71 protein-coding genes (2 of these 71 running past the window's edge) are annotated in these 55,910 nt (G+C 43.5%); 8 read left to right on the top strand and 63 right to left on the bottom strand.

What is annotated here, in order from left to right:
• Window positions 1–293, bottom strand: the 5' end (the start) of a protein-coding gene (locus BLP92_RS09090; protein ID WP_090842729.1) for an ABC transporter permease. 538 nt of this gene lie to the left of the window's left edge; 293 of the gene's 831 nt are visible here — the first part of the coding sequence; it begins with the start codon at window positions 291–293; its stop codon lies beyond the left edge, outside the window.
• Between the two features lie 35 nt (window positions 294–328).
• Window positions 329–1,303, bottom strand: a complete 975-nt coding sequence (locus BLP92_RS09095) for an ATP-binding cassette domain-containing protein (protein ID WP_090842634.1) — start codon at window positions 1,301–1,303, stop codon at window positions 329–331.
• Between the two features lie 178 nt (window positions 1,304–1,481).
• On the opposite strand from BLP92_RS09095, the gene BLP92_RS09100 reads away from it, so the two are divergent.
• On the top strand, window positions 1,482–1,865 hold the full coding sequence (locus tag BLP92_RS09100) for a hypothetical protein (RefSeq protein WP_090842635.1): 384 nt from the start codon (window positions 1,482–1,484) through the stop codon (window positions 1,863–1,865).
• Window positions 1,866–1,942: 77 nt separating this feature from the next.
• On the opposite strand, the gene BLP92_RS09105 is transcribed toward BLP92_RS09100, so the two are convergent.
• The 6 genes from BLP92_RS09105 to BLP92_RS09130 form a co-directional block, all read right to left on the bottom strand.
• Window positions 1,943–2,158 carry a hypothetical protein gene (locus BLP92_RS09105; RefSeq protein WP_139148940.1) on the bottom strand — a complete coding sequence of 72 codons (216 nt, stop codon included), beginning with the start codon at window positions 2,156–2,158 and terminating at the stop codon, window positions 1,943–1,945.
• Window positions 2,159–2,424: 266 nt separating this feature from the next.
• On the bottom strand, window positions 2,425–3,186 hold the full coding sequence (locus BLP92_RS09110) for an isoprenyl transferase (protein ID WP_090842637.1): 762 nt from the start codon (window positions 3,184–3,186) through the stop codon (window positions 2,425–2,427).
• Window positions 3,187–3,297: 111 nt separating this feature from the next.
• Complete coding sequence (locus BLP92_RS09115; RefSeq protein ID WP_090842638.1) at window positions 3,298–4,116, bottom strand: DUF817 domain-containing protein; 819 nt, start codon at window positions 4,114–4,116, stop codon at window positions 3,298–3,300.
• 76 nt (window positions 4,117–4,192) lie between these two features.
• On the bottom strand, window positions 4,193–4,405 hold the full coding sequence (locus BLP92_RS09120) for a helix-turn-helix domain-containing protein (protein ID WP_090842639.1): 213 nt from the start codon (window positions 4,403–4,405) through the stop codon (window positions 4,193–4,195).
• 9 nt (window positions 4,406–4,414) lie between these two features.
• On the bottom strand, window positions 4,415–4,906 hold the full coding sequence (locus tag BLP92_RS09125; RefSeq protein ID WP_090842640.1) for a DUF2975 domain-containing protein: 492 nt from the start codon (window positions 4,904–4,906) through the stop codon (window positions 4,415–4,417).
• A 232-nt stretch (window positions 4,907–5,138) separates the two neighbouring features.
• Complete coding sequence (locus tag BLP92_RS09130; RefSeq protein WP_090842641.1) at window positions 5,139–5,654, bottom strand: hypothetical protein; 516 nt, start codon at window positions 5,652–5,654, stop codon at window positions 5,139–5,141.
• A gap of 151 nt (window positions 5,655–5,805) precedes the next feature.
• Here BLP92_RS09130 and BLP92_RS09135 point away from each other — a divergent pair, with 151 nt between their 5' ends.
• The 3 genes from BLP92_RS09135 to BLP92_RS09145 all read left to right on the top strand — a co-directional run bounded on the left by BLP92_RS09135 (window position 5,806) and on the right by BLP92_RS09145 (window position 6,790).
• Window positions 5,806–6,036, top strand: coding sequence for a hypothetical protein (locus tag BLP92_RS09135; RefSeq protein WP_090842642.1), 231 nt, complete (start codon window positions 5,806–5,808; stop codon window positions 6,034–6,036).
• A gap of 42 nt (window positions 6,037–6,078) precedes the next feature.
• On the top strand, window positions 6,079–6,450 hold the full coding sequence (locus BLP92_RS09140; RefSeq protein ID WP_090842643.1) for a hypothetical protein: 372 nt from the start codon (window positions 6,079–6,081) through the stop codon (window positions 6,448–6,450).
• Window positions 6,451–6,571: 121 nt separating this feature from the next.
• Window positions 6,572–6,790, top strand: coding sequence for a WYL domain-containing protein (locus BLP92_RS09145; RefSeq protein WP_090842644.1), 219 nt, complete (start codon window positions 6,572–6,574; stop codon window positions 6,788–6,790).
• A 264-nt stretch (window positions 6,791–7,054) separates the two neighbouring features.
• Here the strand turns inward: BLP92_RS09145 and BLP92_RS09150 are convergent, their stop codons facing one another.
• Window positions 7,055–7,960 (bottom strand): helix-turn-helix transcriptional regulator, encoded by a 906-nt coding sequence (locus BLP92_RS09150; protein ID WP_090842730.1) that lies wholly within the window; start codon window positions 7,958–7,960, stop codon window positions 7,055–7,057.
• A 75-nt stretch (window positions 7,961–8,035) separates the two neighbouring features.
• Here BLP92_RS09150 and BLP92_RS09155 point away from each other — a divergent pair, with 75 nt between their 5' ends.
• Window positions 8,036–8,515: a VOC family protein gene (locus BLP92_RS09155; protein WP_425284443.1), complete on the top strand. Its 480-nt coding sequence runs from the start codon at window positions 8,036–8,038 to the stop codon at window positions 8,513–8,515.
• A 356-nt stretch (window positions 8,516–8,871) separates the two neighbouring features.
• Here BLP92_RS09155 and BLP92_RS09160 read toward each other — a convergent pair whose 3' ends face one another.
• The 7 genes from BLP92_RS09160 to BLP92_RS09190 all read right to left on the bottom strand — a co-directional run bounded on the left by BLP92_RS09160 (window position 8,872) and on the right by BLP92_RS09190 (window position 15,663).
• Window positions 8,872–9,885, bottom strand: coding sequence for an aldo/keto reductase (locus BLP92_RS09160; RefSeq protein WP_090842645.1), 1,014 nt, complete (start codon window positions 9,883–9,885; stop codon window positions 8,872–8,874).
• A gap of 223 nt (window positions 9,886–10,108) precedes the next feature.
• Window positions 10,109–10,714 (bottom strand): response regulator transcription factor, encoded by a 606-nt coding sequence (locus BLP92_RS09165; protein ID WP_090842646.1) that lies wholly within the window; start codon window positions 10,712–10,714, stop codon window positions 10,109–10,111.
• Entirely contained in the window at window positions 10,692–11,858 is a 1,167-nt protein-coding gene (locus tag BLP92_RS09170) for a sensor histidine kinase (protein WP_244516749.1), read from the bottom strand. Before BLP92_RS09170 ends, BLP92_RS09165 begins: the two co-directional genes overlap by 23 nt.
• Window positions 11,859–11,882: 24 nt before the next feature.
• A complete protein-coding gene (locus BLP92_RS09175) occupies window positions 11,883–12,569 on the bottom strand; it encodes an ABC transporter permease (RefSeq protein ID WP_090842647.1) in 687 nt (228 codons plus the stop codon).
• A complete protein-coding gene (locus BLP92_RS09180; RefSeq protein WP_090842648.1) occupies window positions 12,566–13,300 on the bottom strand; it encodes an ABC transporter in 735 nt (244 codons plus the stop codon). Before BLP92_RS09180 ends, BLP92_RS09175 begins: the two co-directional genes overlap by 4 nt.
• A 2-nt stretch (window positions 13,301–13,302) precedes the next feature.
• Complete coding sequence (locus BLP92_RS09185; RefSeq protein WP_090842649.1) at window positions 13,303–14,247, bottom strand: ABC transporter ATP-binding protein; 945 nt, start codon at window positions 14,245–14,247, stop codon at window positions 13,303–13,305.
• Window positions 14,248–14,772: 525 nt separating this feature from the next.
• A complete protein-coding gene (locus BLP92_RS09190; protein WP_090842650.1) occupies window positions 14,773–15,663 on the bottom strand; it encodes an AraC family transcriptional regulator in 891 nt (296 codons plus the stop codon).
• A 132-nt stretch (window positions 15,664–15,795) separates the two neighbouring features.
• Here BLP92_RS09190 and melA point away from each other — a divergent pair, with 132 nt between their 5' ends.
• Both melA and BLP92_RS09200 read left to right on the top strand, forming a co-directional pair.
• Window positions 15,796–17,097, top strand: coding sequence for an alpha-glucosidase/alpha-galactosidase (gene melA, locus BLP92_RS09195; protein ID WP_090842651.1), 1,302 nt, complete (start codon window positions 15,796–15,798; stop codon window positions 17,095–17,097).
• A 472-nt stretch (window positions 17,098–17,569) separates the two neighbouring features.
• On the top strand, window positions 17,570–18,796 hold the full coding sequence (locus BLP92_RS09200) for a hypothetical protein (protein WP_090842652.1): 1,227 nt from the start codon (window positions 17,570–17,572) through the stop codon (window positions 18,794–18,796).
• 563 nt (window positions 18,797–19,359) lie between these two features.
• Here BLP92_RS09200 and BLP92_RS09205 read toward each other — a convergent pair.
• From BLP92_RS09205 to BLP92_RS09420, 44 genes are all read right to left on the bottom strand, one after another.
• Window positions 19,360–20,214, bottom strand: coding sequence for an ROK family protein (locus tag BLP92_RS09205; protein ID WP_090842653.1), 855 nt, complete (start codon window positions 20,212–20,214; stop codon window positions 19,360–19,362).
• 137 nt (window positions 20,215–20,351) lie between these two features.
• Complete coding sequence (locus BLP92_RS09210) at window positions 20,352–23,459, bottom strand: alpha-mannosidase (protein WP_090842654.1); 3,108 nt, start codon at window positions 23,457–23,459, stop codon at window positions 20,352–20,354.
• 44 nt (window positions 23,460–23,503) lie between these two features.
• A complete protein-coding gene (locus tag BLP92_RS09215) occupies window positions 23,504–25,267 on the bottom strand; it encodes a glycoside hydrolase family 2 protein (protein ID WP_090842655.1) in 1,764 nt (587 codons plus the stop codon).
• Window positions 25,268–25,602: 335 nt separating this feature from the next.
• Window positions 25,603–26,430 (bottom strand): carbohydrate ABC transporter permease, encoded by an 828-nt coding sequence (locus BLP92_RS09220; protein ID WP_090842656.1) that lies wholly within the window; start codon window positions 26,428–26,430, stop codon window positions 25,603–25,605.
• Window positions 26,430–27,347 (bottom strand): carbohydrate ABC transporter permease, encoded by a 918-nt coding sequence (locus tag BLP92_RS09225; RefSeq protein ID WP_090842657.1) that lies wholly within the window; start codon window positions 27,345–27,347, stop codon window positions 26,430–26,432. Before BLP92_RS09225 ends, BLP92_RS09220 begins: the two co-directional genes overlap by 1 nt.
• A 90-nt stretch (window positions 27,348–27,437) precedes the next feature.
• Entirely contained in the window at window positions 27,438–28,757 is a 1,320-nt protein-coding gene (locus BLP92_RS09230; protein WP_090842658.1) for an ABC transporter substrate-binding protein, read from the bottom strand.
• Window positions 28,758–29,391: 634 nt separating this feature from the next.
• On the bottom strand, window positions 29,392–30,543 hold the full coding sequence (locus BLP92_RS09235) for a GntR family transcriptional regulator (protein WP_090842659.1): 1,152 nt from the start codon (window positions 30,541–30,543) through the stop codon (window positions 29,392–29,394).
• A 193-nt stretch (window positions 30,544–30,736) separates the two neighbouring features.
• A complete protein-coding gene (rpsI, locus tag BLP92_RS09240) occupies window positions 30,737–31,129 on the bottom strand; it encodes a 30S ribosomal protein S9 (protein ID WP_090842660.1) in 393 nt (130 codons plus the stop codon).
• Window positions 31,130–31,151: 22 nt separating this feature from the next.
• A complete protein-coding gene (rplM, locus tag BLP92_RS09245; protein WP_090842661.1) occupies window positions 31,152–31,589 on the bottom strand; it encodes a 50S ribosomal protein L13 in 438 nt (145 codons plus the stop codon).
• 158 nt (window positions 31,590–31,747) lie between these two features.
• Complete coding sequence (truA, locus tag BLP92_RS09250) at window positions 31,748–32,542, bottom strand: tRNA pseudouridine(38-40) synthase TruA (protein ID WP_090842662.1); 795 nt, start codon at window positions 32,540–32,542, stop codon at window positions 31,748–31,750.
• An 11-nt stretch (window positions 32,543–32,553) separates the two neighbouring features.
• On the bottom strand, window positions 32,554–33,354 hold the full coding sequence (locus BLP92_RS09255; RefSeq protein WP_090842663.1) for an energy-coupling factor transporter transmembrane component T family protein: 801 nt from the start codon (window positions 33,352–33,354) through the stop codon (window positions 32,554–32,556).
• Window positions 33,347–34,222: an energy-coupling factor transporter ATPase gene (locus tag BLP92_RS09260; protein ID WP_090842664.1), complete on the bottom strand. Its 876-nt coding sequence runs from the start codon at window positions 34,220–34,222 to the stop codon at window positions 33,347–33,349. The genes BLP92_RS09255 and BLP92_RS09260 overlap by 8 nt, the downstream gene beginning before the upstream one ends.
• Window positions 34,207–35,031 (bottom strand): energy-coupling factor transporter ATPase, encoded by an 825-nt coding sequence (locus tag BLP92_RS09265; RefSeq protein WP_090842665.1) that lies wholly within the window; start codon window positions 35,029–35,031, stop codon window positions 34,207–34,209. Before BLP92_RS09265 ends, BLP92_RS09260 begins: the two co-directional genes overlap by 16 nt.
• 378 nt (window positions 35,032–35,409) lie before the next feature.
• Window positions 35,410–35,772, bottom strand: coding sequence for a 50S ribosomal protein L17 (gene rplQ / locus BLP92_RS09270; RefSeq protein ID WP_090842666.1), 363 nt, complete (start codon window positions 35,770–35,772; stop codon window positions 35,410–35,412).
• A gap of 57 nt (window positions 35,773–35,829) precedes the next feature.
• Window positions 35,830–36,774, bottom strand: coding sequence for a DNA-directed RNA polymerase subunit alpha (locus BLP92_RS09275; RefSeq protein ID WP_090842667.1), 945 nt, complete (start codon window positions 36,772–36,774; stop codon window positions 35,830–35,832).
• 157 nt (window positions 36,775–36,931) lie between these two features.
• Entirely contained in the window at window positions 36,932–37,324 is a 393-nt protein-coding gene (gene rpsK, locus BLP92_RS09280; RefSeq protein WP_090842668.1) for a 30S ribosomal protein S11, read from the bottom strand.
• Window positions 37,325–37,342: 18 nt separating this feature from the next.
• On the bottom strand, window positions 37,343–37,708 hold the full coding sequence (rpsM, locus tag BLP92_RS09285) for a 30S ribosomal protein S13 (protein WP_090842669.1): 366 nt from the start codon (window positions 37,706–37,708) through the stop codon (window positions 37,343–37,345).
• Window positions 37,709–37,727: 19 nt separating this feature from the next.
• Entirely contained in the window at window positions 37,728–37,841 is a 114-nt protein-coding gene (gene rpmJ, locus BLP92_RS09290) for a 50S ribosomal protein L36 (protein ID WP_090842670.1), read from the bottom strand.
• A 50-nt stretch (window positions 37,842–37,891) separates the two neighbouring features.
• Entirely contained in the window at window positions 37,892–38,110 is a 219-nt protein-coding gene (infA, locus tag BLP92_RS09295; RefSeq protein WP_090842671.1) for a translation initiation factor IF-1, read from the bottom strand.
• A 4-nt stretch (window positions 38,111–38,114) separates the two neighbouring features.
• The gene (locus BLP92_RS09300) at window positions 38,115–38,417 is read right to left on the bottom strand and encodes a KOW domain-containing RNA-binding protein (protein WP_090842672.1); all 303 of its coding nucleotides are present in this window, start codon (window positions 38,415–38,417) and stop codon (window positions 38,115–38,117) included.
• A gap of 20 nt (window positions 38,418–38,437) precedes the next feature.
• A complete protein-coding gene (map, locus tag BLP92_RS09305) occupies window positions 38,438–39,187 on the bottom strand; it encodes a type I methionyl aminopeptidase (protein WP_090842673.1) in 750 nt (249 codons plus the stop codon).
• Entirely contained in the window at window positions 39,184–39,837 is a 654-nt protein-coding gene (locus tag BLP92_RS09310; protein WP_090842674.1) for an adenylate kinase, read from the bottom strand. Before BLP92_RS09310 ends, map begins: the two co-directional genes overlap by 4 nt.
• 1,086 nt (window positions 39,838–40,923) lie before the next feature.
• Window positions 40,924–41,364, bottom strand: coding sequence for a 50S ribosomal protein L15 (rplO, locus tag BLP92_RS09315; RefSeq protein WP_090842675.1), 441 nt, complete (start codon window positions 41,362–41,364; stop codon window positions 40,924–40,926).
• Window positions 41,365–41,393: 29 nt separating this feature from the next.
• A complete protein-coding gene (rpmD, locus tag BLP92_RS09320) occupies window positions 41,394–41,582 on the bottom strand; it encodes a 50S ribosomal protein L30 (protein ID WP_090842676.1) in 189 nt (62 codons plus the stop codon).
• Window positions 41,583–41,595: 13 nt separating this feature from the next.
• Window positions 41,596–42,093: a 30S ribosomal protein S5 gene (gene rpsE, locus BLP92_RS09325; RefSeq protein ID WP_090842677.1), complete on the bottom strand. Its 498-nt coding sequence runs from the start codon at window positions 42,091–42,093 to the stop codon at window positions 41,596–41,598.
• A gap of 26 nt (window positions 42,094–42,119) precedes the next feature.
• Complete coding sequence (gene rplR, locus BLP92_RS09330; protein ID WP_090842678.1) at window positions 42,120–42,482, bottom strand: 50S ribosomal protein L18; 363 nt, start codon at window positions 42,480–42,482, stop codon at window positions 42,120–42,122.
• A 34-nt stretch (window positions 42,483–42,516) separates the two neighbouring features.
• A complete protein-coding gene (rplF, locus tag BLP92_RS09335) occupies window positions 42,517–43,053 on the bottom strand; it encodes a 50S ribosomal protein L6 (RefSeq protein WP_090842679.1) in 537 nt (178 codons plus the stop codon).
• A gap of 30 nt (window positions 43,054–43,083) precedes the next feature.
• Window positions 43,084–43,482 (bottom strand): 30S ribosomal protein S8, encoded by a 399-nt coding sequence (gene rpsH / locus BLP92_RS09340; protein ID WP_090842680.1) that lies wholly within the window; start codon window positions 43,480–43,482, stop codon window positions 43,084–43,086.
• A gap of 28 nt (window positions 43,483–43,510) precedes the next feature.
• Window positions 43,511–43,696 carry a type Z 30S ribosomal protein S14 gene (locus tag BLP92_RS09345; RefSeq protein WP_090842681.1) on the bottom strand — a complete coding sequence of 62 codons (186 nt, stop codon included), beginning with the start codon at window positions 43,694–43,696 and terminating at the stop codon, window positions 43,511–43,513.
• Window positions 43,697–43,725: 29 nt separating this feature from the next.
• Window positions 43,726–44,265 (bottom strand): 50S ribosomal protein L5, encoded by a 540-nt coding sequence (rplE, locus tag BLP92_RS09350; RefSeq protein ID WP_090842682.1) that lies wholly within the window; start codon window positions 44,263–44,265, stop codon window positions 43,726–43,728.
• 30 nt (window positions 44,266–44,295) lie between these two features.
• Complete coding sequence (gene rplX, locus BLP92_RS09355) at window positions 44,296–44,607, bottom strand: 50S ribosomal protein L24 (RefSeq protein WP_090842733.1); 312 nt, start codon at window positions 44,605–44,607, stop codon at window positions 44,296–44,298.
• A 63-nt stretch (window positions 44,608–44,670) separates the two neighbouring features.
• A complete protein-coding gene (gene rplN / locus BLP92_RS09360) occupies window positions 44,671–45,039 on the bottom strand; it encodes a 50S ribosomal protein L14 (protein WP_090842683.1) in 369 nt (122 codons plus the stop codon).
• A 42-nt stretch (window positions 45,040–45,081) separates the two neighbouring features.
• Window positions 45,082–45,345, bottom strand: a complete 264-nt coding sequence (gene rpsQ, locus BLP92_RS09365; RefSeq protein WP_090842684.1) for a 30S ribosomal protein S17 — start codon at window positions 45,343–45,345, stop codon at window positions 45,082–45,084.
• A 20-nt stretch (window positions 45,346–45,365) separates the two neighbouring features.
• The gene (gene rpmC / locus BLP92_RS09370; RefSeq protein WP_090842685.1) at window positions 45,366–45,569 is read right to left on the bottom strand and encodes a 50S ribosomal protein L29; all 204 of its coding nucleotides are present in this window, start codon (window positions 45,567–45,569) and stop codon (window positions 45,366–45,368) included.
• Window positions 45,559–45,993, bottom strand: a complete 435-nt coding sequence (gene rplP / locus BLP92_RS09375) for a 50S ribosomal protein L16 (protein ID WP_090842686.1) — start codon at window positions 45,991–45,993, stop codon at window positions 45,559–45,561. Before rplP ends, rpmC begins: the two co-directional genes overlap by 11 nt.
• 2 nt (window positions 45,994–45,995) lie before the next feature.
• On the bottom strand, window positions 45,996–46,655 hold the full coding sequence (gene rpsC / locus BLP92_RS09380; protein ID WP_090842687.1) for a 30S ribosomal protein S3: 660 nt from the start codon (window positions 46,653–46,655) through the stop codon (window positions 45,996–45,998).
• A 2-nt stretch (window positions 46,656–46,657) separates the two neighbouring features.
• A complete protein-coding gene (gene rplV, locus BLP92_RS09385) occupies window positions 46,658–46,999 on the bottom strand; it encodes a 50S ribosomal protein L22 (protein WP_090842688.1) in 342 nt (113 codons plus the stop codon).
• 22 nt (window positions 47,000–47,021) lie between these two features.
• Window positions 47,022–47,300, bottom strand: a complete 279-nt coding sequence (rpsS, locus tag BLP92_RS09390; RefSeq protein ID WP_090842689.1) for a 30S ribosomal protein S19 — start codon at window positions 47,298–47,300, stop codon at window positions 47,022–47,024.
• Between the two features lie 60 nt (window positions 47,301–47,360).
• Window positions 47,361–48,194 (bottom strand): 50S ribosomal protein L2, encoded by an 834-nt coding sequence (rplB, locus tag BLP92_RS09395; RefSeq protein ID WP_090842690.1) that lies wholly within the window; start codon window positions 48,192–48,194, stop codon window positions 47,361–47,363.
• A gap of 32 nt (window positions 48,195–48,226) precedes the next feature.
• Complete coding sequence (gene rplW / locus BLP92_RS09400; protein ID WP_090842691.1) at window positions 48,227–48,517, bottom strand: 50S ribosomal protein L23; 291 nt, start codon at window positions 48,515–48,517, stop codon at window positions 48,227–48,229.
• On the bottom strand, window positions 48,517–49,140 hold the full coding sequence (gene rplD, locus BLP92_RS09405) for a 50S ribosomal protein L4 (RefSeq protein WP_090842692.1): 624 nt from the start codon (window positions 49,138–49,140) through the stop codon (window positions 48,517–48,519). The genes rplW and rplD overlap by 1 nt, the downstream gene beginning before the upstream one ends.
• Before the next feature lie 26 nt (window positions 49,141–49,166).
• Window positions 49,167–49,796 (bottom strand): 50S ribosomal protein L3, encoded by a 630-nt coding sequence (gene rplC, locus BLP92_RS09410; protein WP_090842693.1) that lies wholly within the window; start codon window positions 49,794–49,796, stop codon window positions 49,167–49,169.
• Window positions 49,797–49,841: 45 nt separating this feature from the next.
• Window positions 49,842–50,150, bottom strand: coding sequence for a 30S ribosomal protein S10 (rpsJ, locus tag BLP92_RS09415; protein WP_090842694.1), 309 nt, complete (start codon window positions 50,148–50,150; stop codon window positions 49,842–49,844).
• A 255-nt stretch (window positions 50,151–50,405) separates the two neighbouring features.
• Entirely contained in the window at window positions 50,406–51,221 is an 816-nt protein-coding gene (locus BLP92_RS09420; protein ID WP_090842695.1) for a hypothetical protein, read from the bottom strand.
• Between the two features lie 112 nt (window positions 51,222–51,333).
• On the opposite strand from BLP92_RS09420, the gene BLP92_RS18020 reads away from it, so the two are divergent.
• A complete protein-coding gene (locus BLP92_RS18020) occupies window positions 51,334–51,474 on the top strand; it encodes a hypothetical protein (RefSeq protein ID WP_175444239.1) in 141 nt (46 codons plus the stop codon).
• An 80-nt stretch (window positions 51,475–51,554) separates the two neighbouring features.
• Here BLP92_RS18020 and BLP92_RS09425 read toward each other — a convergent pair whose 3' ends face one another.
• The 3 genes from BLP92_RS09425 to fusA form a co-directional block, all read right to left on the bottom strand.
• On the bottom strand, window positions 51,555–52,526 hold the full coding sequence (locus BLP92_RS09425) for a nuclease-related domain-containing protein (protein WP_090842696.1): 972 nt from the start codon (window positions 52,524–52,526) through the stop codon (window positions 51,555–51,557).
• Window positions 52,527–52,964: 438 nt separating this feature from the next.
• Entirely contained in the window at window positions 52,965–54,155 is a 1,191-nt protein-coding gene (tuf, locus tag BLP92_RS09430) for an elongation factor Tu (protein WP_090842697.1), read from the bottom strand.
• Window positions 54,156–54,271: 116 nt separating this feature from the next.
• Window positions 54,272–55,910, bottom strand: the 3' portion of a protein-coding gene (gene fusA / locus BLP92_RS09435; protein ID WP_090842698.1) for an elongation factor G. 440 nt of this gene lie beyond the right edge of the window; 1,639 of the gene's 2,079 nt are visible here — the last part of the coding sequence; its start codon lies beyond the right edge, outside the window — the gene reads right to left on this strand; the stop codon is at window positions 54,272–54,274.

Genomic DNA, 55,910 nt, shown 5'->3' on the forward strand with positions numbered 1-55,910 from the left:
TACATTGTTAACGTGACGATCGTCTGCACAAGAATCCCGGGAAGCAGGAACTGCAGATAGTCTCCGGTGGAGCCCGCAAGCGCCCCGCCGAAAAGATACGTAAACATCAATAAAAACATGATCGGAAAGATTGTCGCGTCAATCAGCTGTTCCGGAATATACTTAATTTTCAGGAGTGCGCGCCAGCCGAACGTAAAGGAAGTCGCAATACCGTTCGGCTTTGCAGGCCTGGCGCCGCCGCTGATTGCTCTGCGGAGCGCTTCTTCACGTGCCCCTTCCGTGTCGGTTTCCATTTCCGGGCGCAGTTTTTGATTTTCAGGAGAAACGGTCATTTTACTGCCTCCTCTTCTTCTGCCGGCTTTCCTGTCAGCTGCAGAAATACCTCATCGAGGCTCGGCTGTCCAAGGGAAAAGTCGGTTACTTCAATGTTCGCTTTCGTTAACGCGCTGAGTGCCGTCGAAGCCTGGGTCGTATCAGATACCTGCGCGGAAAGCGCAGAAGGATCTGTTTCCAAAATGATAGACGTGTTTAGTTTTTCTGCCAGCAGCTGCTCGGCACGGGGTCTGTCCTCCGGATGAAGCAGGCGGACCTGCAGAGAGCCGGTGCCAAGAGATGCTTTTAACTCCCCGCTCGTACCTTCTGCAATAATTCTGCCCCGGTCAATCACGGCGATCCGGTCGGCCAGCTGATCTGCTTCCTCCAGGTACTGTGTGGTAAGCAGCACCGTGGTACCAGTACTTACAAGTGTACGGACAATGCTCCATACCTGGTTGCGGCTTCTCGGATCAAGCCCCGTCGTCGGCTCATCAAGAAATAATAAATCCGGTGTCACCACGATACTCGCTGCAATATCAATACGCCGCCGCATCCCGCCGGAATATTTCTTCACCTGTCTCCTGGCCGCATCCTCCAGTCCAAATGCGTGAAGCAGCTCCGTCCCGCGGTCTCTCGCTTCTTTTCTCGTGTAGCCCATCAGGCGCCCAATCAAAATTAAATTTTCAAGTCCGGTTAAATCTTCATCGACGGAAGCAAACTGTCCCGTTAAGCTTACGTGGCTTCGCACCTTATCTGCCTCCGTGGCTAAATCGTATCCAAGTACAGTTGCACTGCCGCCGTCCGGCGATAAAAGCGTCGCAAGCATACGGATTGTCGTCGTTTTCCCCGCACCGTTTGGACCGAGAAAGCCATAAACCGTCCCCCGCTGCACTGCTAAATCAACTCCATCTACTGCTCTCTCTTCTCCAAATTTCTTTACAAGTCCGGCTGCTTTAATTGCAAGCTCTTTCTGCGGCTGATCATTCAATTGCGTTCACCCTTTCTTCTGTACGTTTTACTGACTACCTCTTATTATATCCCTATTTCTTCTTATCGTTTCTCTTTTATTGCTGAATTTCAGGATCTCTTCTTTCGCCTTCCTCTGCAATAAAGGTTTTCTCTTCTATGATCTGCGGGAAAAGCTCTGTAAAGGAGGGTTTCTTCTCATGTGGTTACTATTTTTGATCGGACTGATTGTCGGGGCATGGCTGCTGCTGAGAAATATCGTGAAACAGCTTATGGGAATCCAGGAGGCGGACACCGGCTTTTTCGAAGAAGCAGTCACCCCGCTTCATCATAAAATCCGTATTGTGCTGAGCGTCTGTTACCTGCTGATTGCAGGCTTCACACTGTATACGATTCTTGACCTCTCCCTGCTGCCGGCCGCATTAAGAGGGGTTGCAGGATTGATTCTCGCGGACGGTGCGATCCGTATGTACTTTGAACTGAACCATGGAAAAGAACCGCGCCGCGCAGCTTTAACACTGTGTGATACAGCCCTCATTGTCGGTGCAATCTTATTTGGAGTCTCGCAGATCGGAAACGGATAAAAAAAGAATTAAAATATTTTTGTTCAATTGAAAAAAAGCGCAGGTCTACCGCCCCTCTTTTCTCTCTGCGGGTCATTTTATATATACTGCCGGCAATGTTCGCAGTATGCACTTTCCTCTGCAGTTTCAATTTCATTTCTGCATGTCTGGCACGTGATAGTTGATTTCGTCCGCTTTTTCCAGCCGTTATTTCTTGCAACGCCCCGGCTCAGCATTGTCTGTTCTTTCAGCTCCGAGCGGAATGTTATCCAGAGAAATAAAGCTAACAAAGTAATCGCAATAATTGCCATCAAAAAACCGCCTCCTGCATTGGAATGTTTTTACTTATGTTGTGTACGTTTCCCATATCCAGGAAGTTTCAGTTTGGCTGGCCATGTTCCGAAAACTTATTTTTGTACCGCTCGCCTCTCCTTTTTCTAAAGAATAATGCCGCACTTTCTTAAGCTGAAGATCCACTTATCTGGAACATACGCACTCCCTTTGAGATAATGTGCTGCATCTGTTTCCAGCGGCCTGCACTCAAAGGAGCTGCAGGAACAGCAATGTGTGTCTTCTCCGCTTAGATGCCGCCATATCTTCTCTTACGCTGCTGGTATTCTCCCACTGCCTCCATAAATTCTTTCTCAGAAAAATCCGGCCAGAGCACATCGGTAAACCAGAATTCCGTATAGGCCAGCTGCCAGAGCAGAAAATTGCTCAGCCGCTTTTCCCCGCCGGTGCGGATAAGAAGATCAGGGGCGGTGGTCCCCGCTGTGTACAGATACTTTGAAAACGACTGTTCATTCAGCTCCTCGAGCGACATATTCGCTGCGTCCAGATCGGCAAGTATTTCTTTTACCGCATGCAGGATCTCCCCTCTGCTCCCATAATTGAGTGCGATCGTCAGCTGCAGCCCGTCATTGTGCTTCGTACGGTCTATCGCTTGCTGCAGCGCCTTCTGTGTATAAGCAGGCAGACTTTCTACATCGCCGATTGCCGTAACACGTACATTATTCCTGATAAGGTCCGGCAGATAAATATTTAAAAATGTTTGGGGCAGTTTTAATATAAATTCAATTTCAGCAGTTGGACGTTTCCAGTTTTCTGTGGAAAATGCATAAAGCGTCAGCACTTTCACCTTGCATTCGGCTGCTGCTTTCACAATTTTCACAAGCGCAGACAATCCTTCTTTATGACCGGCTGCTCTCGGCATTCCCCGTTCCCCGGCCCAGCGCCCGTTTCCATCCATAATGATCGCTATATGGGCAGGAATGTTCTCTTCTGGATCGGCGAAAGATTCTTTCAGCTGTTTATGTTGGAAAAACGGAATTTTCATAGCCATTGTCGGACCTCCCGAACGATTGATATTTTTTGATTGCCTTTCCTCTTAGAATGGCGGTACACAGCAATTGCTGCATCGAGGTGCGTTCTGCTGTTACAGAATTTTCTATTTTTACTTCTGGTAAATCTTCGGCTCCTGACGATAAGAGCGGGTCATATTTATCGCTATAGGACGTTTTCCTTTCACCTGCTTTAACGTCGCTACGATAAGAAAGCTGACAATTACCAGCAGCAGCCACGAACTCACCTTTCCTAAATGGACGAGACTCCATGCTTCCGTTTGGTTGGGATATTGCCAGGCGCCAAAGTATGTCGCAATATTTTCTGCAATCCAGATGAAAAATCCGATGAGCACAAAAGAAAGTGCGAGGGGCATATGATAACGAATCCCACCCACTTCGTAAGCAACCTTTGCCTGCCAGAATACAATAATCACAAGTCCGGACAGCCACCAGCGAATGTCCACCCAGTAATGGTGTGTGAAGAAATTGAGATAGATGGCAGCTGCGAGCGGTACCACTTTTCCAAACGGCGGCCATTTCACCAGCTCCACGCGTATCCTTCTCCACGCCTGGCACAGATAGCTCGCCACACTTGCGTACATGAATCCGCTGTACAAAGGCACTCCTGCCACCTTAAAAAAACCTTCTTCCGGGTAGGACCAGGAGCCCATATGTACTTTGAAGATTTCAAGCGCCAGCCCGATTACGTGAAACAAGGTGATCACCTTCAGCTCATCCTTCGTTTCAAGCCCGGAACGAACCATCCACCACTGGACAAGAATAAAGAAAAGGAACAGCCAGTCGTACCGTGCCAGTAAAGGCAGCGGAATGATTTGCGTAATCGCCAGCGAAGCAAAAATTGCGACCGGAAAGATGCAGGAGAGTGCCAGTTCCCAGCCAAAACGAATGAGCTGTAAGAGAGATCCCATCATCTGCGCCTCCAAATTTTTTCTTGATAGCTTGCTTTATTTATCCAAGCAGCCGGGAACACACCCACTCCGGCCATTATTCTTCTTCTTTTTTGTATTCTAAAATGTCCCCCGGCTGGCAGTCGAGCGCCTCACAAATTGCCTCCAAAGTAGAGAAACGGATCGCTTTTGCCTTTCCATTTTTTAAAATAGACAGGTTCGCCATCGTGATTCCCACTTTCTCCGTGAGCTCTGTTACACTCATTTTTCTTTTCGCAAGCATCACATCGATGTTAATTATTATCGCCATTTCATCACCTCAGACCGTTAAATCATTTTCAGATTTGATATTAATCGCTTCCCGCAGCAGCCTCTGCAGGACGGCCGCAAAGACTGCGATCACTAACGAAGCACCAGGAATCACCATTCCCAGCAGGATAAGACCCGGGGCATCATCCCACTCTGCGATGATATAAATAAAGGGCATTGCTGCCAAATACAAGCCGCAGATCAGGAAAGCACAGTATTTAATTTTTTTCAGCGCTGTAACAGAGATTTGCGAGAAAGCCTCATTTCTGTCGATATAATTCAAAAGCTTAAACGCCTGGTACAAAGCGAAATAAAACGGGATCGCGGAGCCGTACATCGCTGTAAGAATGCCAAACACTGCATACGCCAGTGCTGCGCCCTCCTCTGCCTGCGCTGCTGCTTCCGCCGCTATCTGAGGAAGTAGAAAAATACATAAAGCAAGCACCGGAGCACCTATTAAAAACAAAGCGATTTTCAAGAAGATTGTGGACCCTTGTTTCATAAAACACACCTCACCTTTTTATTTTCATTAAGATCATAACAGTATATTTATCGTTTTTCAATAAATATTTGTTGTTTTATAAATTATATATTCTCTTCTGGAGCTACCGACGAATATTTATCTATTGGCAGATTTCATTGCAAGCACAACAAAAAATCCCCTCCCTGTTAATGGGAGAGGATGTACAAATTTATATTTTGCAGTTTTGCGCACTTCTTATCGCAGTGATCGTTTAGTTCGCAGCGTTAAAGGCAATCCGGGAGATCCGCCACTCGTTTTCCTCCTCGATCATCACGTAATCCATAAAAAACGGCGCGTGACTGGAAACATCCGGTACATCGGCTGCATAGCGGAGAATCAGCCCGTGGTGAGAGCGCTGGAAGTCGGCAAAGCGCTGGTGCAGTTCCTCCGGCGGCAGCCATTCATACATATGCATATCCTCAAACTGAATCACGCCGGTTGGACGTCCCTCCCGCCGGAGAATAGTGGCGCGCGCGGAGAGAAAACCCGAAGCTTCTTCAAAGGATTCCGCCTGTACAAACTGCTCCGCGGCGTGCACTGCCTGTGCTAATTCATACGTCTCCGGATAAGACGCCAATTCCGCTTCCAGCGTCTCCTGCTCTTCGGAGAGTCTCTCTACTTCTGCTTCCAGCTCTGCAATCCGCGGATCCTCCGAAGGCTCCTGAAAAACAAACATTGCTCCTCCAATCAACAATGCAATCGCAAAGAGTGGAATCCACTGTTTCATCACCCTCACCGCCTTCTTCATTCATTACCGTAAGCCTATCACGGCGGCAGAAGAAAACGTTAAATAAAATCTTATCCTAAACCTTCTGATGATACATACAAAATATGTTAAAATAACCCAAAGTGCAGCTCAGAAATCAGGAGTGATATTAGTGAGGAATTTTTGGGAAACTTTTATCATTTTGTTTTTATTTTATGCCGGTTCTGCGCAAGGGTTATTTAGCCAGTATAGAATGTACGGCGCAGATATTACTGATCAGCCGAGCAGATTTTCAGAAGGCTTTCATTACTTATTATTTTGCATTCTTATTGGCATGATGATTATGAAAATAAAACATGAGCGAAAAGTAAAAAAAGAAATGAAAGAAGAGAATTTAAATTAATTTCCTTATGTAAGTGGGAGTTTGTTCAGGAGTATTCATCTTATGATATTTTTGTGGTTCAGCCTTACTGTCTTTTTAATTATCTGGACGGCCTTTGTACTGAATTTTTTCATTGGCGGCATCGTGTTTATTGTCAGTATGGCTGCTTTATTAGCCTGGAAAGATGACTTTGCAGGACTGTTTTTCAAGGTGAAATTTGTAAAGTACATGGCTGTCGTTTCTTTTCTGCTGTCCGGATTATTTACAGCTGTTTATATGTACTTATTTTCCTACCGCACAAGTATTCCGCCAATAGAAGAAAACATGGAGACGATCAACGCTGTATTCAGATATGAAGGTCCGCTCCCTACCTATGTGGTTATATTTTTTGTATATTTTGTATTATCCCTGTGGAGATATTTTCAGCTTAAATAAGTCTGAGGAAGACTGGTAAAGCTGGTCTTCTTTTTCTTATAAAAACACAAACAAATGTTCTGTTTTATTTGTAAAAAGAACAAATGTTCGTGTATAATAGAGAGAAAGGAGGCTGAGGAAGATGAAAGGTATATTGGATAGAGCGGTGGAAAAAGGAGAGAAAGTACAGGTGATTTATCTTTCCGGAGAAGGAGAGTTGACCCAACGCTGGGTAACGGTATGGAAAGTAACGGAGAAGCATCTTGTCTGCTACTGCCACTATCGCAAGCAGAAGCGGACACTTACACTTTCAAATATCCTTTCCGCCGTCCCTGAAAAAATAAAGGAACGGACAGCTTAACATATAATTTTTTTGGAAAGTATCCTTCAATCATGGGGCAAGGAACTAAAGCATTGCTTTGTATACTGCTAAAAGAATGAAAAAAAGGAACAGAAACACTGTCCCTTTCCGCTTACTCCCTGCCTTTGTTCCGCTGGTTCATCGCATTGGTATTGTAAGGATAACTGACAAATAACTCACTTGCTGTATTTGAACTTTTCAGCCTGCCTTCTGCGAGAGACCCCGGCAGCACCCACCTTTAAGACTGCTGCCTCCAACGAACTCCTAGCTGTAAAGCTCCCGTACTCCATCTAAAAAGTCTACATATTTCTCAATATAGCTTTTCGGTTTTAAAATCTTAACTTTGCTGCCAAATCCGGCCAAAAACTGATAAGCAAATTGATTTTCAGGTAAATCAATTTCAGTTTGATAGCTCTTTTCCGTTACTTGAGTGATTTTATTTTTTCCATATCTCTCTATAAACTGATCTCTCACAGCTATATCCATCAACAGTTTTACACTCACCAAATTGTCAGGTGTTGTGTAAGGCTTTATTTTAATTTCTGTTTTCTGTCTCGGAAGGAAGTAACCGTTTTTTTGGAGATTTAACATCCTTGTCAATTTAAACGTTCGATAATCGCTGCGTTCCAGGCTGTAGCCCCAAAAATACCAATGCATTTCACTAAAGTGCAACTGATATGGCTCTGCCTCTCTATAAGTGTAGTTTCCTTGTTGGTCCACATACTCGAATTTCAACAGCCAATGATTTTCTATTGCTTGATTAATAAATAAAATATCTTCATTTATTTGACTTCTGCCGATCCAGTCGTAAAAAGTTAAATTAAGCCTGGGAGAAATATCTGCAATCGTCATTCCTTTTATTTTTTGAATGGTCTCCTGAATCTCATAATCAGCGATCAGTTGTTCAAAACCACCTAATGCGATAATAATATTTTCAATATCCTTATGGTTCAGCAGCCTCTTATCAAATTTGTATTCTTCCATCAGCGCGTACCCCCCTGCAGCACCGTACTTTGCATAGATGGGAACATTTGCATAACTTAACGTTTCCATATCACGCTGGATTGTTCTTTTAGTAACATGAAACATCCGGCTGAATGCTGAGGCGGAAACTACTTCCTTCTGCAACAAAATCATCACAATTGAGATAAGCCGTTCAATTTTTTTCATTTCACCCTCCATATACGACATACATATGTCACCTATGTGCTATTATACTTCGGTTATAAACGAAGGAGGTAATAAATGATGAAAGCAATTACTTATTTACAATTTGGCGGGAAAGCAGAAGAAGCACTAGCTTTTTATGCGCAGGCTTTACAGGCAGACAGTGTAGCGAAGGTGAAATTTAATGCATTTGTTCAAAATCCTGATTTCCCTTTGATGGAAGCGGAGCAGCAGATGATCATGGAGTCCCGGATTGAGTTCATGGAAGGAATGGTTTTAATGATCTCGGACGTACCGGCTTCCATGCAAGCGGTAACAGGGGAAGTTACGAAAGGCACGAACGTTTTAATCAGCATTATCGATGCAGAGCCAGAAAAAAATCAACAGATTTTTGAAAAGCTGGCGGAGGGCGGCAAGGTAATTATGCCTTTATCTTCTGTTCCCTGGTCAGCAAGTTTTGGAATGATCATCGATCGGTTTGGCGTAATGTGGAAATTCAACAGTGAAGCAAGCAAGTTCTTAGATGGTTTTGCGGATAAAACGAAAATCAACAACTAACGATTCTCAGAAAAGCTTATATTTCTGTCGACTTTGTCTATATAAACACTGCCGCCGGGAAACTTTCAAAACAGATAATTTTAAAAGTAAATCAGGTTATCTCTTGTACTGTGTACTATTTTTCACTTTGCGTTCGAAGAACATTTTCTTTCTGAAGGAGTACGTTAAAAATGAAGGTTTAGCTGTAAAATAAAAAATGAATCTGGAACAAAAGTTTTTTATCACATGAAAAAACCGGACTGTCATGAAACCCTCTGCAGGGTTTCATGACAGTCCGGTTTATTAGTTGCAGAAATTTTATTATTCGGTTTTACAAGTCGAAATGATAGTTCTGTCCCATCCTCCGGACTGTGCTGCTACCTCCCCTTATTGCGCTGATTGATTGCATCCGTATCATACGGATAGCTTACAAACAATTCACTCGCTTTGTTCAGTCGTTCCAGCTGCTCATGTGTTAAAGACCAGCCGGCAGCTCCCAGGTTTGCTTCGAGCTGCTCTATCGTACGTGCACCGATAATAGGTGCCGTCACCCCGCGGCTGTTTAACAGCCAGTTAATGGCTGTCTGAGCAGGAGTCTTTTCCGCATCGTCTGCCACACTCTGCAGCGTATCCAGCAGATTCCAGGTAAAATCATTATTGTATTTATCCCACGTTTCGCTGTAGCCTTTTTCTTCGGCAACAGAAATCCGGGAATCTTCCGGCGGCTTCGCCATGTCGCGGCTAAACTTCCCGCTTAACCATCCTCCGCGAAGCGGACTCCACGGGATCACGCCCAGCCCCTCATTTTCACAGACATCAATCAATTCATACTCCGTCGCGCGGCAGAGCAGATTATACTGCGGCTGCAGGCAGACGAACTGTTCCCACCCTTTCTGCCTGCTTACTTCGATCGCTTTCTGCAGCTGCCAGCCCTTGAAGTTACTTGCTCCTGTGTAGCGGACAAGCCCGTCCCGCACCAGATCATTCAATGTACTTAACGTTTCTTCGAGCGGTGTCCGGGGATCCCACGCATGCACCTGGTAAAGATCAATGTAATCGGTCCCAAGACGGCGCAGGCTTTCCTTCACTCCGGAGATAATATGCTTTCTGCTCAATCCGACATCGTTCGGTCCCTCTCCCATCGGAAAACGAACTTTTGTCGCCACTACATAATCATCGCGGTTCTGCTGCTTCAGCCACTTCCCAACGATCTCTTCTGACACCCCGCGGGAGTAAACGTCCGCAGTATCAATAAAGTTCCCGCCTTCTTCCACGTAGCGGTCCAGGATACGGAAGCTGTCTTTCTCACTCGTTTCCCGGCCTAATGTCATCGTTCCCAGACACAGCTCACTTACCTGCAGCCCCGTTTTTCCTAAATAGCGAAATTCCATTGGCAGATCACTCCTTGTTTTAATATTGGATGTCACATCTGATTCTGTTTCGTGAAGATCATTCGTACAGCGTTAAGCCAGATACTCCCTTACTCTATAATTACCAAGTTGTTCTCCAAAAAACACATAATGTTTACTCTCACCATCTTCTGTCACTTTTATGTATGCTCTATATTTATTCAAGGCTTCCAACCCCTCTTCAATTCGCGCTGTCATTCCCTTTTTACCTTTTTAAATAATAAATAGCTAATTGCGTTCGGTCACGAAGGTGCAGCTTATCAAGAATGACAGAAAGCGTATTTCTGACTGTTCCTTCGCTTATGAAGAGGTGCTCGGCTATTTCCCGGTTGGAAAACCCTTCTGCTACAAGAGTGCAGATATCTGTTTCACGAGGGGTCAGCAGCTTAAGTTCTTTCCCTCTTGAGGGAGAGGTTAATTCTTTAAGCACTTCAGCATCCAGTACTGTTGAACCAGTGACTAAAGCTCTCAGTTTTTGGGCCATGTTGGAAACATCAGTCGATTTAATTAAATATCCGGCCGCACCGGCCTGAATAGCGAGTCGAATATTTTTATCATCTTTAAAAGTTGTCAGCATCATTACATGTAATCCCGGCCATTCTAATTTCATTTCCCGTGTCGCCTGAATGCCATTCATTATCGGCATTTGAATATCCATTAATACGATGTCCGGCAATTCCTTCCGGCAAGCGTTTATCGCTTCAGCACCATTTAAAGCTGTCCCCGTTACTTCCATATCACTTTCCCGCTGAAGAAGCACACGTAAACTTTTACATATTAAACGGTCGTCATCCACGATCAAGATTTTCATTGTGTTCCCCCTCTTCCTTATTTTCTATCGGCAGCACACATATTAACCGGAAACCTTCTGAATTGTCAGTGACAATACTGCCTCCCACCGATTTCGCCCGGTAGCGGAGGTTTCTTAACCCTATCCCCGCGCTCCCACTGCCTTTTGCTTCTCTCTCATCATCGTTATAAATGGATAACCTTGCAATATATCGGCTAATGTCTAGTTTGATGTCTACCTGTGAAGGTTTCGCATGCCGTACAATATTCGTTAATGCTTCTTTTAATACAGGATAAAGAATGGTCCATAAATGTGCAGGGACACGTGAGGAATCTCCAAATACATGGAAGTACACCGGACACAAAGTGAAATGATTGATAATGTTATACATCCCATCTACCCCAAACTCTTCTGCAGGCTTTAAATTGTGTACAGTTTCCCTCAAGTAGTCTGCACTGCTAATAACCCTTTCTTGCAGCTGTTCAAACACTTCTTTAGCTTCAGGATCATTTTCCTTCCAGAGCTCTTCAAATGCATGCAGCGCAAGGACAGATGCTGTAATTTCATGACCTACATCATCATGCAGGCGGCGGGCAATTCTATCCCGCTCTGCAAGTTCAGCTATCCGTGATCCCTGCGCATTCGCCAGAAGAAGCTCTTCTCTTACATGCTCAAGTTCATAGCGAATTCTTCTTTGTTCATCCGCCTCTCTTTGATAAAGCTTTGTATCCTGCAGCCACCCGCTGAGCGTGCCGCCTATCATAGCTGCAAGAATAAAGCCTCCGAACATTATGAAAGAAGTATCGTGATAAACAGCTGCAAATAAAAACGCTGGCAGAGTTAACCACGGCTGCTTCTTTTGCATACTTTCAAAAACATGTAAAGCAAGTCCGTAAGCTGCAGAAGGAAAAATCAGCACTGACACGAGTAAAATTGTTTGCTCAATGAGTATGGACCAAGAGGAAAGTTCAAAGCGCCAGCGGATTAACGTCATGACCGTCAGAAATAAGAGCAGAAGAATGCCTTCATTCCCTTCTCCTTGCAGCCAGAGCACGCTGAGAATGATTAATATTGCTGTCCGCCAAATATTAACAGCCGAGCCCGCGGTAATATTTTTCCAATTATTATCAATCGTTACCACTTCCTCATCAGGTTCCTCTATCACACTAATTTACCAGATTACATCCTGTTAAGACAGCTTTCTTCTACTTCCCAACAAGAGAAAAGCAAAACAGAAAAGCAGCAGGACAATCATCGGAATGATCAGATCTACGGCCGGTTCACGAAAAGAAACCAGGGTTGTCGCTTCTGCTACCCAATAAGTAGGCAGAAGCATCACGGGCCGCTGGAGAGCATCCGGCATATTTTCTACCGGCCACATTACGCCGCCAAGCATTGCCATAAGAATAATTACTCCTCCTAATATGTTATACGCAGCTTCCGTATTGCGGAACAGCGAATACCAAGCTAATGAAAAACCTAATGATGTCATAGAAAACACTGTATAAATGATAAATAACTGGACTGGAGAGGGCATACTGCTTCCATGAAATACGGCACCTGCTATAACGAATACGAGGTTCAAACCAGTCAGGATAACCGAATACGCAAGCATATTCTGCCATAAATATTGCAAATGGCTGATCGGCGCTACGCTTAGACGCAATAGCGTTCTGTTTGCACGGTCCTCCATAATAATACCTGCAAGCCTGGATGCAAGAAATAATATGATGATGCTGTAATACTGAAAACCTAAGGGCATAGGTGGCCATTCTCCTGTCGGCAAAAAGAGCGCTGCCAGAGGGAAAAATAATAAAGAAAGACTATTTGCTTTTTTTCTGAAAAAACGTTTGAATACAAACATAAATACTGTCATAAAAATTTCCGCCTTCCCAAAAACGCGGCTGATAGCGCTAATACAATGGCTGTACCTGCAAGAATGAAAAAGCTTATCACAGCCATTCCAGTATTATTTCCAGTAATAGAAGCAAACAGCATGTTTTGACCAAGAGATAAAGGGATGCAGTAAGCAGATACAAACTGGAAAAATGCGCCATCCGGCATTGGAAACCATACTTGAGCAAGCATGATGTTGCCCAGTCCAAACGCCATTCCAAGTCTTTCCGCAGACTTATAATGATTCACTGCCAAAACAAAGTTAATGTAGGCGAATTGAACAACCACGGTAACTGTAACGATCGTTAAAAGAACTATACCCGGATTCCCCCAGTAAACTCCGGTAACAAACGTCGTGTAAATCACGATGATTGAACTTTGCAGCACGTTAAATATCGTACTGGAAATTAACACGGAATATGCATGTTTATGTGCCTGAAAAGGCAGCGAATACATGCGCCACCGCATAGAGGACATCAAATCATCTCTTATAAACTCCATCGTAATAAATCCGCCAAACATGAGAAACCCAAACATCATCGTAATGGCGACCTCGTCTTTGACCGGAAGGCCGACAGCATCATTTACAGTATTGTCTGCGATTAAATTAAGTACGGTGATAAGCCCAATCGGGAGTAATAATAAAATCGACATACTAATATAACTGCGCATCATTCTGCGAAACATATAATAACCGGATGAAATGACCATTACTATTCCTCCTCTGCATCACGAAGGCGCTTACCCGTGAGTGTCAAAAATACATCTTCCAAAGAAGGTTTTTCTGCTTCTACGCTGTATATTTTCCCGAATTCTCTTGCAATTGCTAGGACACGATCTAAGTTTCCTGCCCCGGCTTGAGAAATGATGTGAACTTCTTTGCCAATCAAACCAACCTGTTTTATGCCTTCGATCCTGCGCAGTTTTTTCAACATTGTCTCCGACGGGTCTTCTATTTCCAACTTGATTTTTTCCTCATGGTGAATTTTACTTACCAGCTCCTCTACTGTGCCATCCGCAATAATATGACCTTCATCCATGATCACTACTCTTTTAGCAAGACTCTGGACCTCTTCAATATAATGAGTCGTATATAAAATCGTCGTCCCCTGTTTATTCAGCTTCCTGATTGTATCGAGAATATAATTACGTGACTGGGCATCTATCCCCACTGTCGGCTCATCCATAATAAGCAGCCTTGGCTGATGGACGAGAGCGCAGGCAATGTTCAGCCGCCGCTGCATTCCCCCTGAAAACTTTGATGGCAGCTTGGAGGCGTGACCTGCCAGGCCTACCAATGCAAGCGTTGCCTCCACCCGCTCTTTTAATGTTGCACCTCTCAGGCCATAGATTCGGCCAAAAAACTGAAGATTCTCTTTTGCTGTTAAATCATGAAAGATCGTGATCTCTTGTGTAACCAGTCCGATCTGGCTTTTAATGTCCACAAGATGCTGTACTAAATTTTTTTCGAATACATGAATCCTGCCGGAATCAAATCTGATAATGCCTGTCAACGCATGAATAAGTGTTGTCTTTCCAGCTCCGTTCGGTCCTAGTAACCCAAGGATTTCCCCTTCATTTATTGCAAAATCCACATGATCGAGCGCAATATGATTCCCATAACGTTTCACTATATTTTCCACATGAATCACTGTCATAATATAACCTCCCGAATATACTTTATACTATGATCTTACTATTTCATTTCCCTGATATAGTAGTGACATATGTAAGGAAAAGATGTTGATGTGAATATTTTAATTTTCATGAAGCGACCTCTGTTTAACACGTTGTCTCGGCCGAGTATCGTCCATAATTTCACTGAAAATATTTTATGTTGCAGTGCGCTTATCAATTTATCGTATATGCAAATGAATTCATATTTTTATATCGCAAAATTCCTAGCTGAAATTTAAAGGTTAAGAAATAGAAGAAGCTTCCCACTCACACCTCCGCTCTTCAAAGCCATGCAATAAGAGAAGTAGCTCTTTAAGCGTTTTTCTCAAAAAAATAGAAGTCCCGCTTAGTGCAGGACTTCTTTTTCTGTGGGAAGTTGTAAAGAACATAAAATCACGCCGTCCCCAGCAACTCTTTAAAGTATTTTTTCACTGTCTTACTTCATTTTAGAAATAAAGTAATTCCTACAGAGTTATATATCAGATTTTTTGAGTATCCCTTTAAGCCTACCTGATAACGATTCTGTCAAACGGCAGCCGGTCTTTATTTTTGCGGAATTCTCCCGGTGCCATGCCGACTGTTTTTCGAAATACTTTGCTGAAATAATTGTCGTTTGCATAGCCAACGCTTTCGGCAATGTCCTTCATCGTAAGCTCTGTCCTTACGAGCAGCTCCAGTGATTTTTCTATCCGCTTTTTCCTGATATAGTACCCGGGGGTCATGTCAGTGGCTTCTTTGAATCTTTTAATAAAATAATATTTGGACATCCCTGCTGCTTCTGCCACTTCTTCCATAGAAATAGGCAGTGCATAATTTTTGTTCATAAAGCTGATCGCGTCCGTGATATTTGCAGGGAAATATTCCGGAGTCTGGCTTTGCTTGAAGTGCCGGTACATTTCCATTAAAAATGCATATGCCTGAGAAGAGGAAAAATAGGCATCAAACAGATCCTGATCAATTGCCTGCTGATAAATTTCAAAAAATTTGTCTATCAGCGCTGCCTCACTGTCGACTTGTACTACATGCCCATACCTGCGGGTAATATTTGACCAGCAGTCCACGGCCACATCCCCCTGTAAGGTAATATAAAAGAATTCCCATTCTTTACTCGTTTCCGGCAGATAATAGATGTGTTCTCCCGGTATTTCCAAAAGAAATGCCTTTCCCTGCTCCAGACGGTGCGTCTTTCCCCCTGCATCAATTGCTCCTTCCCCGGAAAGCGTATATTGAAAGACAACGTTGCGGTTTTTTTCCCGTTTCATGCCATTCCAGCTGTATGCTGCAGAATTTGTTTTCTCCATCCCGATGGAGAGGAGATCCACCGCTGTTTCCAGATTTTCCTCGGAGCGGAATCCTATTTTTTCATAAGGTAAGTCTTCTTTCTGATTCAAAGACAATATTTTACCCTCCTATCCAATTATCTTACCATTGTAAGTGCTTTCTTAACTGTATACTCTTAATATATAGAGGTACATCCGAATTAGCAATATTCACTAGAAAACAATAATTTACCTAAAGGAGATGAAAGAATGAAGAAAATAACTTTTATCGGTGCGGGAAGTACAGTGTTTGCGAAAAATGTGCTGGGAGACTGCATGTTTGTTTCTGCACTTGATGATTTTGAATTTGCACTTCATGACATAGATGAGGAACGGCTGCGCGATTCTGAAAGAATGCTAACGAATTTAGCCCAAAAATATAATTCTTCCATTCACATTACAGCCTCACTGGATCGCAAAACAGCATTGAAGGATGCAAAGTATGTGATTAACGCAATTCAAGTCGGCGGCTACGAACCGAGTACGGTGATTGATTTTGAAATTCCTAAAAAGTACGGTCTCCGCCAGACAATCGGGGATACGATTGGGATCGGCGGGTTATTCCGCACGCTGCGAACGATTCCTGTCATGCAGGGAATTGCAGACGACATGGAGAAAGTGTGTCCGGAGGCGTGGCTGCTAAATTACACAAATCCGATGGCCGCACTCACCGGTTATATGCAGCGCCACTCCAATATTAAAACAGTCGGTCTCTGCCACAGCGTACAGATTTGCACAGAGCATTTGTTTAAAGCGCTTGATATGGACCACTCGGAAATCGGTGAAAAAATTGCAGGGATTAACCATATGGCCTGGCTGTTGGAAGTAAAGAAAGACGGAGAAGATCTTTACCCCGAAATTAAACAGAGGGCAAAAGAGAAGCAGACAGAAAAGCATGACGATATGGTCCGTTTTGAATTGATGGATAAGTTCGGGTTTTATGTGACGGAGTCTTCAGAGCACAACGCAGAATATCATCCCTATTTTATTAAGAGAAATTATCCCGAGTTGATTGATCGGCTGAATATTCCTTTGGATGAGTATCCGCGCCGCTGTGTAAACCAGATCAATGAGTGGGGAAAAATGCGGGAAGAAATGGTGCATGATACGCAGCTGACGCATGAAAGATCATTAGAGTACGGCTCGCGCATCATCGAAGCAATGGAGACAAATGTGCCGTTTAAGTTTGGAGGAAACGTCTCCAATGAAGGCGGGCTGATTTCCAATCTCCCCACAAAAGCCTGTGTGGAAGTTCCCTGCGTGGCAGACAGAAACGGTATTATCCCAGGCTATATCGGCGACATTCCGGAACAGCTCGCTGCCTTGAACCGTACGAATATTAATACGCAGCTGCTGACAATTGAAGCTGCCGTAACACTTAAGAAAGAACACGTGTACCAGGCAGCAATGCTCGATCCGCATACGAGCGCAGAGCTGTCGATGGATGACATCATTTCCTTATGCGACGATTTGATGGAAGCACACGGGGACTGGCTCCCAGTGTATAAGTAACTATGATAAAGCGCCCGACTGTTCCAGATGAGCAGTTAGGCGCTTTATTATTATTTCTATAAAAAATAGCTTTTATGCGCTTTGGTCTCATTTTTCAAGTTATTTTTTCATTGTAATAGTATTATTTCAAAGTTAATATCTGCTTCGTGGAGAGTGATGAGCGTTAATTGGATAAGAAATAGGTATAGAAAAAGCAAGAGACTTCAGGAAATTAGTTTCATTTACGGCAATTTAAATACGTAATTGTAGAAAAGTAAAAAGACATACACTTTTGCTGAAATGGTAATAGCAATTTTATTCTATGGAGTCCTATCAGGTTTTATTAAGAGAGAAATACTAAGGTGGAAGATGTTCCAGAAATACATCTATACGTGCAATATTATGTAAACATACCAAGCCCGTACCTATATTTTATCCATTGTTTGTTCCGATATGGTAGAATAGGAAAAAAATGTTATAGAGGAGAGTTTAGGTGGAAACTAAAACTAAAAAACCGTTTTATAAGCGTTGGTGGTTTATTACGTTGGTTGCAATTTTGATCTTAGGCGGTATTATCTCGGATGATGAGGAAGAGATTTCTAGTGATGAAGAGGAAGTTACAGCTGAAGAAATTAATAATGATGCTGAGAATAACGAGAAGCAAAAACCTTTAAATCAGAAAGAAGCAACTGTTGCTGTATTAGAAGATGACATAATCAACTATGAAGAAAATGATACGGTTACTATCGAAGTAGATATGAGTTACTTATTCCAATACGAACGTACAAAAGAAAAGTTAGAAGAAAATCTTGTTGAAATCATTTCATCCTATCAGCAATTAGAAGATATTCTTGAAACAAAATTCATTATAATGAATGAAGCAGAGCATATTCTTACTTATTCGTTTTCCCCTTCTACTATGAATGAATTAGACACAGGAACAATAGAAGCAACCTCACTCTCAAATGATGCAGATGAATACTGGAGCCTGCAGGAAGAAACTGCTGCGCTGGAAAAAGAGAATAAAGTATTAGAATTTGAAGGAGAAACAAAAGTTGAAGTTGATGAAGACGAAATAGTAGTTATCATCACTTCCAATGTTCCAGATGGTGGTATTTTTGAAGTAGCGATTCTAGATAATGCATTTAATGTGGAAAGTTCTTTTATTCCTATTGAAAAAGGCGTAATTGAAGAACGATTTTCTACCGACAACTTTAATGTTGGATATCTTTCTACGTTAGTTCAGTTTCGTTTCAATTTAGAAGACGAACCACAGCCAGAACATATTCTAGATCGGTATGGTGAAGCAGGAGAAAACATGTCTGGATCTCAAGCGCACGAAAACAATCTGGATGGATATAACGGAATAATAGAAAATGTTTCGTTTGCTTATCCTGATGAAGAAACCGTAGCTGAAAAGGCTGCTGAAATCCTTAATGACTCTATCAATGAATTAATTGAAGTTACAGAAGGAATAATTCTAGATGTTGAAATTATTGGAGATAATGGAGATTTAGCTTACGTGATAGTTAGCGATGATTGGTATTACTCACCCGATCATGAAAAAGAAAGATTCGCAGAGCAAGTAGGAGAAACAGTAGAAACTATTGTGTTAAATGCTTACCCAGATGCACACACTGTGGGAGTTCACTTCAAAGATGAATACGGGTCAGACTTAGCTTCCCCCAAAATGTTTGGCGGATACAACATAAAGGATTAAGCCCTCTAAGAACTTTTTATCTAATACATCATTTAATATAAAAATAATGCGTGGGTTGAGTCAAACTCCATCTATGTTGATTCCTATTTACACAGATTGGTAAAGATCGTGTTTTATGAAGGACTCGTTAGATAAATAATAGGTAGCAGGGGACAATGCCCCTGCTTTTAATTCTCCTATATAATTACTTTTGCAGAATGTGTGCTACCTTTTTGTCACCTATCTACTGTCCGAAAGAATAGGTAACTGCTGATTTGTAAAACTTCCACACTTTACAAAAGATTTTTAGAAAGATTTTTCACTTTTCTTGATTATTGTACCGAACATCTTCACTTTCGTTTAGTATATTTGTTTCTTCCACAAAAATACTTAAAAAGCCCATTACTTCTTTGTTGAGTGTACATTCTAATTCAGCCGGATATCTTATGTCTCCTGAAATATTTATGGAAGATGCAAGATTTCCGAATATGTGGTTATCTTCAACTCTAATTCTTTCAATATTTATTATCGTTATCCTTAGATATTTGATCTTTTACTCAATAGGTATAATATTATTTGTATTGTTAATTTAGGACCACTAAAGCCATTGCTCCTTTGATCCCCTGCTGGTCGTTAAGAAGGGGTGCAACAACCCATTGTTCTATATCGTCTGTATGTACATAGCCATTCAATAGTTCCACAATCTTCATTCGAACTAGTGGGTATAACTGGCTTTGTTTCAAGACACCCCCTCCCAGAATTACTTTTTCAGGTGATAATATAAGAATTTGATTCACTACCGCCTGGGCGAGGTAGTAGGATTCCAGTTCCCACACCTTTTCATTTTCAGACAGCATTTGTGCAGATTCCTGATATCTTTCTTTAATTGCCGTTCCGGAGGCAAGTCCTTCAAGGCATGCAGCGTGATAGGGACAGCTTCCTCTAAATGAGTCATCCGGATGTTTAGTGATATACATATGTCCCATTTCAGCATGATATTTCCCTTTATAAGGCTTCCCTTCCTTCACAAATCCTCCCCCGATCCCTGTCCCTACTGTCATATATAAACAACTTTCCGCTTCTTTTGCCGCCCCCCAATGAAATTCTCCTAAAGCAGCAGCATTAACATCAGTATCCAGAAATACAGGAACCCCATACTTCTTTTTTAAATAGTCATATACATTAAAATCCCGCCAAGCGAGCTTCGGCGTATTGAGGACTCTGCCATAATTCCCACTATCTTTTTCAAGGTTAATAGGACCGAACATTCCTACTCCCATAGCGCGAATTTCATAACGGTTGAAAAAGCTACCTATGTCTGCCAGCGTTTCTTTTGGGGAAGAAGTGGGCACAGTGACAGAATCAATAACTTCTCCATTTTCTTTACCTACGGCACATACAGTTTTTGTGCCTCCTGCTTCAATCGCTCCAATGTACATTCCTGTGCCTCCTTTTCTTATATAAAATGTTTTTATAACTTCAACATCCGTCACGTTTTATAAGAGATGTGGTTAAGCTTTATACCTGCCTCTTGGACAAAAGCCCCAAAAGCAGCACTTTTGGGGCTTCCGTAATTTTATTTCGCAAATGTTACTAAATAAGTTTTAATTTCATAAGGAGTGACCGAAGCTGTAATTATGTCCTCATTTACAGCTTCTCCAATTGGCCTCTCCATCAAATCGCATTCTTGCCACCGGCGAATATTAAGGGAGCTTTCCAGCGTAACCTCGGTACTTTGACCTGAGTACTCATGAAATCTTAAGACAGCCTGACTGCCATGTTCCGACTTTTTCACAGCATCAATCATGATGTTATCTTGATTTACAGTAAACAGAGATTGCTCCCTGGTGACATTCCCCTCTTTACTAATTAACGGATTATTTAAGAACCACGCTTCTTTAACCGTTTCTCCTTCATACCAATCGCCGCTATGCGGCAGCAGTGAGTAAGTAAAAGTGTGCTTTCCTATATCCTGTTTCGCATCAGGCTGGGTTGCAGACTTTATCAGCGAAAGTCGCATCACATTATTTTTAATATCATAGCCATATTTGCAGTCATTCAACAGGCTGACACCATAGTTTCGCTCTGATAAGTCCGCCCACTGATGACCTACCGTTTCAAACCTGGCCATGTCCCAGCTCGTATTCCAGTGAGTAGGCCGCTTCACATTTCCAAATTGAATATCGTACGTAGCTTCGGTGGAACGCACGTTTACCGGAAAGCCTACTTTTAAAAGCTGGTTATTTTCCTGCCAGTTCACTTTTGTCTGGAAATCGATTCTTCTGCTGTGATTATATAAAATCATATCCTGCTCAATCGTTGAATCCTCATATTTCCAAGTAAACCGTATTACTGTACGCAGCGGCCCCTCCGCAATTACTTCCACTTCTTTTAAAGCAGTTACAGTCCGGTATTTTTCCTGGTAAAAAATATCAATGTCCCAGGCATCAAAATTGAGAGGCTTATCTTCGAATATTTGAAAGACATTCCCGCAGCCGCCAGCAAGCACTTGGCGTTTATGCTTCCGATCCAGGATTTGTGTTAAATGACCCTGCTCATTCCAAGTAACTTCATAATACGGGGTAGTTACACAGCCCTCCCCTGTTTCAACTTCACTTTGCACCTGAGATCCCTTTTCTTCTTTAAAAGAAACAGCTGCAAACCCCAGGGCAGGAATATCCTCTACAAGAACCCGCCATCCCTGATCATCTTTCTGTGCCTGAAGCATGTTTCCATCCGCATCTTTCCAATTACCCTCTTTATCATGATGAGCACGCACGTGCACAAGGTTTGACTGCTTCCAGGAAGACGAATTGAATACGGTGTACGTACCGCTTCCGTTTGTCAGCACCTTCAATCCTTCTTTGAGAACTCCCGCTCCTAATTCTTTTGCTTCGGCATATTCTATTTTACTGTCTTCATAAACCTCTCGAATAGAGGAGCCTGGGATGATATCGTGAAACTGGTTCCGCAGAATAATTTTCCATCCTTCCTGGAGGGCATCATGTTTCGTATAATTCAAGTCTGACTGATGAAGAGAAGCCATTACGTCAATGATTTCTGCATCACGAAATAATAACTCGAGCTTTCTGTTCATTTTTTTATTATAAGCCTGACTCGTATACGTGCCCCGGTGGTATTCAAGGTAGAGCTCTCCATCCCACGTATGCACATATTCATCCGTATTTTCCACCGTTTCCTTTAACCGTGTAAAATAATCATCCGCGCGTCCAGTTGTCATGTTAGGCATCCCAGGGACCTTATCAAAACGACGCCTCATTTCCAACATATCCCGAGTTACTCCACCACCGCCATCACCATATCCGTAAGCAAGGAGCAGCTCCTGGTTGACTTGTTTATCCTTATATTCATCCCATATACCTTTGATCGATTTTGCATCAATCATCCCGTTATACGTGTATCTGCTGCTTGGATCGGGAGTCGTAACGAAGTGCGTTAATATCTCACTCCCATCGATTCCTCTCCACATAAACGTATCGTGCGGCATTCTATTGTACTGATTCCAGCTGATTTTCGTTGTCATAAACGTTTCTATTCCGGATTTCTTTAAAATCTGCGGCAGCGCCCATGAATAGCCGAAAACGTCTGGAAGCCATAAGTATTTTAAGCCCGAGTCTCCAAATTCGCTGTTGAAAAATGACTGTCCCATTAACAACTGTCTAATGAGTGATTCACCGGTTGGCAGGTTCGCATCAGACTCCAGCCACATACTTCCGCCGGTTTCCCATCGTCCTTCCTTCACCCGGTGTTTAATTTCTTCATAAATTTCCGGATAGTCATCTTTCACATATTCATAGAGCTGCGGCTGCGTCTGGAGGAAAATGTATTCCGGGTACATTTCCATGAGTCTGAGCACGGTCGTAAAAGATCTGCCGCATTTTTCTCTTGTATGTTTTAACCGCCACAGCCACGCCACATCGATATGAGTATGGCCCAGATTTGTAATCGTTACCGGATGATCATTATTCATTTTCTCAAGATGTTGATGTAAATAAAAATTTGCCGATTTTACAGAGTGATAAAACTGCTCTGAACCTGGGTGACGCCAGTCTAATTCATTAAATGATTTATTTAACAGTGAGAGCAGCGATACTCTGACGGGGTCGTTTACTTCCAGGAGTTCGATCGTTTCGAGGAGGGCACGCGAATTAAAGTAAAGGTCATCTGTTTCTTCATCCAGAAGCGCCACCACACCAGCTTCAATTTTATGCTCTTGTTCTTCATACTTCCCAAGCATGCCGTCCAGCCCCGACCATAAGCGAAATGTCAGATCCAAACTGCTACCTGTATGCTTCTCTTTGAAAAAGACCTCTGTATGGTTGGAGTCCACCCCCTGATAAGGGGAACCGTTTACGTATAACAAAGACTCAAAACCAGAGTTATTCCCGCCTCCTGTTTTTCCGAAGTTAAACAAACACACCGGCCTCCTGCCTTCTTCAGGAAGCGGGATTTTCACTGAAGCAGCCATCCAGATATATTTATCCCAGCCCTGCCAGAAGGCAGGAACAGGCAGGGTATTCCAAGACTGATAGTCCTGCATATCAGGTCTTGTATCGTCTGTTTCTTCATAATAGAAAAACGAGTCTATCGTTTCTTTCACAACATAACGATAATCACTAAGCTCCTCAATTCTCTGCTCTAACTTTTTCTCTGTTAAGAACATACTTCACCTACTTTCACTGTTATTAGTATTATCTGCTGCTATACTTAGTCATCATTAATTTGTTTAATTTTCTCCATTGATACTTTAGGAACCCGGTTCTCATCCAGCAGCCCATTAATTTCCTGCTGTACATCGGTCGTCTGCGTATAACAATATCCTGAGATATAAGGAATCTGCTTGATCGCATCCGTTATATTTTGGTACCTTTCCAAGAATTCTTTTTCAGAAGTTACCTGATTTCCATACCCCCATCCTTGCTCATCTTTAAAAGCAATGCCTCCGTACTCACTGATAATTACAGGCTGTCCCTGGTACTCATATCCTTTGGCAAAGGGATATTTTTCTAAATTATGAGAGACTTTATTACTTAACAAATGATCTTTGTCTTGATATCTATCTATAAAAGACTTGCCATCTTCTTCATAATCATGCAGAGAAATGATATCTGAAATCGTCTGCTCCCAGCCATCATTAACGATCACTGGACGCATATTATCCATGGACTTTGTTAAATAGTAGATTGCTTCTGTGAAAGACTGTTCCATTTTATTTGTCAGGATATTAGGTACTCCCCATGATTCATTAAACGGAACCCAGGTAATGATAGAAGGATAGTTATAATATTGATTCACTGCCTCCATCCATTCCTTAGTAAAGTTTTGTACTGCCTCATCAGAATACTTATAAGCAGCAGCCATTTCTGACCAGACAAGTAATCCTTTTTTATCACACCAATAGAGAAATCTTTCATCCTCCAGCTTCTGGTGTTTTCTCACTCCGTTGAACCCCATTTCAATCGTTTTATCAATATCTTCAATCAAAGCCTCCTCTGAAGGCGGAGTGAGCATTGTGTCAGGCCAATACCCTTGATCCAGCAGCAGTTTTTGATAGACAGGAAAATTATTTAAGAGCACTTGCCCATCTTTTATAGAGACTTTCCTCATTCCGAAATATGATTCTACTTTATCTGCAAGCACACCCTCCACATACAACGAAAAAGTTACGTCATATAAATTAGGGTTCTCAGGGGACCACTCCATTACTCTGAACTCATTAAGCTGAGAAATTAAATTTAAATCAACAGACATTTCCGGTCCCTCCGGAACAAAGGACAATTCTTTGATTCTATTTCCTTTAAAGGTAACTAAGGTTTTTACTTCCACATTTTTATTCGTAAAATCTCCATCTAATGAGTAGTAAAAACCTACTGCATTATGATCCAGATCAGGCGTGATTTTAACGTGTTTTATGCTTTCCGGAGGTAAAAATTCCATCCACACTGTCTGCCATATTCCCGTAGTCTGTACATACCAGCACCTGAAGCTTTCATCTTTCCACCTTTGTTTCCCCCGCGGCTGTAAACAGCTTTGGCCGTCCTCTACTTTCACAACTAATGAATTTTCCTCGCTCTCCAAAACTTCATTTGTTATATCAAATGAGAAAGAAGTATTTCCACCAATATGTTCGCCAATATAAATCCCATTCACCCATACTTTTGTCCGGTAATCTGAGGCCTGAAAACGCAGTATCTTCTTTTTGTTTCTTTCTGCTTCTGAAATTTCAAACGTGCGGTGATACCAAATATTTTCATGCAATACTTCTTCCTCTATGCCACTTTCCTTTGTTTCATAGGTAAAAGGGACTTTGATTGTTTTGTTAAAATTACTTTTTTTATACCATTGCTCTTTTTCTCCTTCGTTATTATCATCAAAAGCAAAATCCCACATTCCATTTAAATTTTTCCATGTATCACGCCTGAACTGCGGGCGGGGAAAATTAATAAGTTCTTCTTTAAACGTCTCTGTCATCTTCCCTTTCTCCTTCTCTCTTTAATTCCTGAAAAACTAATTTCTTTAACTATTTGCTTTTCAAAAATCAAGAAAATAATAATTACTGAAATTGAAATGGCAACAATTACTCTCATTAAGAGTTCATATTTTTTTAACTTTCTTATTTCAAAAATAGAAGTTAAATTCTGCTGAATAACTTAGATTTCACTGTCAAAGGCGCTATTTACATTATTTCCACAAATTTCTTTTGATGAAATTATGAGTTTTCTATGCACTTAATTCATAGAAATTATGTAATAACTAGTGCTGGAGAAATGATTTAAATTTATTCAGTTTTTATTTCCCTCACCAACCTAACCTTTCACTGAACCTGCTGAAAGTCCCGCAATAAAATATTTTTGTAACAATAGAAACAAGATAATCATCGGCAACGATGCCATTAAGGCTGCTGCTGCAACGAGATTCAAATTACTTTGATTCTCTCCAAAGAAACTAGATAACGTAACAGTCAACGTATGCACACTGCTATCTTGCAAGAAGAAAATTGCAAACTGGTAATCATTCCAAATAAAAACCGACGATATGATAAGTACTGTTGCAGTTACCGGCTTTAATAATGGAAACACGACTCGAAAAAACACGGTTAATACCCCCGCTCCGTCAATTCTAGCCGCTTCTTCCAATTCTTTAGGTATAGTGGAACGAATAAAACCAGAATATAGAAAAATCGTAAGGGGAAGGAAACTAGCAAAATTATTTAATATCGCAATTTCGTGCGTATTAATCATTCCCATCCGAACTACTAAATTATACAAAGGTACTAAGGCAGCCAATGGCGGAATAACCATGATTGCAACGAATAGAAAAAACACAAATTGATTTAACTTAGATTTCACTCTTGCTAACGGATAAGCAGCCATCGATCCAAATACAATTAATAACAATGCTGCTCCTACAGTTATTATGAACGTATTTGTAAAAGCGTTTAGCAAATTAGCCCGCTCCCATGCTTCTGTAAAGTTTGAAAAAGTCAAATAATCCGGTAATATCCAAGTCGAACTAAAATCACCTCTTACTTTAAATGCCATAACAAGTAAAATATAGAAAGGAATAATATGGAGGGCGGAGATAATTAAAGCAAGCATTGTCAAAAGCCATTTAATCAGTCTATTCTGGCTCATTATGCCTCGACCTCCTTGCGTTTAAAATAAATAAGTGATGCTAAGCTGATCAAAAGAATGATTACCGTCATTAAAATACCCTGTGTCGCTGCATAACCTGCGTCTTCTCTACGGAAGTACAAGGTGTACATAAATGTGGACATCGATTGTGAAGCATTACCAGGACCGCCGCCGGTAAGCGATACAATCACATCGAATAGTTTTAATCCCCCTATTAAATTCAAAACAACGTTTATCGTAATGGCAGGCATTAACAGCGGGAACGTAATATTTTTGAACTGTTGGAAAGCTGTAGCCCCATCTATGTCTGCCGCTTCATAATAATCTCTCTGAATACTCTGTAGACCAGCAAGATAAATAATCATTGAAACTCCAACAAATTGATAGGTGTTAACTAAAACAATAATCCACGGATTTAAACTTGGGTTACCAAGTGCATTTATTCGATCGAGACCAAATAGCATCAATACATCATTTAATGCTCCACCTTGATATGCAAAAAAGAACATCCAAATGTACCCCATAATTAAAGGACTTACAATTACCGGCAAATAAACTATTGTTCTTGTCATTGCTTTAAATTTAATGCTTCTGTTCAGAAGTAAGGCATAAAGTAATCCAACCGTTAATTGCAATAGAGTACTTCCGATCCCATAGAGTAAAGTGTTTCTAACTATTAGCAAAGTAAGGGGATCGGAAAACAATCGGGCATATTGATCGAAACCTACCCAATTAGAAGATTGAGAAAAACCATCCCAATCCGTAAAAGTTATTTGTAGGCCATTAAAAAAAGGATATATAACAAACAATGTAATTGCAGCTACAGCTGGTAAATACATCCACCATAGAGACGATTGCTTCTTTTTTTTAGGGATTTTTAGAGAGATCTCTTGTTCTTCAGCAACTTCTTGTCTCATATAACACCCACTCCTTAACTCTCAACATGTATAAGAAATTATTAAATGTAATAAATTAAGGGGAGGTCTCTAACCCCCCCTACCTATGAATTATTCTGCGTCTTCTTCTTCACTTTCTCTTCTTAAACGTTCATATTCTCCTTCCATTACCTCTGACACTTCTTCTGGGGTTAATGAGCCCGCTAAGAGATCTGCTCCTGTAGAACCATAAACATCCCACATTCCGCCCGGAAGATACACCCGGTCAAAATAAGGCTGAATAGTAATATGTGACCATTCTTCATAATATTCAGAATAATAGTTATCTGCTTCTACATTAGTTACTCCGGCAGGTAACGTTGTAGCTTCAGCCATCTTTTTTGCATTCTCTGGTTGCGCTAGAAATTCAATAAACATTTTTGCTTCTTCAAGGTTTTCTGAATCTTTGTAAGCTGCCACAGTATTACGTTCCCCACCTATCCAACTTGGCTCGTCACTCTCATAAAACGCTGGCACTGGCATTGTTCCAACTTCTACTTCCGGATTTAATTCTTGTACAGTAGGTCCAAAAGCCCCGCCAGCGAAAGTGAAACCTATTAAGCTTTGCGACATTAATTGTGCTCTCTGTGCCTCATTTGCAGTAAGGACATCGACATTTAATAAGTCCTTTTCTTGAATCTCTATAAGGGTTTCTGGTAGGGGAGTATAATTAGACCAGTCAAACGATCCATCTAACAATTCTTCTTCATAATTGTTCTCTTCATCCGTAACTAACAATGGAGTAGACAGTTGATCAAGAACTTGTCCAATATTATGTGATTCTTGCCCTGGAATCCACAACGGAGCAACATCTCCGTCTGCTTCGTCTCTAATCGTTTCCATTGCCGCTATCCACTCATCCACCGTCTCAGGAACTTCAATATTTAACTCTTCTAATAATGTTGCATTATACATTATCCCATCATTTGCTTGATTCACAGGAAAAGCATATACTTTTCCATTCTCATCTTTTAAAAGGGGCTCCATGGATTCATCAAAATGCTCTACCCATTCCATATCACTTAAATCAGCTACATAATCCCCATAACGATTTTTTGCCCATCCATGCGTATCAAATAAATCAGGCAAATCGTTTGATGCCATTCTTACTCGCAAAGTATCTTCATAAGCAGCAGAAGGAAAATTCCCATCAATTGATATACCAGGATTTTCATTTTCAAAATCTTCAAAAATCGATTCAAAAGCTTCCACTGAACTTTCTTCTACCATCGTAGAATAAAAAGTCAAGGTCACTTCATCTCCATTCGAAGCATTTTCATTTGATTCATTTCCATTCGAAGCACCATTTGTTTCTTCTTCCCCTGTATTACAGGCTGAAAGTACAATTAAAAATAAAGTAACAGATGATAAACTGAATATTGATTTATTCATGATATCCCCCTTATAAATTAAAAATTTTTCAAATTTGCAACTAAGACTAAGTGTTTTATTAACTATTAACCTCACTTGCTGTTGAAGTATTTAAGGTAATTTGAATCTTACGAAGACTCCTTAATATCTTTAATTTTACTCATTTTGTAATTTTCTTTATTCGACTTTCTAATTAGCTAAGTAAAAACAATTCGAACAGATTCAATAAGAATAATTTATCGTCACTCTCTAATTTACGGGTAGCATCAAGACCTTCAGCTACATTCTCTTTTGCTTTTTAAACATATGCGCATTAAAACCTCCCTCGTTTATACATCTTTCTAATCTCAACTTTCAATTCACTCCGAGACAATGTTTTGTGACTTGTTATTTTAAAGCGCTTACATATATTATATTAATTAATTAATATCTATGTGTCAACATAAATAATATAATATATTATAATTACATATTATTTATATAACATATATTTATATTATCACTATTAACGACAAACTTTCTAAGTGCCGTAAACAAGAATATACTTAAACTATTTACTTAGATATTTTTTATCTAGGAACTTCATTCAACAACAAAAAATAAAAAAAGCCCTTAGGATCATAAATAAAGATCCTGGGGACTTTTTAATTTATCGCTAGCTGTATTCTTTCTTTAAAAATATTACTGAATTGTTTTCTATTAGCTTGGCTTCAAGCGTTGTCTTTATTGGAAACTCCTCTCCTTTTATACGAGCAATAATTCCAGAGATAGCTTTTTCAGCCATTTTATCTATATGTTGTTTAATATGAGTAAATTCAGGTCTCCCAATAATATTATTGGGATTGTCAAAGCAAATAATTGATAGATCTTCTGGAATACGATACCCCATTTCTATAGCTGCTTCCTTTGCAAGTACAGCAATATTGTATTCCATGGCAAACACAGCAGTAATTTCAGGATATTTAGATAAATGACTTTTTATTAATTCAATATCCTTCTCCAATTCTTTCTTTTCGTATTTAGGAATTGGAAAAGTCGATTTGAATTCTGCCAACCATAAATCTGTATTTACCAATATTCCTCGCTCTGCATAAGCTTGAATGAATCCTTCAACTCTATCTTCAATAGCAGAAGTGTCCTTGTATGGGGGAGAAAATATTGCAATCTGTCGATGATTCATATCAAAAAGGTAATTTACAGCTTCTTTAGTGATATCTTTGTTGTTTGTAAAAATCATCGTTGTTGAAAATCCCTTTAAGTATCTGTCTACAAGCACATGGGGAAACTTTTGAATGTTTAATTTCACAATATCTTCGTTATAATATTCACCTGAAACCGGTAAAATAATTAACCCAGCCACGTTCTGTTTAAGCAAAGAATCAATTGCTTCTTTTTCTAAATTTATATCCCCATGGGTACGTTTCAAAATAAGATCAATACCATTTAAGCGCGCTTTGTTTTCAATTGCTAGAAATAATTGCAGTCCATGACTTTCATCAAGGTCAGGAACTACGTACCCTATTAATGTTTGATTTTTGGAAAGATCTATTTGCTTAGTGTCTTTTGTACTTGACTCTCTCACAAAACTTCCTTTACCTGGGATACGCTCAATCAATTTATCGTTCACTAACATATCAAGCGCTTTCTTCGTAGTTATTCGACTTACGTTGTAATAGGCGATTAATTCTTTTTCAGCAGGTAGCTTTTCTCCAATACCTATACCGCCTCTCTCGATTTTTTCCTTTAATTCAGAATAAATTTGCTCATATCTCGGGCTTTGTTTTACATTATCAAATGGATTACTCATACCCAACTCCTTTATTATCCTTTGTATATACTATTACATAATATTATATCATTTATAGTATATATAAAACAAATTATCTATTCAAGACTATAGTATATTTTAACTACAAAAACCCTCTGCCGGGTTGGGGGCAGAGGGCTGGAATACAAAGACATCGTCCACAGACATCTTCGTATATACAGTTGTAATAAAATTAACGCTTTGAGAACTGAGGAGCACGACGTGCTGCTTTAAGACCGTATTTCTTACGCTCTTTCATTCTCGCATCACGAGTAAGGTAACCGGCTTTCTTCAGTGCTGGACGGAATTCTGGGTCCGCAGTAAGAAGAGCACGAGCTACACCGTGACGAATTGCACCAGCCTGGCCAGTGTATCCGCCGCCGTTCACGTTTACGTGAATGTCGTACGTTCCTTCAGTTTGTGTTTCTGCAAGTGGCTGCTTTACGATTACTTTGAGTGTTTCAAGATCGAAGTAGTCGTCGATGCTGCGCTTGTTGATTGTAATAGTGCCGTCACCTGGTACGAGACGTACGCGTGCAACGGAGTTCTTACGACGACCTGTTCCTGAGTATTGAACTTGTGCCAAGAGAAATCCCTCCTTCTAATGATTATCCGCGTAGTTCGTACGCTTCTGGTTTTTGTGCTGCGTGTGGATGCTCATTTCCAGCATACACGTAAAGTTTCTTGCCTGTCTGACGTCCAAGGCGGCCTTTTGGAAGCATTCCTTTAATAGAAAGCTCAAGCAGGCGCTCCGGCTTGTTTGCGCGCATTTCGCCAGCTGAAGTTGCCTTCAGGGAACCTGGGTAGCGGCTGTGACGGTAGTAATACTTATCCTGAAGCTTATTACCAGTCAGGTGAATTTTTTCTGCATTGATGATAATTACGTGATCACCAGTGTCAATGTGCGGTGTAAAAGTTGGCTTGTGCTTTCCACGCAGCAGGCTTGCTACTTCAGAAGAAAGACGACCGAGCGTCTGGCCTTCCGCGTCAACTACGTGCCACTTGCGTTCTACTTCTGTTGGCTTTGCCATATATGTTGTACGCATTTGTTATTTCCCTCCTAAATCTGAACTATCTCCAAAATCATAACTGTCGTTGATCAATTCCTTGCCCGGGGCTAGTGGGCATAAGAATACCGTTAATCATCATATAATATCTGAGCGCCCATGTCAACACGAAAAAACACTAGGTCGAGTTGTTTTTGTTATTTATTTTTTCTTCGTCCTGCCGTCTCCGTTAAATGCTGCTCCAGCAAGGCTTTTTCGTAAAATACCTGAGAAAGGTACAATCCGTGCCCCGGGGCTGTTTTGCTCGCTTTCGTGCGGTCCTCGGCAGCAATCAGTGCAGGTATGTCCTCCGGGTTCCGCTCCCCGAAACCGCAGTCAAGCAGCGTGCCGGTCATGACGCGGACCATCTGATATAAAAACCCGCTTCCGATAAACCGCAGGGTCCATTCTTTCTCTTCTTTCCATACGTCAATCGCATACATCGTACGGACTTTATCCACGACGTCCGTTTTCGGGGAGGAAAGACTCGCAAAGTTATGCGTGCCGAGCATATAATCTGCCGCCTGCTGCATCAGCTGCTGATCCGGCACCTGCCGCAGCTGGTACCTAAAGTGGCGCGCAAAAATATCATGCTCCGCTCCTGCGGTGAACTTATACAAGTATTCTTTTCCCACGGCATCATAGCGGGCATGAAAATTGTCCGCGACTATTTCCGCATCATGCACGTAAATATCCTCCGGCAGCAGGCTGTTCAGTGCTCTTGCCCAGCGGGATTCCGGAATGGCAAGCGGTGTGTCAAAATGCACCGGCTGTCTCCGCCCGTGTACGCCCGCATCTGTTCGCCCGGAAGAAGTTGAAGGCCAGGAAGGGGCTTTATGAATTTTTGCCAGTGCGCGCTCCACCTCGCCCTGTACAGAGCGGGCATTCGGCTGCTTCTGGTATCCTTTGAAGCCGCTCCCGTCATACGAGATGCGGAGTAAGATTCGAGTCATCCGTCTGCTCCTTAACTAATTCTTGTAATAATACTGAAAACACCAAACAGCAGAAGAAAGCTCACTATCATGGTGTCCCGCGTTCGCCAGGAAAGCTGGCGGAATTTCGTCCGGCCTTCTCCCCCGGCGTATCCCCGTGCTTCCATTGCGATCGCCAGGTCCTCGGCACGCTTAAACGAGGAAACAAACAGCGGAATCAAGACGGGAATCAGGGCGTTCACCCGTTTCCAGAGAGACCCCTGCGAAAAAGAAGCGCCGCGTGCTGTCTGCGCTTTGACGATCTTCTGTGTTTCCTCCAGCAGGGTCGGGATAAAGCGGAGTGCAATCGACATCATTAACGCAAGTTCGTGTGTCGGCACCTTCACCCGCTTCAGCGGCTTCATCAGCCGTTCCATACCGTCCGTCAGATCGACCGGAGTCGTGGTAAGCGTGAGCATCGTAGCCAGAATAATCAGCAGAAACAAGCGAAGCGCAATTAACCCGCCTTCAATCAGACCCCCGCTGTAAATCGTAATCCAGCCAAGATCGAGCAGTACCATGCCTTCCTGCGTCATAAATAAATGCAGCGTAAAGGTGAGGACCACGATAATTAAAATAATCCGGATCCCTTTCCAGAAAAACTTAAAAGGAATACCTGCCGTCAAAAAGGCAGCTGCGGTTAACAGGACGGCAGAGGAAAGCACAAAAGGATCCCGGGAGATAAAAATGAAAATCATAAATAAAAAGATTGTAATCAGCTTCGAGCGCGGGTCAAGAGAGTGCACAAACGAACGGCCGGGCACATACTGACCGATAATTACATTCTTAAGCATCCGCGTCCCCCTCTCTCAGAAAGCGCAGAAGCCTCTCTAAGGCCGCTTCGTCTGAGAAGGCATTCAGATCCAATGGCTTCCCGCTCGCATCCTCCAGGCGCTTCAGGAGCCTTGCATGCTCCGGCATTGCCAGCTGGTACTTTTTCAAGAGGGATTCATCTGTAAAGAGCGCTGATGCTTTTTCTGCAAGCTGCTTTTCTCCCTGTTCCATAATGACCACATTTTCTGCAAAGCGTGCGACCTGATTCATGTCGTGGGAAATAAGAACAATCGTGCGCGCTTCTTTTTCCCGGTACCAGTCATAAAACAGCTGCATAATTTCCTGCTGGCCTTCCGGATCGAGCCCCGCTGTCGGTTCATCCAGGAGCAGCAGCTGCGGTTCCATGGCAAGGACCCCTGCAATCGCAGTGCGCCGCATCTGGCCGCCGCTCAGCTCAAACGGAGAACGGTCATGCAGTTCTGCGGGCATGCCGGTTCTGAGCAGCGCCTCCCTGGCAACTGTCTCTGCTTCCGCTTTCGTCTTCCCATGATTCAATGGACCGAACATCACATCTTTTAAAATGGTTTCCTCAAACAGCTGGGATTCCGGAAATTGAAATACTACACCTGCATGACGACGTAACTCATGCAGATCCCGCTGCTTTGTTTCCGGAGTGATCTCCCACTCCCCTACTGATACTTTGCCGCTCGTAGGCTTTTCCAGCCCGTTAAAGAGCTGCATTAATGTCGATTTCCCGGAGCCGGTGTGCCCGACAATTGCGTGATAAACGCCTGCTTCCAACGTGAGGGAAACATTGCGGAGCGCTGTAGTTTCAAAAGGGGTGTCTTTCATATACGTAAAAGAAACGTTCTCTACTTCCACTCGCATAATGCGTCCACCAGCTCTTGTTCTGACATAATATCCTGCGGGAGGCGGATTCCCTCTTCCCGGAGCATCCGGGAAAGCTTTACCGGAAGCGGCAGCGTAAGCTTTGCCTGGACGAGCACTTCCTGCTGCCGGAATATTTCCCGCGGCGTATCATCTGCGAGCAGCCTTCCTTCGTGCATCACAAGCATACGGTCTGCTTCTGACGCTTCCTCCACGTCATGCGTAATACTTACAATCGTAATGCCTTCCTCCCGACAGAGTGTGCGCATCATTTCCTGCACTTCCTGCCTGCCGACAGGATCCAGCATCGACGTCGCTTCATCCAGAATGATTACTTCCGGACGAAGCGCTGTAATCCCCGCCAGTGCCACCCGCTGCTTCTGCCCGCCGGACAGCCGGTGCGGCTCACGATCTTCCAGCCCATCCAGCTTCATGCGGTGGATACTCTCTTTAACGCGCTCCTGCATCTCTTTAAAAGGAATGCCGGCATTTTCCAGCCCAAATGCAACATCATCTGCCACGGTCGGCGCAACAAGCTGATTATCCGGCTGCTGAAACACCATGCCGGCCCTGCGGCGGAGATCCATAATTGTTTCTTTATCCTTCGTGTTCCTCCCGCAGGTAATAACTTCCCCCGACTTCGGCATAAGAAGTCCATTTAAACATTTGGCAAGCGTCGACTTCCCGGATCCATTATGGCCGGCAATCGCCACCCATTCCCCCTGCTTCACACGAAAGTTGATGTCCTGGAGAACGAGCTGTTCCGCTGTATAGGAAAAAGAGAGATCTTCCACAATAATAGGATCCATAACCGCGCCGCCTTTGTAAGAGAATAGTATCATTTACTGTTGAAGAAGAGACTTCCCACTTCAACCAAAGAAGTTCCTACAGTATTTATTCGTTCTTTATCTTTTTTTACCAAAGAAAACTTGTTTGTAGATTTTCTACCAGCCGGCAGAGCGACGGGATGCGACTCCCGGAGGATCAGCGCAGTCTGAGAATCCATTTTGCCAAAGCGGAGCGACGGCAAAATTAGTCGAAGACAAGCCCTCGGGAAAGCGTCATCCCAGGAGCGCCGACGGCGGTCATAAAGTTCATTCCTTTAAAGAAAACATGTTTTTGCGTACAAAAAAAGGGCGCCGCGCAATCACTGTCTCCAGCATTGGCATCCCGCCCTTCTGCATTACTTATACTAGCTCAATGATAGCCATTTCAGCACCATCGCCGCGGCGAGGTCCAAGCTTCATTATACGAGTGTAACCACCCTGACGATCTTCATAGCGCGTTGCAACTTCGTCAAAAAGCTTCTGAACTGCATCTTGACCAGTCTCCTCGTTTGCTACTTCCTTACGTACGAAGGCAGCAGCCTGACGACGAGCATGAAGGTCTCCACGCTTACCGAGAGTGATCATCTTTTCAACCTGAGAGCGAACTTCTTTCGCTTTCGGCTCTGTTGTCTGGATGCGCTCATTGATGATTAGATCTGTAGTCAAATCGCGAAGAAGTGCTTTACGGGCACTGCTGTCACGACCTAATTTTCTGTATCCCATGGGTCATTTCCCTCCTTCACATATAACAATGCATTCCGTGCAGAAGCACGGTAACGCTTAGTCTTCCTGACGCAGGCCGAGACTTAACTCGTGCAGCTTCTCCTGAACTTCCTCAAGGGATTTACGTCCAAGGTTGCGCACTTTCATCATGTCATCTTCAGACTTCTGCGTTAATTCCTGTACTGTGTTGATTCCTGCACGCTTTAAACAGTTGTAGGAGCGCACGGAAAGGTCCAGTTCCTCGATCGTCATCTCGAGTACCTTTTCCTTTTGATCCTCTTCCTTTTCAACCATGATCTCGGCATTCTGCGCCTGATCAGTTAATCCAACGAAGATATTTAAGTGCTCTGTTAAGATTTTTGCTCCAAGTGATACTGCTTCTTCCGGACGGATACTTCCATCTGTCCAAACGTCGAGTGTCAGCTTGTCGTAGTTCGTTACCTGCCCTACGCGCGTGTTTTCTACCTGGTAGTTTGCCCGTACGACCGGAGTGAAGATAGAATCTACAGGAATAACTCCGATAGGAAGATCTCCTGCATTATTACCTTCTGCCAGTACGTATCCGCGGCCACGCTTTGCTGATACTTTCATTTGGAACTGGGCACCTTTGGAAAGAGTTGCGATATGAAGCTCTGGATTCAGAATTTCTACGTCACTGTCATGCGTAAAGTCCGCTGCAGTCACAGTTCCTTCTCCGTTTGCTTCAATCTCGATTGTCTTCTCTTCATCAGAGTAAATCTTCAGGGCCAGCTTTTTCAGATGAAGGATAATGGTTGTTACGTCTTCAACCACGCCTTCGATTGTAGAGAATTCATGCAGGACTCCGTTAAACTGCACGGAAGTAACTGCTGCTCCGGGAAGTGAAGAAAGCATAATACGGCGCAGGGAATTCCCAAGCGTAGTTCCGTATCCGCGTTCCAGAGGCTCTACAACGAATTTTCCGTACGTATGATCGTCACTTAATTCGACTGTTTCAATTTTCGGCTTTTCTATCTCGATCATTCAACAAACCCTCCTTCAAAACGTCGAAACCCCGGTTGTGAGTGACCACAACCGGAATCCCTCACTGGGCACACCTTGACCTGTTACGAAACGACAGTCCCGTTCCTTGGAACGAGACAGCTTGCTTCTCGTCAGACAGGAAAACCTGCCAAGTTTATTATACGCGACGACGTTTTGGTGGACGGCAGCCGTTGTGTGGAACCGGCGTTACGTCACGGATCATGCTCACTTCAAGGCCAGTAGCCTGAAGGGAACGGATCGCTGCTTCACGTCCTGCACCAGGACCTTTTACAGATACTTCAACATCCTTCATGCCGTGTTCCATTGCAGATTTTGCAGCTGCTTCTGCAGCAGTCTGCGCTGCGAATGGGGTAGACTTACGGGAACCTTTGAATCCAAGGTTACCAGCACTTGCCCATGCAATTGCATTTCCTTGAGGGTCGGTGATCGTTACGATCGTGTTATTGAACGTAGAACGAATGTGTGCAATACCGGACTCAATATTTTTACGTTGACGGCGCTTAGCGCGAGTCGTTTTTGGTTTAGCCATTGTTTACCGAAGCCTCCTTTACTTTTTCTTGTTTGCTACTGTACGACGAGCACCTTTTCGTGTTCGTGCGTTGTTTTTCGTTTTCTGACCGCGGACTGGTAAGCCTCGGCGATGACGGATACCACGGTAGGAACCGATCTCGATCAGACGCTTGATGTTAAGAGATACTTCACGACGAAGATCCCCTTCTACTTTTACTCCTTCAATCACGGAACGGATTTTACCTAGTTCGTCCTCTGTAAGATCACGAACGCGTGTATCTTCGGAAACGTCAGCTTCTTTCAGGATTTCCGCTGCGCGGGATTTCCCTACTCCGAAGATATAAGTTAAAGAGACGACGACTCGCTTATCGCGAGGAATGTCGACACCTGCAACACGTGCCATACTTTACACCTCCTATAAATTATCCTTGCTTCTGCTTGTGTTTTGGATTTTCGCAAATTACCATGACGGTACGTTTACGACGAATAACTTTACACTTTTCGCAAATTGGTTTTACTGATGGTCTTACCTTCATGTTCTTTACCTCCTTGATCATCCGGAGTAACGATTACTTACATCGATGATTTATTTATAGCGATACGTAATACGACCGCGAGTCAGATCATACGGAGATAATTCGACTGTGACCTTGTCTCCCGGAAGAATACGAATATAGTGCATACGAATTTTACCGGAAACGTGCGCAAGTACTTTGTGCCCGTTATCCAGCTCGACACGGAACATCGCGTTTGGAAGCGGCTCTATGACCGTGCCTTCTACTTCGATTACATCTTCTTTGGCCATGAATTTACTCTCCTTCCTTCAGTAAATTATCGTTGATATATGATGAAATTGCAAAGCGCAATTTAGCATTGGTTACACGACCTGTTTCAACTATACTGTTCTTCACTTCTGAAACTACAATATAACTGCGTTCCAGATGCTGCAGATTCTTTCTCTTCGGCCGGTCAACTTTGCGCTTATCGCCATCGGCAATATACACAAACCGGTCATCCAGCACCTCGATAATGCAGGCATACTGATCTTTGTCTCTTCCACTTAGAATCCTCACAAGCTCTCCGGCCTGGGGAACCGAATCAGGATCTTTCATTTGTTGACCACCTTTATCCATTACTGGATTTTTGTCATAATTTCATATCCTGTATCGACAATAGCAATCGTGTGCTCAAAGTGGGCGCATCTGGATCCGTCCGAAGTGACCACTGTCCAGTTATCAGACAGTGTGCGTACGTGACGTTTCCCGGAGTTAATCATCGGTTCGACGGCGAGCACCATTCCTTCTTCCAGCCTCGGGCCTCTTCCTGGAGGACCAAAGTGCGGAATGGGCGGATCTTCGTGAAGCTCCTGCCCCACGCCGTGCCCAACGTATTCCCTTACGACGGAAAAGCCATTCTTTTCCGCATGCGTTTGAATCGCATGTGAAATGTCCGTCAGGCTTCGACCCGGCTCTGCATAACGAAGTCCCTCAAAGAGAGAAGCTTCTGTTACGTCGAGCAGACGCTGCGCTTCGGGCTCAATGGTTCCGACGGCATAAGTCCACGCTGAGTCCCCGTGATACCCCTGATACTTCGCACCGATATCGATGCTGATGATGTCACCTTCTTTAAGCTCGCGGGAACCAGGAATGCCGTGCACCAATTCCTCATTTACTGAAGTGCAAATACTTCCAGTAAACCCATTATAGCCTTTAAAAGACGGAATCGCATCAAAAGACCGAATAAATCTGTCTGCAATGAGATCCAGTTCTTTCGTTGTTATGCCCGGGCGGATATGCTTTTGCAGCTCTTTATGCGTGCGGGCAACAATGTCGCCTGCTTTTCGCATAATATCCAATTCCCCTGCTGTCTTGCGAACGATCATGCATTACTCCCTTTAAGAAGAGCATCAACATCTTCAAATACTTTGTCGATGTCCTGCTGACCATCAACATTACGAAGATATCCTTTCTCTTCATAAAAGTCAACGAGCGGCTTTGTTTGTTCCAAATTCACTTCGAGTCGCTTATCGACCGTTTCCGGCTTGTCATCGTCTCGCTGAATTAATTCACTGCCATCTTTATCACATTTCCCTTGTTCCTGCGGCGGGTTGAATACTTCATGGTATGCAGTGCCGCATTCCGGGCAGATCCAGCGGCCTGTAAGGCGCTTGAATAAATCTTCCCTCGGTACTTTGATATACAATACGTGATCAAGCTGGCGGTCCAGTTCCTGCAGTATTTCTTCCAGTGCAGATGCCTGTGCTACTGTACGGGGAAACCCGTCCAGCAGGAAACCCTCTTTGCAGTCGTCCTTGCTTAAACGCTCACGGACGATGCCGATTGTTACCTCATCCGGCACGAGCGCACCCTCATCCATAAAAGCTTTCGCTCTCAGACCGAGATCTGTACCGTTTTTAATAGCTGCGCGGAACATATCTCCTGTGGAAATATGCGGAACCCCATACTTATCAACGATTTTATCTGCTTGCGTTCCTTTACCGGCACCCGGAAGTCCCATAAGGATTAAATTCATGTTTTCTACCTCCATCATTTTTGCCTGCGATCGCGGCTTGAAAGCCTTTAAAGATCGTATTATCAGGTGACTTTCTTTTGTCTGGAGCGACACACCAGCAGCGATCAGGCTGCACCTTCAGGCGGAAAGCCTGGAGGCAGACCTGTTCCTTTCAAAGGAAAAGCAGACAGGATTGAGTCAGCTGCTGAGAATAACGCTCCGACGAAAGTCAAAAGACAGAAATGAACATAAAATTTTCCTTGGTCATCTCAGGGACGGATTCAGGGATACAGACACCTTGCATGTTGGTTCCTCTGCCATCTGTTCAGAAAGCTTGAACAAACAAATAAAAATACAGAAAACCGATAACGCAGACTGCGTAATGCAGTCCCGTCGAAGTCGGTCCGTATAATCAAAGTTTTGTTGATTCCAGCTGTGGAACGAATTCCTTCAAGCAGCTGGAGCAACCCCGGCAGTCTTTACCTTCAATCACAAGTGAATGGTGAGCCCATTAACGGATTCTCAGCAACTAATCGCTTGGCGTATTGAACAGGTATTTTTTCTCAGGGCTTGCTGTACAAAAATAACTCCTACAACGATCGCTAAAAGTGCTTACAATACAGCAGCACAGTAACGATGTTAATGAACAAGGCATCTCCTGCGCCTTCGAATTGAGTTACATATACTCGGGTTAACTCCATTCGGAATCCCAGCAGCAATCCCAGCAAAGATAAGAATTGAAACGCCGTTCCGAAGAACTTTATTTCAGTGGTTCGATATCTTGTCACTTGTGCTAGCTTCTTGCGACCAGCTTCCCATTCATTCATTATAAAATGAAATCAGGGACAACATCCAGTTATTGTAACCAAACAATAATCGATGCTGTAATGTAGGGCATTATTCCTGTCGCAAAGATCGAGAAATTCTCGAGGGCACCTCCGCCTCCAGTATGCTGCAGGCGTTCAATTCCCCGCCGATTCCGGCACATAAGCGCCAGTATCCGCAGCGGGGAGGTGGGCACCGATTCGAAAGACGATTAACATCGCTAAGGTGTTGAAGAATCAATCTTCACTCACCTACTCGAAAGATTGGAGATCGTCTGAAACATTATACTACTTCGGTAGACCCGCCAGCAGCCTCAATTGCGTCTTTCGCTGCAGCAGAAAACTTACTTGCTTTTACTGTCAGCTTGCGCTCTAATGTTCCATTACCTAGAATTTTTATTCCGTCACGTTCGTTTTTTACAACGCCAGTCTCAATAAGAAGAGCTGAAGTGACTTCTGTTCCGTCCTCAAAACGGTTTAGTGTTTCCAGGTTCACGACCGCGTATTCTGTACGGTTCGGGTTCGTAAATCCGCGTTTTGGAAGACGACGGAAGATAGGCATTTGACCACCTTCGAAACCAGGACGTACACCTCCGCCGGATCGCGCGTTTTGACCTTTGTGACCACGGCCGGCAGTTTTACCATTACCAGACGCAACACCTCGGCCTTTACGCTTGCGGTCCTTGCGGGAACCTACAGCAGGCTTTAATTCGTGAAGTTGCATGTTGACACCTCCTCAACGTTTATTCTCTATTATGCTTCGATCTCTTTAACTGTAACTAAGTGAGCTACTTTGTTTACCATTCCGCGCATTGCGTCGTTGTCCTCTTGAACAACTGTGCTGTGCATCTTGCCAAGACCCAGTGTCCTGACAGTTACACGCTGATCTTCCGGACGTCCGATCAGACTGCGGGTGAGGGTAATTTCTAATTTCTTTGCCATGCCAAATCCCTCCTTAACCTAGCAACTCTTCAACAGATTTGCCGCGTAGTTTCGCCACATCTTCCGGGCTTTTCAGACTTTCAAGACCCTGAATTGTCGCACGTACCATGTTAATAGGGTTGTTTGAACCTAAAGATTTCGAAAGGATATCCTGTACACCAGCAAGTTCGAGTACCGCACGGACAGGTCCGCCGGCAATAACTCCCGTACCTTCAGATGCCGGCTTCAGAAGAACTGAACCTGCTCCGAATTCACCAGTAATCAAGTGAGGGATTGTAGTTCCCTGCATCGGTACTTTAATAAGGTTCTTTTTACCTTCTTCGATCGCTTTGCGAATTGCTTCAGGTACTTCAAGTGCTTTACCCATGCCAAATCCAACGTGACCGTTTTTATCGCCTACAACAACAAGTGCTGCGAAGCGGAATCGGCGTCCACCTTTCACTACTTTCGCTACTCGGTTAACCGTTACAACTCTCTCTTCAATTTCAAGTTTGCTTGCATCGATACGCAATGTGTTTCCCTCCTTTATTCCGTAAATTAAAACTTAAGACCAGCCTCGCGGGCTCCGTCTGCAAGTTCCTGGATTCGACCGTGATAGAGGTAACCACCGCGATCAAATACGATTGTTTCTTTGCCTTCTTCAAGGGCACGCTTCGCCACAAGTTCGCCAACTTGACGAGCTGCTTCTTTGTTCCCGCCTTTTTCTACGTTAAGTTCTTTATCTAAGCTGGATGCACTTGTAATTGTAACGCCTGCAACGTCATCAATTAACTGTGCATAAATGTGCTTATTAGAACGGAATACGTTCAAGCGAGGACGTTCCGCAGTACCTGTGATCGAACGACGAACGTGGGCATGTCTTTTCTTACGTACCGCGTTCTTAGCAGTCTTCGTGATCATCGAACGTCAGTCCTTTCTTTCCGTTATTCAGGGCTTACTTCCCTGTCTTACCTTCTTTACGACGAACATATTCGCCTTCGTAACGGATACCTTTACCTTTGTAAGGCTCAGGGATACGTACGGCACGGATGTTGGAAGCAAGTGCTCCCACGCGCTCTTTATCAATACCTTTAACAGTGATCTGTGTGTTTGAAGGAACTTCGATTTCAAGTCCGTCTTCCGGTACAAATTCTACTGGGTGGGACAGGCCTACGTTCAGCACCATCTTGTTTCCAGTTTTCTGCGCACGGTAACCGACACCTACCAGCTCAAGCTTCTTTTCATAACCTTTGGATACGCCTTCGATCATGTTGTTGATCAGGCTGCGAGTCGTTCCATGAAGAGAACGGTGCTCTTTGTGGTCAGATGGTCGGGATACTGTGATTGTATTCTCTTCCTGCTTAACGATCATATCGTGATGAAGTTCACGGGAAAGTTCGCCTTTAGGGCCTTTAACTGTAACCGTGTTTCCGTCAAGCTTGAAGTCAACTCCTGATGGAATTTCAATAGGTTTTAAACCAACTCGGGACATACGTGACACCTCCGTTCTATCGCTTAATAATTACCAAACGTACGCTAGTACTTCTCCGCCGACTTTCTGCTGTCGGGCTTCTTTATCTGTAATAACGCCACTTGAGGACGAAATGATTGCAATTCCAAGTCCTCCGAGTACGCGTGGCACTTCGTCGGATTTTGCGTATACACGCAGACCTGGCTTACTGATTTTCTTAAGGCCGGTGATAACTTTTTCGTTATTTGCACCGTACTTAAGGAAAATACGAAGAACACCTTGCTTGCTGTCTTCGATTGCCTCGTAGTCGCGGATGAAACCTTCGCGCTTGAGGATGTCTGCGATTTCCTTTTTGATGTTTGAAGCGGGTAGCTCCAAGCTTGTATGACGTACTAGATTCGCATTACGAATGCGAGTCAGCATATCAGAAATAGGATCTGTCATGACCATCGTATTTACCTCCTTCCTTTAAACGGAATTACCAGCTAGCTTTTTTAACGCCCGGAATTTGACCTTTGTGTGCAAGATCCCGGAAGCAGATACGGCAAAGTTTGAATTTGCGAAGAACACTATGCGGACGTCCGCAGTTTTCGCAGCGAGTGTACTCTTGTACAGCAAACTTCTTCGTACGCTTCTGTTTTGCGACCATTGATTTTTTCGCCAAGGTCTACACTCCTCTCTTCTTTCAGAGTATTATTTCTGGAACGGCATGCCAAACTGTGTTAGCAGCTCGCGTGCTTCTTCATCTGTATTAGCAGTAGTAACAACAACAATATCCATTCCGCGGACCTTATCTACGTTATCGTAGTTGATCTCAGGGAAAATAAGCTGTTCTCTTACACCCAGCGTGTAGTTTCCTCGTCCGTCGAATGCTTTTTTAGAAACACCGCGGAAGTCACGTACTCGTGGTAAAGAAACAGAAACAAGCTTATCGAGGAAGTCGTACATGCGCTCACCGCGGAGTGTAACTTTCGCTCCGATAGGCATACCTTCACGTACTTTAAATCCTGCAATAGATTTTTTCGCTTTCGTAATAAGTGGCTTTTGACCAGCAATTACTGCAAGCTCTTCTACGGCTTTGTCCAGAACTTTTGAGTTCTGTACAGCATCGCCGACACCCATGTTAATTACGATCTTTTCGATCTGGGGTACTTCCATAACAGAAGAATAATTGAACTTCTCTTTAAGAGAAGGGGTAATTTCCTGATTGTATCTCTCTTTCAAACGATTCATTGAGTGTACCTCCTTTCACCAACTGGCTTATTACTTATCTAAAGATTCGCCAGATTTTTTAGCGATACGTACTTTCTTTCCGTTCTCAGTCTTGTATCCAACGCGGCTTGGTTCGTTCGTAGATGGATCAATTACCATTACGTTCGAGACGTGAATAGACGCTTCTTGGTTAAGAATTCCGCCTTGCGGGTTCGCTTGAGATGGCTTTGCATGTTTCTTAACCATGTTTATGCCTTCCACAAGTACACGAGATTTCGCTGGATAAGCTTCAAGGACTGTTCCTTCTTTGCCTTTATCTTTCCCGGAGATGATTTTTACGTTATCTCCCTTTTTTACGTGCAGCTTCACTTGGGACATGAGGGCACCTCCTCTTTACTCGGATGTTTCCGGTATCTATCTAATATATTAAAGAACTTCTGGAGCAAGAGAAACGATCTTCATGAACTTGTTCTCACGAAGCTCACGTGCAACTGGTCCAAAGATACGAGTTCCTCTTGGTCCTTTATCGTCACGGATAATTACTGCTGCGTTTTCGTCGAACTTGATATAAGAACCATCAGAACGGCGGGCTCCGCTGCGTGTGCGTACGATTACGGCACGAACAACTTCACCTTTCTTGACAACGCCACCAGGTGTTGCCTGCTTTACAGTGCAGACGATTACGTCACCAATGTTCGCAGTCTTGCGTCCTGTACCACCAAGAACTTTAATGCAGAGCACTTCACGCGCTCCAGAGTTATCAGCTACTTTTAAACGGCTTTCCTGTTGAATCATAGATTCCTTTACCTCCCTTCAGGTAAGCAAACATATTGTTCTTTAGATAACAACTGCCTCTTCAACTACCTCGACAAGTCGGAATCGCTTATCCTTTGATAGCGGGCGAGTTTCCATGATGCGCACGACATCGTTCACTTTTGCAGTGTTGTTCTCGTCATGTGCTTTATATTTCTTTGTGTGTTTTACACGCTTTCCGTAAAGCGGGTGCATCTTATAAGTTTCTGTAACAACTGTGATTGTTTTGTCCATCTTATCTGATGTCACACGGCCTACGTAGCTTTTACGATTATTACGTTCTGCCACAGTAAATCCTCCTCTCAAGACTATTCGCTCACGATTCCTAGTTCGCGTTCGCGTAATACTGTCTTAGCTCGAGCAATTGCTTTCTTTACCTCACGAATGCGGGCTGGATTGTCTAGCTGTCCAGTCGCAAGCTGAAAGCGAAGGTTGAAAAGCTCTTCTTTTAAAGATATTGCTTTCTGTTCGATTTCTGCAGTGGTTAGGTTGCGGATCTCATTAGCTTTCATTTGCGTCACCACCCACTTCTTCACGTTTAATTACTTTTGTTCTGATTGGCAGCTTGTGTGATGCCAGACGAAGTGCTTCACGAGCAACTTCTTCAGATACACCTGCGATTTCAAACATTACTTTCCCGGGCTTTACTACCGCTACCCATCCTTCTGGAGCACCTTTACCGGAACCCATGCGGACTTCTAGAGGTTTTGCAGTATAAGGCTTGTCTGGGAAAATTTTAATCCATACTTTACCGCCACGCTTCATGTAACGCGTCATAGCGATACGTGCAGCTTCGATCTGGCGGTTTGTGATCCATGAAGCTTCAACAGCTTGTAGACCGTACTCACCGAATGTGACTTCTGTTCCACCTTTTGCGCGTCCTCGCATTTTACCACGATGCTCACGGCGGTATTTCACACGTTTAGGCATTAGCATGATTATTTTCCTCCTTCCTCTTGTTTCGTTCCTTTAGTTGGAAGGACTTCACCTTTGTAGATCCAAGTCTTCACACCAAGCTTACCGTACGTAGTATCTGCTTCTGCAGTACCGTAATCGATGTCAGCTCTTAGTGTATGAAGTGGTACAGTTCCTTCGCTGTAATGTTCAGAACGAGCGATGTCAGCTCCGCCAAGTCGGCCGGATACTTGTGTTTTGATACCTTTTGCACCAGAACGCATTGTGCGCTGCATAGACTGTTTCATTGCACGACGGAAAGAAATTCTTGCTTCCAACTGACGAGCGATGTTTTGTGCTACGAGTGTAGCGTCCATATCTGGCTTCTTGATTTCGTTAATGTTGATGTGTACTCGCTTGCCTGTAAGGTTGTTAAGGGATTTACGAAGTACTTCTACTTCAGAACCACCTTTACCAATTACCATACCTGGCTTTGCAGTATAGATCGTCACGTTGACGCGGTTCGCGGCACGTTCAATTTCAATCGTAGAAATGGATGCTTCGCTCAGGCGCTGCTCCAGGTAGTTACGAATTTTAATATCTTCGTGAAGTAGTGTCGCGTAATCTTTATCAGCGTACCACTTGGATTCCCAGTCGCGAATAACGCCGACACGCAGTCCATTAGGATTTATTTTCTGACCCACACTTATCCCTCCTTCTTTTCTGTTAGTACGAGTGTAATGTGGCTTGTACGTTTGTTGATTCTGCTTGCACGTCCTTGTGCTCTTGGACGAAATCTTTTCATTGTAATACCTTCGTCTACGAATACTTTACTGATAACGAGGTTCTCAGGCTCCATTTCGTAGTTATGCTCTGCGTTCGCAATAGCTGAATTTAAAAGCTTCTCCACAACAGGGGATGCTTTCTTCGGCGTGTGGTTAAGAATGGAGATTGCCTCACCAACTTCTTTTCCACGGATTAAGTCTACGACCAGACGAGCTTTGCGAGGAGCAATGCGTACTTGTTTTGCAACTGCTTTAGCTTCCATGATCAGTACCTCCCCTCTTTAATTAACGTCGTGTTTTCTTATCGTCAGAAGCGTGGCCTCTGTAAGTGCGCGTTGGTGCAAATTCACCAAGCTTGTGCCCAACCATATCTTCCTGAATGTAAACCGGAACGTGCTTGCGACCATCATAAACGGCGATCGTGTGCCCGATGAACTGTGGGAAGATCGTAGAACGGCGTGACCAGGTTTTGATCAGCTTTTTGTTTTGAGTATCGCCCTGTGCTTCAACCTTTTTCATCAAGTGATCATCTACAAATGGTCCCTTTTTTAAACTGCGACCCATAATGGTACCTCCCTTCGCAACTGTGCTACGGTTCTATAGCAGAACCGTAGATCAATTACGTTATTTTTTACGACGACGGCGTACGATATATTTATCGGACTCTTTGTTCTTGTTTCGTGTCTTGTAACCAAGCGTAGGCTTGCCCCAAGGTGACATTGGAGATGGACGGCCGATTGGCGCGCGACCTTCACCACCACCGTGTGGGTGATCATTAGGGTTCATAACAGAACCACGTACAGTTGGACGTTTGTTCATCCAGCGTGAGCGTCCTGCTTTACCGATTGTTACAAGTTCGTGCTCGATGTTTCCAACCTGACCTACTGTAGCACGGCAAGTGCCAAGAATCAAGCGTGTTTCACCGGAACGAAGACGTACAAGTACGTACTTGTCTTCACGTCCCAATACCTGTGCTTCTGCTCCTGCAGAGCGAACCAGCTGTCCGCCTTTACCAGGACGAAGCTCGATATTGTGAATGATAGTACCAACTGGGATGTCTTTCAACTGAAGCGCATTACCAGTTTTAATGTCTGCATCTTTACCAGACATGATGATTGTACCTACTGTAAGGCCTTTTGGTGAAAGGATATAACGCTTTTCACCATCTGCATAGTTGATTAGAGAAATGTTCGCAGAACGGTTCGGATCGTATTCTACCGTAGCAACGCGTCCTGGAATTCCATCTTTATCACGCTTAAAATCAACAATACGATATTGACGCTTGTGTCCGCCACCCTGGTGACGTACAGAAATACGTCCCTGGTTGTTACGGCCGGCTTTCTTGGAAAGTGGAGCCAGTAACGATTTTTCAGGCTTGTCTGTTGTGAGATCCTGAAAATCCAGTGATGTCATAAATCGGCGACCGTTTGTGGTCGGTTTATACTTTTTGATAGCCATGAGCTTTTCCCTCCTTCGCTAAAAAATGTTTATTACGCACCTTCAAAGAATTCTAATTCTTTGCTGTCCGCTGAAAGCTCGATAATCGCTTTTTTGCGCTTGCGAGTATAGCCGCTGTGTCGGCCAAAACGCTTAAATTTACCTTTATAATTCATCGTATTCACGCTTACTACTTCTACACCGAAGATTTCTTCTACTGCAGAGCGGATCTGCGGCTTCGTAGCACGCGGGTCTACTTCAAACGTATACTTTTTCTGTTCCATAAGATCTGCGGAACGTTCTGTGATAATCGGGCGCTTAATAATTTCTCTTGCGTTTGACATTATGCAAGCACCTCCTCTACCTGTTTAACAGCTTCTTGAGTAATGATGAGCTTCTCATGTGTAAGAAGATCAAGTACATTTACTCCTTTTGCTGAAACAGAAGTTACTCCTGGAAGGTTACGGGCAGACAAAGCTACTGCTTCGTTGAAGTCCGCTGTTACGATAAGCGTTTTTGTTGTTGCAGAAAGACCTGCAAGAACTGCTTTCATTTCCTTCGTTTTTGGAGCTTCAAAACTCAATTCTTCAACCACGCGGATGTTATCCTCGTGCACTTTTGAAGAAAGAGCTGATTTTAATGCTAAACGGCGCTGCTTCTTAGGAAGCTTGTAACCGTAATTTCTTGGTGTAGGACCGAAAGTCACTCCACCGCCTACCCAGATTGGGGAACGAATAGAACCGTGACGTGCGCGGCCTGTTCCTTTTTGACGCCATGGCTTAATACCGCCACCGCGTACTTCTGAACGGTCTTTTGTTTTGTGTGTTCCTTGACGGCGTGATGCTTGCTGCATAATCACTGCTTCGTAAAGAACGTCTTTATTTGGTTCAATACCGAATACACCTTCTGCAAGTTCGATATCGCCTGCTTGTGAGCCATCTTGTTTATATAGTGTAACTTTAGGCATCGGGGCTCCTCCTTTCTTATCTGAAATTATTCAGCTTTGATCGCTGATTGAACTGTTACGTAGCTTTTCTTCGCGCCTGGAACATTTCCTTTAACGAGAAGAACGTTACGCTCTGTGTCGACTCTGACAACTTCAAGGTTTTGTACAGTTACTGTTTCTCCACCCATGCGGCCTGGAAGTAATTTACCCGGACGTACGTGGTTCGGGTCAACTGGACCCATGGAACCTGGAGAACGGTGATAGTGGGAACCGTGGGACATTGGTCCGCGGGACTGGTTGTGGCGCTTGATCGCACCCTGGAAACCTTTACCTTTAGACTTGCCGGTAACGTCCACTACATCTCCTTCTGCAAAAACATCTACCTTGACTTCCTGACCAACCTCTAGTTCAGCTGCCTCAGCGTCGCGGATTTCCTTCACGAAGCGCTTAGGTGTTGCGTTTGCCTTTGCTGCGTGACCTTTCTTCGGTTTGTTCTGACCATTTTCTTTCTGATCAAAAGCACCAAGCTGTACAGCTTCGTAACCTTCACCTTCTACTGTCTTCTTCTGAAGAACAACGTTTGGCTCAGCCTGGATCACTGTTACTGGTACTGCTTCACCAGCTGCTGTGAAAACCTGAGTCATGCCTAGCTTCTTTCCTAAGATTCCTTTGGTCATCCGTCACACCTCCTATAATTTAATATTTGTAAAATTTATGATCAATTAAAGTTTGATTTCAATATCCACACCGGATGGCAGATCGAGACGCATTAGCGCATCAACTGTCTGTGGTGTTGGCTCAATGATGTCGATTAAGCGCTTGTGTGTGCGCATTTCGAATTGCTCACGAGAATCTTTGTACTTGTGTACTGCTCGTAGCACTGTGTAAACAGATCGCTCTGTTGGAAGTGGAATTGGTCCACCTACACCGGCACCTGATCTCTTCGCTGTGTCAACAATCTTCTCTGCAGAAGCGTCGAGTACGCGGTGATCATATGCCTTTAATCGAATACGAATCTTTTGTTTTGCCATTTGATTACCTCCTTTTATCGCCCATTTTTGGAAATAGACTTGCTCCTCGGAAATTTTCCGTCCACCATTTCCATGGCAACGGGATCTGGTGTGTCGGTAACCTCCCGAATCAAAGCCTTTCTGTGACCAACATTAGATAGTATACAGGATTTACACCGTATACGCAATGCTTTTTTTATATATTCTTACGGCCACACTTTGAACATTATACAATCTGTGCTTCCTGTATGCAATGGGGTAGCGAAAATTCTTTTTTCAGCGGCGGTAATGCAGCTGGATAAGGAGTGGTGAGAGGAGAAAGATGGGGGTTTGATGGGCGAGGTCTTCCTCTACAGTAATAATGTCTCCCCTCACCCCCGCAAAGATGTTCATCGCTTCTAAGGGTATGCCGTCATATTTCGTATCAATGAGTTTATTTTTATTTATGTCTCTCACTTCAAATTGGATACCGCCGAAGCCGCCGTGGTTTTCTCCAATCTTGTTGCCAGCTTCATCATAGATGTTGGAATAGGCTCGGAGCAGGTTCAGCAGATTCATATCATATTCGGCGAGTTTCGTTCCATCGCTGGTATATAAATGATATCTCTGTTTAAATCCGCGGTCTTTGTAAAGCCGGTAGAGAGTGCCTTCCTGATTTTCCACGATAATTTTCTTTTTCAGGTAAGGCCTGAGTCCAATGAGATGCAGACAGAACTTCGCTGCTTTCTGAAGGCCGGTTACATCCTCCCGGATCACAGCGACTGCTTCTCCCTTCATTGTAAAGATCACAAACTCCCGCAGCCAGTGGACAAAGGGGACGAGTATAAACCTCCGTTGCTTTTCGAACGTAAGCGATTGTTCCGGAGTAGTTACCTTTATTTCTTTCGCACGTGTTTTTTTCGCATGTGCTGCAATAAGGAAGCCGGGGAAGCTTCCTGCGAGCACCACGAGGTACAGCGCATTCGGATGCAGCAGGTACTGCCAGCCGATGATACTGAAGGCAGCAGTGATAATCAGCGCTGCCGCTAAAGAGAGCCAGGCAAGCAGGCGGAACGTTTTCGCTGTTCTTATGTAGTATTGCTGTATATTCATTAGTGGCATGATCCTTTCCTGAATTTTAGTGGTGGTCAGGTTTATCCATTATACAAGAAAAGGTTGTTTGGAGTCGCGGCTTGTTTTTATATGAAGAGGCTGTATCCGGTATATGCTGTTAGTAATAGGTTTGTATCTGTACACGATGACGTATTATCTGCTTTTAGCAGCTGATATTCTGTTATTAGCGTATGTAACTGTTACTAATGGGAAAGAATCTGATTTTAATAAAGTGATTATTTTATTTATCTGATTTTAGTACCCCCGAATCTGTCATTAGCAAAACAATGAAAAAAGACAGATCACTTAACTCATGCGATCTGCCTTCGGTTCCTAAAAAAATCTATTCAATTCCAATTTGTATTTTCTCCCTTTGCTTGGGACTCCATTGTGAATGACATATGGAAAAATTAACTTTCTTGCAGTGACCCGGGAGACATGAGAGAGGAAAATGCGATATACACTTAAAGAATGAAATCCTACATTGAGTATAGCCAGATCCTGTAATGCCTGCAAATGCACATGGTCATCTTTTTGATTGCACGAACTGCAGTACCAAGTTTCTCTTTTACGACGAAGCCTCCTGGCTTTACATCCAGGACAGCGAATAGCATGCATTACATCGGTCGGCTGGAGATTGTATTTTTTGAGCAAAGAGTGATTCGCTTCTTCATTTTCCTTGCGCAGTAGCTTTTCCAGCTCTTGAAGCTGCGATTTAGTGAGCACCCGTTTGGAGTGCAGTAACTGTTGTGAATCAATTATTTCAGGTAAAAGTTCCGCATGATATAACTCTGGAATGGGTGTATGGGTGGAAATCTGTGTGTGGGGATTCGATATTATTACGTGTGCACATAGCGGTATTGTCGGCAGGGAGTATAACTTAAGCCATTGAGCGAGCTGTGTCGCCTGTCGCTTTGCCTGCTGGATGGGGCACGGGTAGGTTGTTACTGCTTCGTTTTTAATTTGGAGCATTTGCCCGTAATGCGGTTCGAATGTCAACCTGCCGGAATAGTTTTTCACCTCGCCGATATATATAAATGATGGGGTAACGAGGAGGAGGTCGATCTGAAAGTAATAATTGCTGTCTTTTGTTTTAAAGCGGAGTCCCCGGCAGATAAAAGCTTCTTTATGTATGTTCAGAAACGACAGAATATAATTCAGTGACTCTTCTCCCTGAAATCCGGAGAGGTACTTTTGATAGTCCTTTTCTATTTTCTCATATACAGTGTATCTTTGTGGCAGTCTGCGCAACAGTGCCTCGTATTGTAAAAGGTATAAAGGTCTTTCTAAATTGTATGTATTCATTTAACAGCTCCTTTTGAAATACAATATACGGTTATTATATTAGAGTTTCCCTTTCATTTCCACAAATTATACGAACAAAAGTTCTTTATTTGTATTTTCACTTAGTAGTCTCTCTATGAAAAAATTCAGTATAACTTTTATGTATGGATAAAGTTCCCGGATTCTGACATTAGCAGCAGTTATCTGTACACGATGAAGAATTATCTGCTTTTAGCAGCGGCTATTCTGTTATTAGTGTGCGTATCTGTTACTAAAAGAAAGGAATCTGATTTTAAGTACGCAGTTTCCTATTTATCTGTCATTAGTAGATTCAAATCTGTTATTAGCAAATAAGCATCTCCCTGTCCTCCGTCCTGCCTATCCTCCAAAAACACCCGCCCAAACAAAAAAAGAGCCGAGCGATAAATCGCTCGACCCTTCTATAAAAGAGTAATAAAATTACTCAGTGATTTGTGCTACAACGCCAGCGCCTACTGTACGTCCACCTTCGCGGATAGAGAACTTAGTTCCCTCTTCAATCGCGATTGGTGAGATTAGTTCAACAACCATTTCAATGTTGTCACCAGGCATAACCATTTCTACGCCTTCTGGAAGGTGAGTAACACCAGTTACGTCCGTAGTACGGAAGTAGAACTGTGGGCGGTAGTTAGTGAAGAATGGAGTGTGACGTCCACCTTCTTCTTTTGAAAGAACGTAAACTTCCGCTTTGAACTTAGTGTGTGGAGTGATAGTTCCTGGCTTCGCAAGAACTTGTCCACGGTTGATGTCGTCACGGGATACACCACGTAGAAGTGCACCAATGTTGTCACCAGCTTCAGCATAGTCAAGAAGCTTACGGAACATTTCAACACCAGTTACAGTTGTCTTAGAAGGAGCTTCCGCAAGACCAATGATCTCTACTTCGTCACCTACGTTAAGCTGTCCACGCTCAACACGACCTGTAGCAACAGTACCACGGCCAGTGATAGAGAATACGTCCTCTACTGGCATCATGAATGGCTTATCTTTGTCGCGGTCTGGAGTTGGGATGTAGTCATCCACTTGCTGCATAAGCTCAAGGATAGCGTTTTCGTGCTCTTCGTCACCCTCAAGTGCTCTTAGTGCAGAACCTTTAACGACAGGAATGTCGTCACCAGGGAAGTCATACTCAGAAAGAAGTTCACGAACTTCCATTTCTACTAGTTCAAGTAGCTCTTCGTCGTCCACCTGGTCAGTTTTGTTAAGGAATACTACGATAGAAGGTACCCCTACCTGACGAGAAAGAAGAATGTGCTCACGAGTTTGTGGCATTGGGCCGTCCGCTGCAGATACTACAAGGATAGCTCCGTCCATTTGTGCTGCACCAGTGATCATGTTTTTAACATAGTCAGCGTGTCCAGGGCAGTCAACGTGTGCATAGTGACGGGAATCAGTTTCATACTCTACGTGTGCAGTAGAGATTGTGATTCCGCGCTCGCGCTCTTCTGGAGCACCATCAATCTGGTCATAAGCCATAGCTGTACCTTTACCAGATTTCTTGTGAAGTACGAAAGTAATTGCTGCAGTTAACGTTGTTTTACCGTGGTCAACGTGTCCAATTGTACCGATATTAGCATGCGTTTTGGAACGATCAAATTTTTCTTTACCCATGATCGAAATCCTCCTTACATATAGTTGAATTTTTTATTTCTGATTGGAAAGGCGAAAGACATTGCAGTCACCTTCCCTAGCTTACAACAAAAACAAGTTACTGACAATGACTGGCCTTATTGACCAGATGATTTTTTAACGATTTCTTCAGAAATACTCTTTGGTACTTCTTCGTAGTGGTCGAAGTGCATAGAGTACTGACCGCGCCCCTGCGTGTTAGAACGCAGTGACGTTGCGTAACCGAACATTTCAGCAAGCGGCACCATAGCTTTTACAGTCTGTGCATTACCGCGTGCTTCCATACCTTCTACGCGTCCACGGCGTGACGTGATGTCACCCATGATGTCACCCATATACTCTTCCGGTACTACTACTTCCACTTTCATAAGCGGCTCAAGAAGAACTGGCTTACACTTGTTCTTCGCTTCTTTGAAAGCCATGGATGCTGCTACTTTAAATGCCATCTCGTTGGAGTCGACATCGTGGTAGGAACCATCATATAAGCGGGCTTTTACGTCTACCATTGGGTAGCCTGCAAGAAGTCCGTTATCGAGGGATTCTTTTACACCCTGCTCTACAGAACCGATATATTCACGTGGAACAACACCGCCGACAACGTTATCGATGAACTCGAAGCCGCCGCCTTCATCGTTTGGTGAGAATTCAATCCAAACGTGACCGAACTGACCGCGTCCACCGGACTGTCGTACGAACTTACCTTCACATTTCGCGCTTTCGCGGATTGTTTCACGGTAAGATACCTGTGGTGCACCAACATTCGCTGCCACTTTGAATTCACGCTTCATACGGTCAACGATGATGTCGAGGTGAAGTTCACCCATACCACCGATAATCGTCTGTCCTGTTTCATCATCCGTGTGCGTGTGGAAAGTTGGATCTTCTTCTGCAAGCTTCGCAAGTGCCATACCCATCTTGTCCTGGTCTGCTTTAGAAGCAGGCTCTACGGAAAGGTGGATTACCGGCTCAGGGAATTCCATAGACTCAAGAATAACGAGATTCTTTTCGTCACAGAGTGTATCCCCTGTAGAAGTGTCCTTTAAACCAATACCCGCTGCGATATCCCCTGCATAGCATGTTGGGATTTCTTCACGGTGGTTGGCGTGCATCTGCAAGATACGTCCCATACGCTCACGCTTGCCTTTTGTTGAGTTAACAACATAAGAACCAGCGTCAACTGTACCGGAGTAAACGCGGAAGAAAGTTAACTTACCTACGAAAGGATCCGTTGCTACTTTAAATGCCAGAGCAGAGAAAGGCTCGCTGTCATCTGCATGACGCTTCACTTCTTCTTCTGTTTCTGGAATATGACCTTCGATTGCTGCAACATCTGTTGGCGCTGGAAGGTAGTCAACAACTGCATCCAATAGAAGCTGAACCCCTTTGTTTTTGAAGGCAGAACCTACAAGAACAGGGTAGAACTCTACAGAGTTTGTTGCTGTACGGATTGCTTTTTTCAGTGTTGGCGTATCGATTTCCTCTCCTTCAAGATAAAGCATCATAAGATCTTCATCAAGGTCGGAAACTGCTTCGATAAGCTTTTCACGATATTCTTCTGCCTGCGCTTTATACGCTTCAGGGATCTCACGGATTTCTGCATTTCTTCCTTCATCATCAAGATAGAAGGTAGCCTGCATTTCTACAAGATCAATAATTCCTTCGAAGTCATCTTCTGCACCGATAGGAAGCTGAATCGCTGCTGCGTTCGCTCCAAGACGGTCCTTCAATGTTCCGAGG

The sequence above is a fragment of the Alkalicoccus daliensis genome (assembly GCF_900103955.1).
Classification (GTDB): domain Bacteria; phylum Bacillota; class Bacilli; order Bacillales; family Salisediminibacteriaceae; genus Alkalicoccus; species Alkalicoccus daliensis.

Bases quoted from the DNA above. Each gene is read 5' to 3' on its own strand.
- BLP92_RS09215 (WP_090842655.1), bottom strand. From the start codon at position 25,267: ATGACAGAGACGTTTAAAGAAGAACTTATTAATTTTCCCCGCCCGCAG.
- rplV (WP_090842688.1), bottom strand. From the start codon at position 46,999: ATGGAAGCTAAAGCAGTTGCAAAACAAGTACGCATTGCTCCTCGCAAA.
- BLP92_RS09220 (WP_090842656.1), bottom strand. From the start codon at position 26,430: ATGAGCCAGAATAGACTGATTAAATGGCTTTTGACAATGCTTGCTTTA.
- rpsM (WP_090842669.1), bottom strand. From the start codon at position 37,708: ATGGCACGTGTTGCAGGTGTCGACATTCCTCGCGATAAGCGAGTCGTC.
- BLP92_RS09175 (WP_090842647.1), bottom strand. From the start codon at position 12,569: ATGACAGTATTTATGTTTGTATTCAAACGTTTTTTCAGAAAAAAAGCA.
- BLP92_RS09125 (WP_090842640.1), bottom strand. From the start codon at position 4,906: ATGAAACAAGGGTCCACAATCTTCTTGAAAATCGCTTTGTTTTTAATA.
- truA (WP_090842662.1), bottom strand. From the start codon at position 32,542: ATGACTCGAATCTTACTCCGCATCTCGTATGACGGGAGCGGCTTCAAA.
- BLP92_RS09275 (WP_090842667.1), bottom strand. From the start codon at position 36,774: ATGATCGAGATAGAAAAGCCGAAAATTGAAACAGTCGAATTAAGTGAC.
- BLP92_RS09425 (WP_090842696.1), bottom strand. From the start codon at position 52,526: ATGAATACATACAATTTAGAAAGACCTTTATACCTTTTACAATACGAG.
- melA (WP_090842651.1), top strand. From the start codon at position 15,796: ATGAAGAAAATAACTTTTATCGGTGCGGGAAGTACAGTGTTTGCGAAA.
- BLP92_RS09225 (WP_090842657.1), bottom strand. From the start codon at position 27,347: ATGAGACAAGAAGTTGCTGAAGAACAAGAGATCTCTCTAAAAATCCCT.
- rplM (WP_090842661.1), bottom strand. From the start codon at position 31,589: ATGCGTACAACATATATGGCAAAGCCAACAGAAGTAGAACGCAAGTGG.
- BLP92_RS09145 (WP_090842644.1), top strand. From the start codon at position 6,572: ATGAAAGGTATATTGGATAGAGCGGTGGAAAAAGGAGAGAAAGTACAG.
- BLP92_RS09205 (WP_090842653.1), bottom strand. From the start codon at position 20,214: ATGTACATTGGAGCGATTGAAGCAGGAGGCACAAAAACTGTATGTGCC.
- BLP92_RS09265 (WP_090842665.1), bottom strand. From the start codon at position 35,031: ATGGATCCTATTATTGTGGAAGATCTCTCTTTTTCCTATACAGCGGAA.
- rpsK (WP_090842668.1), bottom strand. From the start codon at position 37,324: ATGGCTAAACCAAAAACGACTCGCGCTAAGCGCCGTCAACGTAAAAAT.
- BLP92_RS09115 (WP_090842638.1), bottom strand. From the start codon at position 4,116: ATGGGATCTCTCTTACAGCTCATTCGTTTTGGCTGGGAACTGGCACTC.
- rplO (WP_090842675.1), bottom strand. From the start codon at position 41,364: ATGCAACTTCACGAATTAAAGCCTGCTGTAGGTTCCCGCAAGGACCGC.
- rpsS (WP_090842689.1), bottom strand. From the start codon at position 47,300: ATGGGTCGCAGTTTAAAAAAGGGACCATTTGTAGATGATCACTTGATG.
- BLP92_RS09180 (WP_090842648.1), bottom strand. From the start codon at position 13,300: ATGGTCATTTCATCCGGTTATTATATGTTTCGCAGAATGATGCGCAGT.
- rplQ (WP_090842666.1), bottom strand. From the start codon at position 35,772: ATGGGATACAGAAAATTAGGTCGTGACAGCAGTGCCCGTAAAGCACTT.
- BLP92_RS09310 (WP_090842674.1), bottom strand. From the start codon at position 39,837: ATGAATTTAATCCTTATGGGACTTCCGGGTGCCGGTAAAGGAACGCAA.
- rpsJ (WP_090842694.1), bottom strand. From the start codon at position 50,150: ATGGCAAAACAAAAGATTCGTATTCGATTAAAGGCATATGATCACCGC.
- tuf (WP_090842697.1), bottom strand. From the start codon at position 54,155: ATGGGTAAAGAAAAATTTGATCGTTCCAAAACGCATGCTAATATCGGT.
- BLP92_RS09130 (WP_090842641.1), bottom strand. From the start codon at position 5,654: ATGAAACAGTGGATTCCACTCTTTGCGATTGCATTGTTGATTGGAGGA.
- rplF (WP_090842679.1), bottom strand. From the start codon at position 43,053: ATGTCCCGAGTTGGTTTAAAACCTATTGAAATTCCATCAGGAGTTGAC.
- BLP92_RS09155 (WP_425284443.1), top strand. From the start codon at position 8,036: ATGATGAAAGCAATTACTTATTTACAATTTGGCGGGAAAGCAGAAGAA.
- rpmD (WP_090842676.1), bottom strand. From the start codon at position 41,582: ATGGCAAAGAAATTAGAAATTACCCTCACCCGCAGTCTGATCGGACGT.
- BLP92_RS09235 (WP_090842659.1), bottom strand. From the start codon at position 30,543: ATGAGTAATCCATTTGATAATGTAAAACAAAGCCCGAGATATGAGCAA.
- rplB (WP_090842690.1), bottom strand. From the start codon at position 48,194: ATGGCTATCAAAAAGTATAAACCGACCACAAACGGTCGCCGATTTATG.
- rplD (WP_090842692.1), bottom strand. From the start codon at position 49,140: ATGCCTAAAGTTACACTATATAAACAAGATGGCTCACAAGCAGGCGAT.
- BLP92_RS09210 (WP_090842654.1), bottom strand. From the start codon at position 23,459: ATGTTCTTAACAGAGAAAAAGTTAGAGCAGAGAATTGAGGAGCTTAGT.
- BLP92_RS09110 (WP_090842637.1), bottom strand. From the start codon at position 3,186: ATGGCTATGAAAATTCCGTTTTTCCAACATAAACAGCTGAAAGAATCT.
- BLP92_RS09120 (WP_090842639.1), bottom strand. From the start codon at position 4,405: ATGGCGATAATAATTAACATCGATGTGATGCTTGCGAAAAGAAAAATG.
- rplN (WP_090842683.1), bottom strand. From the start codon at position 45,039: ATGATTCAACAGGAAAGCCGTTTAAAAGTAGCTGATAACTCTGGAGCG.
- BLP92_RS09230 (WP_090842658.1), bottom strand. From the start codon at position 28,757: ATGAATAAATCAATATTCAGTTTATCATCTGTTACTTTATTTTTAATT.
- BLP92_RS09300 (WP_090842672.1), bottom strand. From the start codon at position 38,417: ATGAAAGATCCTGATTCGGTTCCCCAGGCCGGAGAGCTTGTGAGGATT.
- BLP92_RS09160 (WP_090842645.1), bottom strand. From the start codon at position 9,885: ATGGAATTTCGCTATTTAGGAAAAACGGGGCTGCAGGTAAGTGAGCTG.
- BLP92_RS09100 (WP_090842635.1), top strand. From the start codon at position 1,482: ATGTGGTTACTATTTTTGATCGGACTGATTGTCGGGGCATGGCTGCTG.
- BLP92_RS09420 (WP_090842695.1), bottom strand. From the start codon at position 51,221: ATGAATATACAGCAATACTACATAAGAACAGCGAAAACGTTCCGCCTG.
- BLP92_RS18020 (WP_175444239.1), top strand. From the start codon at position 51,334: ATGCTGTTAGTAATAGGTTTGTATCTGTACACGATGACGTATTATCTG.
- rpsH (WP_090842680.1), bottom strand. From the start codon at position 43,482: ATGGTCATGACAGATCCTATTTCTGATATGCTGACTCGCATTCGTAAT.
- BLP92_RS09255 (WP_090842663.1), bottom strand. From the start codon at position 33,354: ATGCTTAAGAATGTAATTATCGGTCAGTATGTGCCCGGCCGTTCGTTT.
- rplR (WP_090842678.1), bottom strand. From the start codon at position 42,482: ATGATCACGAAGACTGCTAAGAACGCGGTACGTAAGAAAAGACATGCC.
- rplP (WP_090842686.1), bottom strand. From the start codon at position 45,993: ATGCTAATGCCTAAACGTGTGAAATACCGCCGTGAGCATCGTGGTAAA.
- BLP92_RS09185 (WP_090842649.1), bottom strand. From the start codon at position 14,247: ATGACAGTGATTCATGTGGAAAATATAGTGAAACGTTATGGGAATCAT.
- BLP92_RS09260 (WP_090842664.1), bottom strand. From the start codon at position 34,222: ATGCGAGTGGAAGTAGAGAACGTTTCTTTTACGTATATGAAAGACACC.
- BLP92_RS09150 (WP_090842730.1), bottom strand. From the start codon at position 7,960: ATGAAAAAAATTGAACGGCTTATCTCAATTGTGATGATTTTGTTGCAG.
- BLP92_RS09165 (WP_090842646.1), bottom strand. From the start codon at position 10,714: ATGAAAATCTTGATCGTGGATGACGACCGTTTAATATGTAAAAGTTTA.
- map (WP_090842673.1), bottom strand. From the start codon at position 39,187: ATGATCGTTCGCAAGACAGCAGGGGAATTGGATATTATGCGAAAAGCA.
- rplE (WP_090842682.1), bottom strand. From the start codon at position 44,265: ATGAATCGTTTGAAAGAGAGATACAATCAGGAAATTACCCCTTCTCTT.
- rplC (WP_090842693.1), bottom strand. From the start codon at position 49,796: ATGACCAAAGGAATCTTAGGAAAGAAGCTAGGCATGACTCAGGTTTTC.
- rplW (WP_090842691.1), bottom strand. From the start codon at position 48,517: ATGTCAAACGCAAGAGAAATTATTAAGCGCCCGATTATCACAGAACGT.
- BLP92_RS09140 (WP_090842643.1), top strand. From the start codon at position 6,079: ATGATATTTTTGTGGTTCAGCCTTACTGTCTTTTTAATTATCTGGACG.
- rpmC (WP_090842685.1), bottom strand. From the start codon at position 45,569: ATGAAAGCTAATGAGATCCGCAACCTAACCACTGCAGAAATCGAACAG.
- rpmJ (WP_090842670.1), bottom strand. From the start codon at position 37,841: ATGAAGGTAAGACCATCAGTAAAACCAATTTGCGAAAAGTGTAAAGTT.
- infA (WP_090842671.1), bottom strand. From the start codon at position 38,110: ATGGCCAAAGAAGATGTAATCGAAGTAGAAGGCACGGTCATAGAGCCG.